This window comes from Halorubrum sp. CGM4_25_10-8A, from assembly GCF_005435025.1.
In the GTDB taxonomy this organism is placed as follows: Archaea; Halobacteriota; Halobacteria; order Halobacteriales; family Haloferacaceae; genus Halorubrum; species Halorubrum ezzemoulense.
In genome coordinates this window covers 54,227-106,883 of the sequence record NZ_SGTX01000008.1, presented here as the reverse complement: position 1 = coordinate 106,883, position 52,657 = coordinate 54,227, and the positions used below count along the sequence as shown (strand labels likewise).

The 52,657-nt window shown below is 71.1% G+C and carries 59 protein-coding genes and 1 tRNA gene (1 of these 60 only partly in view); 19 read left to right on the top strand and 41 right to left on the bottom strand.

All coding sequences use genetic code 11. The features are described 5' to 3' along the window. Window positions 1-16: 16 nt before the first annotated feature. Window positions 17-151 carry a hypothetical protein gene (locus EXE52_RS19030; protein ID WP_254921774.1) on the bottom strand — a complete coding sequence of 45 codons (135 nt, stop codon included), beginning with the start codon at window positions 149-151 and terminating at the stop codon, window positions 17-19. A gap of 253 nt (window positions 152-404) precedes the next feature. On the opposite strand from EXE52_RS19030, the gene phoU (EXE52_RS10380) reads away from it, so the two are divergent. After that, the gene (phoU, locus tag EXE52_RS10380; RefSeq protein WP_049930819.1) at window positions 405-1,079 is read left to right on the top strand and encodes a phosphate signaling complex protein PhoU; all 675 of its coding nucleotides are present in this window, start codon (window positions 405-407) and stop codon (window positions 1,077-1,079) included. 186 nt (window positions 1,080-1,265) lie between these two features. Here phoU (EXE52_RS10380) and EXE52_RS10375 read toward each other — a convergent pair whose 3' ends face one another. Both EXE52_RS10375 and EXE52_RS10370 read right to left on the bottom strand, forming a co-directional pair. Further along, window positions 1,266-3,758, bottom strand: coding sequence for a DUF2309 domain-containing protein (locus tag EXE52_RS10375; RefSeq protein WP_089308601.1), 2,493 nt, complete (start codon window positions 3,756-3,758; stop codon window positions 1,266-1,268). Beyond that, the gene (locus tag EXE52_RS10370) at window positions 3,748-5,235 is read right to left on the bottom strand and encodes a proton-conducting transporter membrane subunit (protein ID WP_089308602.1); all 1,488 of its coding nucleotides are present in this window, start codon (window positions 5,233-5,235) and stop codon (window positions 3,748-3,750) included. Before EXE52_RS10370 ends, EXE52_RS10375 begins: the two co-directional genes overlap by 11 nt. A 252-nt stretch (window positions 5,236-5,487) precedes the next feature. Here EXE52_RS10370 and EXE52_RS10365 point away from each other — a divergent pair, with 252 nt between their 5' ends. Continuing rightward, complete coding sequence (locus EXE52_RS10365; protein ID WP_089308603.1) at window positions 5,488-6,504, top strand: amidohydrolase family protein; 1,017 nt, start codon at window positions 5,488-5,490, stop codon at window positions 6,502-6,504. Here the strand turns inward: EXE52_RS10365 and EXE52_RS10360 are convergent. After that, complete coding sequence (locus tag EXE52_RS10360; protein WP_049930813.1) at window positions 6,501-6,983, bottom strand: Lrp/AsnC family transcriptional regulator; 483 nt, start codon at window positions 6,981-6,983, stop codon at window positions 6,501-6,503. The two genes, EXE52_RS10365 and EXE52_RS10360, sit on opposite strands and share 4 nt — an antisense overlap. 109 nt (window positions 6,984-7,092) lie before the next feature. On the opposite strand from EXE52_RS10360, the gene EXE52_RS10355 reads away from it, so the two are divergent. The 5 genes from EXE52_RS10355 (at window position 7,093) to EXE52_RS10335 (ending at window position 9,122) form a co-directional block, all read left to right on the top strand. Beyond that, a complete protein-coding gene (locus tag EXE52_RS10355) occupies window positions 7,093-7,491 on the top strand; it encodes a thioesterase family protein (RefSeq protein ID WP_086219098.1) in 399 nt (132 codons plus the stop codon). Between the two features lie 95 nt (window positions 7,492-7,586). After that, entirely contained in the window at window positions 7,587-7,826 is a 240-nt protein-coding gene (locus tag EXE52_RS10350; RefSeq protein ID WP_049930810.1) for a glutaredoxin family protein, read from the top strand. Beyond that, window positions 7,823-8,356 (top strand): cob(I)yrinic acid a,c-diamide adenosyltransferase, encoded by a 534-nt coding sequence (locus tag EXE52_RS10345; RefSeq protein ID WP_049930808.1) that lies wholly within the window; start codon window positions 7,823-7,825, stop codon window positions 8,354-8,356. Before EXE52_RS10350 ends, EXE52_RS10345 begins: the two co-directional genes overlap by 4 nt. A 47-nt stretch (window positions 8,357-8,403) precedes the next feature. Next, a complete protein-coding gene (locus EXE52_RS10340) occupies window positions 8,404-8,730 on the top strand; it encodes a cupin domain-containing protein (RefSeq protein ID WP_049930806.1) in 327 nt (108 codons plus the stop codon). Further along, window positions 8,730-9,122 (top strand): rhodanese-like domain-containing protein, encoded by a 393-nt coding sequence (locus tag EXE52_RS10335; RefSeq protein WP_086215398.1) that lies wholly within the window; start codon window positions 8,730-8,732, stop codon window positions 9,120-9,122. The genes EXE52_RS10340 and EXE52_RS10335 overlap by 1 nt, the downstream gene beginning before the upstream one ends. Window positions 9,123-9,143: 21 nt before the next feature. Here EXE52_RS10335 and EXE52_RS10330 read toward each other — a convergent pair whose 3' ends face one another. Further along, a complete protein-coding gene (locus EXE52_RS10330; protein WP_089308604.1) occupies window positions 9,144-10,052 on the bottom strand; it encodes a Vms1/Ankzf1 family peptidyl-tRNA hydrolase in 909 nt (302 codons plus the stop codon). A gap of 205 nt (window positions 10,053-10,257) precedes the next feature. Here EXE52_RS10330 and EXE52_RS10325 point away from each other — a divergent pair, with 205 nt between their 5' ends. Together EXE52_RS10325 and EXE52_RS10320 are read left to right on the top strand one after the other, a co-directional pair. Continuing rightward, window positions 10,258-10,911 (top strand): PH domain-containing protein, encoded by a 654-nt coding sequence (locus EXE52_RS10325; protein ID WP_089308605.1) that lies wholly within the window; start codon window positions 10,258-10,260, stop codon window positions 10,909-10,911. Beyond that, a complete protein-coding gene (locus tag EXE52_RS10320; RefSeq protein WP_049930800.1) occupies window positions 10,908-11,438 on the top strand; it encodes a PH domain-containing protein in 531 nt (176 codons plus the stop codon). The genes EXE52_RS10325 and EXE52_RS10320 overlap by 4 nt, the downstream gene beginning before the upstream one ends. 36 nt (window positions 11,439-11,474) lie before the next feature. On the opposite strand, the gene EXE52_RS10315 is transcribed toward EXE52_RS10320, so the two are convergent. The 3 genes from EXE52_RS10315 to EXE52_RS10305 all read right to left on the bottom strand — a co-directional run bounded on the left by EXE52_RS10315 (window position 11,475) and on the right by EXE52_RS10305 (window position 13,899). Then, window positions 11,475-12,260 (bottom strand): TSUP family transporter, encoded by a 786-nt coding sequence (locus EXE52_RS10315; protein ID WP_089308606.1) that lies wholly within the window; start codon window positions 12,258-12,260, stop codon window positions 11,475-11,477. A 223-nt stretch (window positions 12,261-12,483) separates the two neighbouring features. After that, entirely contained in the window at window positions 12,484-12,828 is a 345-nt protein-coding gene (locus EXE52_RS10310; RefSeq protein ID WP_049930796.1) for a DUF5802 family protein, read from the bottom strand. 144 nt (window positions 12,829-12,972) lie between these two features. After that, the gene (locus tag EXE52_RS10305; protein ID WP_049930795.1) at window positions 12,973-13,899 is read right to left on the bottom strand and encodes an NADP-dependent phosphogluconate dehydrogenase; all 927 of its coding nucleotides are present in this window, start codon (window positions 13,897-13,899) and stop codon (window positions 12,973-12,975) included. A 155-nt stretch (window positions 13,900-14,054) separates the two neighbouring features. Between EXE52_RS10305 and EXE52_RS10300 the strand changes: the two genes are divergently transcribed. Beyond that, window positions 14,055-14,531 carry a cupin domain-containing protein gene (locus tag EXE52_RS10300; protein ID WP_089308607.1) on the top strand — a complete coding sequence of 159 codons (477 nt, stop codon included), beginning with the start codon at window positions 14,055-14,057 and terminating at the stop codon, window positions 14,529-14,531. Window positions 14,532-14,567: 36 nt separating this feature from the next. Here the strand turns inward: EXE52_RS10300 and EXE52_RS10295 are convergent, their stop codons facing one another. After that, complete coding sequence (locus EXE52_RS10295; protein WP_089308608.1) at window positions 14,568-15,806, bottom strand: threonine synthase; 1,239 nt, start codon at window positions 15,804-15,806, stop codon at window positions 14,568-14,570. Between the two features lie 267 nt (window positions 15,807-16,073). On the opposite strand from EXE52_RS10295, the gene EXE52_RS10290 reads away from it, so the two are divergent. Continuing rightward, window positions 16,074-16,820 (top strand): helix-turn-helix domain-containing protein, encoded by a 747-nt coding sequence (locus EXE52_RS10290; protein ID WP_089308648.1) that lies wholly within the window; start codon window positions 16,074-16,076, stop codon window positions 16,818-16,820. Between the two features lie 69 nt (window positions 16,821-16,889). Here EXE52_RS10290 and gcvPB read toward each other — a convergent pair whose 3' ends face one another. The 4 genes from gcvPB to fen all read right to left on the bottom strand — a co-directional run bounded on the left by gcvPB (window position 16,890) and on the right by fen (window position 21,344). Continuing rightward, on the bottom strand, window positions 16,890-18,320 hold the full coding sequence (gene gcvPB, locus EXE52_RS10285) for an aminomethyl-transferring glycine dehydrogenase subunit GcvPB (protein ID WP_089308609.1): 1,431 nt from the start codon (window positions 18,318-18,320) through the stop codon (window positions 16,890-16,892). Continuing rightward, window positions 18,320-19,648: an aminomethyl-transferring glycine dehydrogenase subunit GcvPA gene (gene gcvPA, locus EXE52_RS10280; RefSeq protein WP_089308610.1), complete on the bottom strand. Its 1,329-nt coding sequence runs from the start codon at window positions 19,646-19,648 to the stop codon at window positions 18,320-18,322. The genes gcvPB and gcvPA overlap by 1 nt, the downstream gene beginning before the upstream one ends. 137 nt (window positions 19,649-19,785) lie before the next feature. Next, window positions 19,786-20,169, bottom strand: a complete 384-nt coding sequence (gene gcvH, locus EXE52_RS10275) for a glycine cleavage system protein GcvH (RefSeq protein WP_089308611.1) — start codon at window positions 20,167-20,169, stop codon at window positions 19,786-19,788. Window positions 20,170-20,366: 197 nt separating this feature from the next. Continuing rightward, on the bottom strand, window positions 20,367-21,344 hold the full coding sequence (gene fen / locus EXE52_RS10270) for a flap endonuclease-1 (RefSeq protein WP_089308612.1): 978 nt from the start codon (window positions 21,342-21,344) through the stop codon (window positions 20,367-20,369). A 153-nt stretch (window positions 21,345-21,497) separates the two neighbouring features. Between fen and fer the strand changes: the two genes are divergently transcribed. After that, the gene (gene fer, locus EXE52_RS10265) at window positions 21,498-22,151 is read left to right on the top strand and encodes a ferredoxin Fer (protein ID WP_049930784.1); all 654 of its coding nucleotides are present in this window, start codon (window positions 21,498-21,500) and stop codon (window positions 22,149-22,151) included. A 36-nt stretch (window positions 22,152-22,187) separates the two neighbouring features. Here fer and EXE52_RS10260 read toward each other — a convergent pair whose 3' ends face one another. Together EXE52_RS10260 and EXE52_RS10255 are read right to left on the bottom strand one after the other, a co-directional pair. After that, window positions 22,188-24,377 (bottom strand): DHH family phosphoesterase, encoded by a 2,190-nt coding sequence (locus EXE52_RS10260; RefSeq protein ID WP_089308613.1) that lies wholly within the window; start codon window positions 24,375-24,377, stop codon window positions 22,188-22,190. Window positions 24,378-24,485: 108 nt separating this feature from the next. Next, window positions 24,486-25,097 (bottom strand): YIP1 family protein, encoded by a 612-nt coding sequence (locus tag EXE52_RS10255; protein ID WP_089308614.1) that lies wholly within the window; start codon window positions 25,095-25,097, stop codon window positions 24,486-24,488. Window positions 25,098-25,299: 202 nt separating this feature from the next. On the opposite strand from EXE52_RS10255, the gene EXE52_RS10250 reads away from it, so the two are divergent. Continuing rightward, window positions 25,300-25,767 (top strand): type IV pilin, encoded by a 468-nt coding sequence (locus EXE52_RS10250; RefSeq protein WP_049930779.1) that lies wholly within the window; start codon window positions 25,300-25,302, stop codon window positions 25,765-25,767. A gap of 45 nt (window positions 25,768-25,812) precedes the next feature. On the opposite strand, the gene EXE52_RS10245 is transcribed toward EXE52_RS10250, so the two are convergent. Both EXE52_RS10245 and EXE52_RS10240 read right to left on the bottom strand, forming a co-directional pair. After that, the gene (locus EXE52_RS10245) at window positions 25,813-26,946 is read right to left on the bottom strand and encodes a Gfo/Idh/MocA family protein (protein ID WP_089308615.1); all 1,134 of its coding nucleotides are present in this window, start codon (window positions 26,944-26,946) and stop codon (window positions 25,813-25,815) included. 16 nt (window positions 26,947-26,962) lie between these two features. After that, the gene (locus tag EXE52_RS10240; protein WP_086216436.1) at window positions 26,963-27,934 is read right to left on the bottom strand and encodes a sugar phosphate isomerase/epimerase; all 972 of its coding nucleotides are present in this window, start codon (window positions 27,932-27,934) and stop codon (window positions 26,963-26,965) included. A 194-nt stretch (window positions 27,935-28,128) separates the two neighbouring features. Here EXE52_RS10240 and EXE52_RS10235 point away from each other — a divergent pair, with 194 nt between their 5' ends. Then, window positions 28,129-29,016 carry a PspA/IM30 family protein gene (locus tag EXE52_RS10235; RefSeq protein WP_086216435.1) on the top strand — a complete coding sequence of 296 codons (888 nt, stop codon included), beginning with the start codon at window positions 28,129-28,131 and terminating at the stop codon, window positions 29,014-29,016. A 67-nt stretch (window positions 29,017-29,083) separates the two neighbouring features. Here EXE52_RS10235 and EXE52_RS10230 read toward each other — a convergent pair whose 3' ends face one another. The 3 genes from EXE52_RS10230 to EXE52_RS10220 form a co-directional block, all read right to left on the bottom strand. Next, window positions 29,084-30,130: a dipeptide epimerase gene (locus tag EXE52_RS10230; protein ID WP_089308616.1), complete on the bottom strand. Its 1,047-nt coding sequence runs from the start codon at window positions 30,128-30,130 to the stop codon at window positions 29,084-29,086. Further along, complete coding sequence (locus EXE52_RS10225; RefSeq protein ID WP_089308617.1) at window positions 30,127-31,233, bottom strand: DUF1611 domain-containing protein; 1,107 nt, start codon at window positions 31,231-31,233, stop codon at window positions 30,127-30,129. Before EXE52_RS10225 ends, EXE52_RS10230 begins: the two co-directional genes overlap by 4 nt. Window positions 31,234-31,678: 445 nt before the next feature. Next, window positions 31,679-31,996 (bottom strand): DUF5785 family protein, encoded by a 318-nt coding sequence (locus tag EXE52_RS10220; RefSeq protein WP_089308618.1) that lies wholly within the window; start codon window positions 31,994-31,996, stop codon window positions 31,679-31,681. 128 nt (window positions 31,997-32,124) lie between these two features. Here EXE52_RS10220 and EXE52_RS10215 point away from each other — a divergent pair, with 128 nt between their 5' ends. Next, the gene (locus EXE52_RS10215) at window positions 32,125-32,523 is read left to right on the top strand and encodes a hypothetical protein (RefSeq protein ID WP_089308619.1); all 399 of its coding nucleotides are present in this window, start codon (window positions 32,125-32,127) and stop codon (window positions 32,521-32,523) included. Between the two features lie 34 nt (window positions 32,524-32,557). On the opposite strand, the gene yqeC is transcribed toward EXE52_RS10215, so the two are convergent. Continuing rightward, complete coding sequence (gene yqeC / locus EXE52_RS10210) at window positions 32,558-33,289, bottom strand: selenium cofactor biosynthesis protein YqeC (protein ID WP_089308620.1); 732 nt, start codon at window positions 33,287-33,289, stop codon at window positions 32,558-32,560. A gap of 111 nt (window positions 33,290-33,400) precedes the next feature. Here yqeC and EXE52_RS10205 point away from each other — a divergent pair, with 111 nt between their 5' ends. Continuing rightward, complete coding sequence (locus EXE52_RS10205) at window positions 33,401-35,344, top strand: aldehyde ferredoxin oxidoreductase family protein (protein ID WP_089308621.1); 1,944 nt, start codon at window positions 33,401-33,403, stop codon at window positions 35,342-35,344. A 39-nt stretch (window positions 35,345-35,383) separates the two neighbouring features. Here EXE52_RS10205 and EXE52_RS10200 read toward each other — a convergent pair whose 3' ends face one another. From EXE52_RS10200 to EXE52_RS10155, 10 genes are all read right to left on the bottom strand, one after another. Further along, window positions 35,384-35,716 carry a hypothetical protein gene (locus EXE52_RS10200; protein WP_049930761.1) on the bottom strand — a complete coding sequence of 111 codons (333 nt, stop codon included), beginning with the start codon at window positions 35,714-35,716 and terminating at the stop codon, window positions 35,384-35,386. Beyond that, complete coding sequence (locus EXE52_RS10195; protein ID WP_089308622.1) at window positions 35,713-36,756, bottom strand: Mrp/NBP35 family ATP-binding protein; 1,044 nt, start codon at window positions 36,754-36,756, stop codon at window positions 35,713-35,715. Before EXE52_RS10195 ends, EXE52_RS10200 begins: the two co-directional genes overlap by 4 nt. A gap of 81 nt (window positions 36,757-36,837) precedes the next feature. Continuing rightward, a complete protein-coding gene (locus tag EXE52_RS10190; protein WP_089308623.1) occupies window positions 36,838-37,641 on the bottom strand; it encodes an isopentenyl phosphate kinase in 804 nt (267 codons plus the stop codon). After that, on the bottom strand, window positions 37,638-38,654 hold the full coding sequence (mvk, locus tag EXE52_RS10185) for a mevalonate kinase (RefSeq protein WP_089308624.1): 1,017 nt from the start codon (window positions 38,652-38,654) through the stop codon (window positions 37,638-37,640). Before mvk ends, EXE52_RS10190 begins: the two co-directional genes overlap by 4 nt. 65 nt (window positions 38,655-38,719) lie before the next feature. Next, window positions 38,720-39,745, bottom strand: a complete 1,026-nt coding sequence (locus EXE52_RS10180; RefSeq protein ID WP_089308625.1) for an AbrB/MazE/SpoVT family DNA-binding domain-containing protein — start codon at window positions 39,743-39,745, stop codon at window positions 38,720-38,722. A gap of 1 nt (window position 39,746) precedes the next feature. Continuing rightward, entirely contained in the window at window positions 39,747-40,418 is a 672-nt protein-coding gene (phoU, locus tag EXE52_RS10175; protein WP_089308626.1) for a phosphate signaling complex protein PhoU, read from the bottom strand. Between the two features lie 4 nt (window positions 40,419-40,422). Beyond that, window positions 40,423-41,355, bottom strand: coding sequence for a phosphate ABC transporter ATP-binding protein PstB (pstB, locus tag EXE52_RS10170; protein WP_089308627.1), 933 nt, complete (start codon window positions 41,353-41,355; stop codon window positions 40,423-40,425). Window positions 41,356-41,360: 5 nt separating this feature from the next. Beyond that, complete coding sequence (gene pstA, locus EXE52_RS10165) at window positions 41,361-42,989, bottom strand: phosphate ABC transporter permease PstA (RefSeq protein ID WP_089308628.1); 1,629 nt, start codon at window positions 42,987-42,989, stop codon at window positions 41,361-41,363. Then, entirely contained in the window at window positions 42,989-44,122 is a 1,134-nt protein-coding gene (gene pstC, locus EXE52_RS10160) for a phosphate ABC transporter permease subunit PstC (RefSeq protein WP_086215725.1), read from the bottom strand. The genes pstA and pstC overlap by 1 nt, the downstream gene beginning before the upstream one ends. A gap of 156 nt (window positions 44,123-44,278) precedes the next feature. Next, a complete protein-coding gene (locus EXE52_RS10155) occupies window positions 44,279-45,505 on the bottom strand; it encodes a PstS family phosphate ABC transporter substrate-binding protein (protein ID WP_086215726.1) in 1,227 nt (408 codons plus the stop codon). Between the two features lie 206 nt (window positions 45,506-45,711). Here EXE52_RS10155 and EXE52_RS10150 point away from each other — a divergent pair, with 206 nt between their 5' ends. From EXE52_RS10150 to EXE52_RS10140, 3 genes are all read left to right on the top strand, one after another. After that, window positions 45,712-46,662: a halo transducer protein gene (locus EXE52_RS10150; RefSeq protein WP_089308629.1), complete on the top strand. Its 951-nt coding sequence runs from the start codon at window positions 45,712-45,714 to the stop codon at window positions 46,660-46,662. 48 nt (window positions 46,663-46,710) lie between these two features. Next, entirely contained in the window at window positions 46,711-47,307 is a 597-nt protein-coding gene (locus tag EXE52_RS10145; protein ID WP_089308630.1) for a mechanosensitive ion channel domain-containing protein, read from the top strand. Window positions 47,308-47,471: 164 nt separating this feature from the next. Next, window positions 47,472-47,822 (top strand): DUF4870 domain-containing protein, encoded by a 351-nt coding sequence (locus tag EXE52_RS10140; RefSeq protein WP_089308631.1) that lies wholly within the window; start codon window positions 47,472-47,474, stop codon window positions 47,820-47,822. An 87-nt stretch (window positions 47,823-47,909) separates the two neighbouring features. On the opposite strand, the gene rpsB is transcribed toward EXE52_RS10140, so the two are convergent. The 10 genes from rpsB to EXE52_RS10090 all read right to left on the bottom strand — a co-directional run. Beyond that, entirely contained in the window at window positions 47,910-48,704 is a 795-nt protein-coding gene (rpsB, locus tag EXE52_RS10135) for a 30S ribosomal protein S2 (RefSeq protein WP_049930745.1), read from the bottom strand. Window positions 48,705-48,720: 16 nt separating this feature from the next. Then, window positions 48,721-49,923 (bottom strand): phosphopyruvate hydratase, encoded by a 1,203-nt coding sequence (eno, locus tag EXE52_RS10130; protein ID WP_089308632.1) that lies wholly within the window; start codon window positions 49,921-49,923, stop codon window positions 48,721-48,723. Continuing rightward, a complete protein-coding gene (locus EXE52_RS10125; RefSeq protein ID WP_049930742.1) occupies window positions 49,923-50,102 on the bottom strand; it encodes a DNA-directed RNA polymerase subunit K in 180 nt (59 codons plus the stop codon). The genes eno and EXE52_RS10125 overlap by 1 nt, the downstream gene beginning before the upstream one ends. A 2-nt stretch (window positions 50,103-50,104) precedes the next feature. Then, entirely contained in the window at window positions 50,105-50,299 is a 195-nt protein-coding gene (locus tag EXE52_RS10120) for a DNA-directed RNA polymerase subunit N (RefSeq protein ID WP_006628058.1), read from the bottom strand. Window positions 50,300-50,311: 12 nt separating this feature from the next. Next, window positions 50,312-50,710 (bottom strand): 30S ribosomal protein S9, encoded by a 399-nt coding sequence (locus tag EXE52_RS10115; RefSeq protein ID WP_004595258.1) that lies wholly within the window; start codon window positions 50,708-50,710, stop codon window positions 50,312-50,314. Continuing rightward, the gene (locus EXE52_RS10110; RefSeq protein ID WP_008367868.1) at window positions 50,704-51,153 is read right to left on the bottom strand and encodes a 50S ribosomal protein L13; all 450 of its coding nucleotides are present in this window, start codon (window positions 51,151-51,153) and stop codon (window positions 50,704-50,706) included. Before EXE52_RS10110 ends, EXE52_RS10115 begins: the two co-directional genes overlap by 7 nt. Then, window positions 51,150-51,503 carry a 50S ribosomal protein L18e gene (locus EXE52_RS10105; protein WP_089308633.1) on the bottom strand — a complete coding sequence of 118 codons (354 nt, stop codon included), beginning with the start codon at window positions 51,501-51,503 and terminating at the stop codon, window positions 51,150-51,152. Before EXE52_RS10105 ends, EXE52_RS10110 begins: the two co-directional genes overlap by 4 nt. Before the next feature lie 39 nt (window positions 51,504-51,542). Continuing rightward, a tRNA-Leu gene (locus EXE52_RS10100) sits at window positions 51,543-51,627 on the bottom strand. 149 nt (window positions 51,628-51,776) lie between these two features. Continuing rightward, window positions 51,777-52,529: a DNA-directed RNA polymerase subunit D gene (locus EXE52_RS10095; RefSeq protein ID WP_089308634.1), complete on the bottom strand. Its 753-nt coding sequence runs from the start codon at window positions 52,527-52,529 to the stop codon at window positions 51,777-51,779. 1 nt (window position 52,530) lies between these two features. Beyond that, window positions 52,531-52,657: the 3' end of a 30S ribosomal protein S11 gene (locus EXE52_RS10090; RefSeq protein ID WP_004046448.1), read on the bottom strand. Its footprint extends 263 nt past the window's final position; only the last 127 of its 390 coding nucleotides appear in the window; its start codon lies beyond the right edge, outside the window — the gene reads right to left on this strand; the stop codon is at window positions 52,531-52,533.

The window sequence follows — 52,657 nt, the reverse complement described above, 5'->3', positions numbered from 1 at the left end:
GAACGGCCGGGACGGGTCAGGCGACGAGCCCGACCGCGGAGACCAGGATTCCGACGACGAACACCGCGAGGAGCGCGATCGTCGCGAGCACCACCGCGGGCGCGAGCGCCTCCTCGTTCTCGTCGACGACGAAGTCTTCCAAGCTCTGCATATCCGAGCCGTCGTCGCCGCGGGGTTTGAACGCTTCGACCGAGGCTCCGCTACCGGTCGAACCAGTCCGTCACCGGCCGAACCCGTCCGGTACCGTCCGAGTCACGCGGGGTCGTGACCGCTGCCGACGCGTCGGTGTCGTCGCGGCCGCTCCCTCGTCGCTCCGCTCGGTCATTCGTCGACCGCCCGGCTGCCGCGTTCGGGAACCGGCCGCCGACGTGTTTTTGTGCGTCGGGCGTGGCGGATCTGCCAAGATGCCACGCGAACAGTACCAGACGAAGCTCGAAGACCTCCGCGACGACGTCCTCTACATGAGCGAGGTCGTCGCCGAGCGCCTGCGGATGGGGCTCGACGCGCTCGAACAGCAGGACGAGGAGTTGGGCGAAGAGGTGATCGCCGGCGACGCCGAGATCAACGACCTCTACCTCGAACTGGAGGGACAGTGTACGGACCTCATCGCGCTCCAGCAGCCGGTGGCCGGGGACCTGCGGTTCATCGCGGCCTCGTTCAAGATCATCACCGACCTCGAACGGATCGCAGACCTGGCGACGAACCTCGGCGAGTACGCCAAGCGGGCCGACCGCGAGGTGTTCCCCGACGTCGACGTCCAGCGCATCGGCGACGACACGCTGGCGATGCTGGACGAGGCGATGGACGCGTACGCGGAGTCGGACGCAGAGCGCTGCTACGCCGTCGCCGAGTCGGACGACGAAGTCGACGCCGCCTGCGAGGCCGCGAGCGACCTCGTCGTCCGCGACCTCATCGAGCGCGACGAGCTCCGCGAAGACGAGGACGTGGAGGGTACCATGCAGAACGTCTCGCGGCTGCTCCTCACGATCCGCGACCTCGAACGGGTCGGCGACCACGCGGTCAACATCGCCGCCCGGTCGCTGTACATGATCGAGAACGACGACGAACTGCTGTACTGACCGAGATCACTCGGTCCGGGGACGCCCACCACGTACCGTCGCCCGCCCGCTGAGAACGCGTCGCCGAGCGGGACGCTCTCCCCGTGCTGTGTCCTTCCGGATCGAGACGAAACAGGCGTGGCTCTCGGCGCCGTCGCGTGAGCGGCCGCGCTTGCTCCGCTCGCCGGGTTCCGTGGCGAACCGATCTCAGTCGTCGGCGACGGCCGGCGTCGTCGCCGTTCCGGGGCGCGCTTCGGCCGCCGCGGGCGCCGGCGTCCATTCTAAGTCCTCTTCGTAGCGGAACGCGCGGTGGTCCCGCGTCGGGTCGACGACCGTCAGCGAGAGCCAGTCGTTGTCCAGCAGTCCGGCCACCGCCTCGTTGTCGGCGAGGATATCGGTGACGCGGTCGACGGGCGCGTGGAGGACCGTCGAGAGCCGCAGCGGCTGGTGGTACGCCGTGTCGGCGTCGGCCATGAGCGACTGGAGCGGAAGGCCGGTCATCAGGTCCCCGCCGTTGCCCTGATAGACGCCGACGTTGCCGACCGGGTTGTGGGTCACCTTCGACCCGCTGCCGTACGCGGCGTTGTCGACCGTCGAGAAGTAGTACTGCGCGTTGATCCACTGGGTGACGACCATCGGGCCCGTCAGTATCGCCTCCAACGCCGTTCCGTCGGGGTCGGTCGCCCAGTCGTACGAGTGGAGGAAGGCGCGCCCGTCGAGGTCGAGGTCGCTCGTCAGCGGCCGGGGCCCGACGACGAAGCCGGCGTTTCCGGCCAACCCCCACTCGGGGCGCGTCTCGGCCCAGTCTGCGGCCCGCCGTTCCGCCTCGCGCACGCCCGCCGCGCCCCCGGGTCCGGCCGAGTCGGCCTCGCCCGCCGGTCCGACCCGCTCGGCGGCTGCCGCCTCGCGGGCGGCGTCGAGGTCCGCGCGCAGCCGTTCGAGGTCCGCCGCGTGCGAGTCCGGTACGTCCCCGTCGTACAGCTCGACCTCGTCGGTCGTCGTGTTGTGTTCGGCGGCGAGGAAAACGGTGTCGTCGGGCACGTCGTGGCCGCGCTCGCGCAGTCCCGTCTTCACTTCGGGGTCGTTGCAGATCGCCGCGAGGACGCGGGCGCTCGGGCCGCCGGGGTTGCCGGCGCAGGCACCGCAGTCCAGGCTGGAGTCGTGGGGGTTGTTCGCCGTCTCGGCCGCGTGGCCCGTGAAGACGACGAGGCGACCGAACTCCTCCCACCCCATCAGCTCGAACGCGGTCGCGGCGTACTCGACCTTCTCGTCGCGAGTCAGACCGGTCGGAAGCGCTCCGGGAGCGCCGTCCCGCCGGTGGACGCCCGGTTCGCAGAACTCGTGATCGCCCGGAACCGCGTCGTCGGTCGTCGAGAGCAGGTCGTACACCCGGGCGGGAAGGAGCGTGCGCGCCGCGAGCGCGAGCCCGTAGCCGCTGCCGGCGCCCTCAACGAAGCTGAAGGCGGTCGCGGGGTTCGAGCGGAGCGTCTCGATCGCCTCGCCCGCGGCCTCGCGAGCGCGCGCCCAGCGGTCGCGGCTCGCCCGCGCGCCGTCGTCCGTCGGGACCTCGGCGACGCGGTGCTGCGGGTCGAGGATCGGGGGACAGGCGTCGATCGACACGTCGTCGTCGTACCCCTGGTACTCCATCGGGACGCCGAAGAAGCCGGCGTAGCCGTGCGTCTCGTAGTCCCCTGTCGCCTCGACGTGCCGACGGATCACCTCCGAGCGCGTGTCGATACAGAAGACCAGCTGGGCGTCCGGGCGTCCGGACGCGCCGCCGTCCGCGCGGGCCCCGCGCTCGCCGTAGCGGGCCTCGCTCTCGGCCGCGACCCGCTCGACGAGCGCGTCGCGGTACGTCGCCTCCCACGCGCTCAGGAACGCTGCCGCGATCTCGTCCTCCGCGTCGACGACCGGACCGTCGGACTCGGCCGGCGGGGCGAGGTCGATACCGAAGGCGTCCGCCAGCGCGAGCCGGGCCGCGAGGTACCCGGTCAGCGTGATCGGGTACGCGGACTGCCACGCGCCGTCGTCGTCGGCGCGGCGCTTGAGCAGCCCGGTCCACCCGGGGAGCGCGGCGAACTGCGCCTCGAAGATCGATTGCCACCGGTCGTCGGGATACGGCTCCAGCGCGGACTCGACGGCCGCCGTCGGCGACGCCGGGAGGTCGGCTGCGAGCCCCCGATCGGGGATCTCGTCGTCGTGCTGGGCGACCGACCGGAACGCGTCGTAGAACCCCGCCTCGCGGTTCGGCATCGACCACTCGGCCCGCCCCTCGTCGAGGAAGGCCGACAGCCACTTCGTCAACACGCGGTCGACGCGCTCGGCGTCGGAATCCGGGCGCGTCGCGGCGCCGGCGTCGCTCGGTTCGTCCGTCCCCTCGGCGGATTCCAGCCGGTCCAGCAGGGCTTCGGGACCGGCCTCGTAGCCGCGGTCGGTCAGGGTCTCGTCGAGCAGGTCGGCGTCGATCCGCCCCTCGTCGAGGGCCGTCCGGAACGTCGCCGCCCGCGGGTAGCCGCGGCCGCCGAGAAGGTCCGCCGCCCGGCTCACGGCCTCGTCGAACGGCCGGTCCTCGAAGCCGGCGAGGGGGTTCGCGGTCACGAACGAGTGGACCGGCCAGACCGACCCGACGGCGGTCGCGGCCGTCTCGATAGCGTCTCCGATGGCGTCTGCGTCGTCTTCGGTGGTGGATTCAGCGTTCATCGTATTCCTCCGTGGCGGTCAGGACGGTTTCCGGGGCGGGCTGCCCCGCGTTCAGCAGGGCGACGTAGAGGCGCTCGCTCCGTTCGTAGACGCCGGTCTCGATCGCGACGTACGCCGCGAGGAAGGCGACGCCGACGAGCGCGTGGAGCGCTGTCAGTTCGGTCGGCGCCGAGACGACGGGGAGCCCGGCGAGCAGCCCCGAGACGGCCTCGTACGCGAGCGCGTACACGGCGATGGCCGGGAGCGCCACCAGCGGGACGGCGCCGTAGCGGGCCGCCGTCGACAGACCGGTCTGCCGGACGGCGCTCCGGGCCGCGTGGAGCGTCGTGAGCGTGACGAACCCGGCGAGCAGCAGCCCGCTGTCGAGGCTCGTTCCCTTCCCCGTCAGGACCGCGAACGTCGCGCCGCCGGCGAGCCCGGTCAGCAACACGACGGCCGCACCCGCGACGCCCGTTCCCCCGAGTTCCGACTCGGTCTCCGTCGGGGCCGTGCGCTCGACCTCGTCGCCCGCGCTCAGGAAGTGGTACGCCTTGTAGAACCCGTGTAACACGAGGTGCGTCACGGCGGCGGCGAAGAAGCCGAGCCCGGTCTGGACGATCATAAAGCCCATCTGCCCGACGGTCGAGCAGCCTAGTTCGCCCTTGACGTCCGACCGGACGGTCTTGAGCAGCTTCCCGCCGAGGGCGCTCGCGGCGCCCGCGACCACGAGGGCGAGCATGAGCCCGGTTTCGGCCGTCACGACGGGCGCGAAGCGGGTCAGGAGGATGCCGCCGGCGTTGACGAAGCCGGCGTGCATCAGCGCCGACGCGGGCGTGGGAGCGGTCATCGAGGAGAGCAGCCACCCGTGGAACGGGACGAGGGCGGACTGGATCATCGCCGCGAGGACGAGCGCGCCCCCGGCGACGAGCAGCGTGGGGCCGCCGAGCCCGTCCGCGCTCGCGGCGATACCCGAGATCGTCGTCGCCTCGGTCGCCCGCCACAGCGTCAATAGGGCGACGCCGAGGAGCGCGCTGCTCGCGAGGAAGTGCCGCCGGGCGACGCTCGCGGCCGCGCGGGCCTGCGGCCAGCCGTCGACGGTCCCGATGAGCCGGGCCATCAAGAGCCCCATCGCCAGCCAGCACAGCCAGAACAGCGTGAGGTGGTCGGCCGCGACGAGCGCCATCACGGCGAGCGTGAACGAGAAGATCCCGAGGAAGAAGTCGGTCTCGTGGGCGCTCCCGGCCATGTAGCGCCGGGAGTAGCTGTGGACGATCCCGCTGAAGAACGTGACGACGGTCCACAGCAGGACGGTCAGTCCGTCGACGGCGACCGCGCCGGGCACCTCCCACGAGGCGCCGAGTCGGAGTCGGGCGACGAGGACGGCGACGCTCGCGGCGAACAGCGACCACGCGAGCCACGTCAGTACAGCGGAGACGAACGACGAGTCCGTCGTCTTCCGGAGCGCTCCGACCGTCGTCTTCGAGGTGGGTCCTGACATCGTTCGAGCGACCACGCGACCGGTCTCGACCCGCCGTCGGGTCGAGTCGCAACCCGGTCGTTGTCTACCCACTTTGAGAACATAACGTCTATTAAAGCTGTTTGTATTCACAATTCGTTCGCAATAACAGCATTATAGAACATTATGATTATCCTCTCATGGGGGAGGGCCTGGCGAGTCCGCGGTCGCAAGTGAGCCCGTTCGGCGTCGCGACTCAGGAAACCATATCGGCTCGGAGTCCGGAGGACCGGTATGCGAGAACTCGCAGGGACCGTCCTGGTCGGGGAGTCGTTCGAGCCCGTCCGCGGACGCGTCGTCGTCGAAGACGGGCGGATCGACGCCGTCGAGGAGACGGACACCGACTCGACGGACATCGTGCTGCCGGCGTTCGTCAACGCGCACACCCACCTCGGAGACTCCGTCGCGAAGGAGGCCGCGGTCGGCCTGTCGCTCGACGAGGCGGTCGCGCCGCCGGACAGCCTGAAGCACCGGCGGCTGGCGGCCGCCGACCGCGACGAACTGGTGTCGGCGATGCGGCGGACGCTCCGGTTCATGCGTCGGACCGGCACGGTCTCCGCGCTCGACTTCCGCGAGTCGGGGCCCGCCGGCGCGCGCGCGCTCCGCGAGGCGGCGGCGGAGACGGGCGTCGACCCGTTCATCTTCGGGAGCGGCGACCCGTCGGTCCTCGACGTCGCCGACGGCTACGGGGCCTCCGGCGCGAACGACGACGAGTTCGCCGCGGAGCGCGCCGCCTGCGAGGATCGCGGTCGCCCGTTCGCGATCCACGCGGGCGAGCCGGACGCGACCGACATCCACCCGGCGCTCGACTACGACCCGGACCTGCTCGTTCACATGGTCCACGCCGAGCCGGACCACTTGGAGCGCGTCGCGGACCAGTCGGTCCCGATCGCCGTCTGTCCGCGCGCGAACGCGGTCCTCGATGTCGGGACGCCGCCGATACGGGAGCTGCTCGACCACACCACCGTCGCGCTCGGCACCGACAACGCCATGCTGAACCAGCCGTCAATGTTCCGCGAGATGGCGACGGCGGCGAAGCGGTTCGACGTGACCGACCGGGAGGTGTTGCGAATGGCGACCGCCGCGGGCGCCGAAATCGCCGACCTCGACTGCGGGGCGATCGAGCCCGGGCGGCGGGCGGCCCTCCTCGTCCTCGACGGCGACTCCGACAACCTGTCCGGCTCGGAGGACCCGGTCCGTGCGGTCGTCCGGCGGGCGACCGGGCTCGACGTCGAGCGCGTCGTCGGTTAGTCCTCCGCCCCGTCCCGCCCGGCGTCGAACCGCCCGAACGGGGTCGTCTCGTGGGTCCGCACGAGGACCTCGTCGGCGACGGTGACGCCCATGTCGAGGAGCGCCTGCGCCACGGGCGTGATGTCGCTGTCCGACTCGCCGACGACGGTGACGAGGAGGTTCTGCTCGCCGGTGACGAGCTCCTGGACCGACACGACTCCGTCGATCGCGAGGATGTCGGGGATGAGTTCGCCGCGCTCCGGTATCGACGCGGTACAGTAGAGCAGCATCCGGAGCGGATACCCCGACCGCTGGTAGTCGACGCTGGCGCTGTACCCCTTGATTACGCCCTCGGACTCCAACCGCTGGATGCGCTTGCGGACGGTGCTGTCCGAGGTACCGGCCCGCTCCGCGATGTCCCCGGACGACGTGTTCCGCGCGTCCGCCTGGAGCGCGTACAGGATCGCCCTGTCGACGTCGTCTATCGCGCCGTTGTCCATGTCTCGCCGGTACGCGCGTGTCGGTTTTATACGTTGGTGGGGCGCCCGGCGCCGCCGCGGTCGACGCCGATCCCGACGCCTACATACGATCCCCGCCAGTGGGTCGGATATGGCGACCTACACCGCGGACATCGACGTTCGGTTCCGCGACATCGACGCGATGGGCCACGTCAACAACGCCGTCTACGCGACGTACATCGAGCAGGCGCGGACGCGCTTCTTCCGCGATGTCCTCGACCTCGACATCTCGGGGGCGTCGACCGTGCTGGCGTCGCTGTCGATCGACTTCCGGCGACCGGTCGAACTCGACGACGACGCGGTCGCGGTGAGCGTCGAGATAGCGGATCTCGGCCGGTCGAGCGCGACGATGACGCACGAGATCCGGATCGGCGACGCCGTCGCGGCGGAAGCCGAGGCGACGCTCGTCGCCGTGGACCCGGAGACGGGCGAGCCGACGCCGATCCCGGAGGCACACCGGGAGGCGATGGCGTCGTACCGAGATCGCTGAGGGGGCGGCCCGCGGCCCGGGGCTGCGATACGAGGCCTCCCCCACCGTCGCGGTCGGACGCACACCTTCTTGACCGCGCGGACCGATCGATCGGTATGAGCGTTCGACTGTACGCCCTCGACGGGTGTCCGTGGTGCGAGAAGGCGGCCGACGCCCTGGACGACGCGGGCGTCGAGTACGAGACGGAGTGGGTGGAAGCGCTCCACTCCGACCGGAACGAGGTGAAGCGAGTGAGCGGCCAGCGCGGCGTCCCCGTCCTCGTCGACGAGGGTCGCGGCGTGACGATGGCCGAGAGCGCGAACATCGTCGACTACGTCGAGAGGACCCTCGCATGAGCATCTACACCGGTCGCGGCGACGAGGGGGAGACCGACCTCCGGGACATGAGCCGGGTGTCGAAGTCCAGCCACCGCATCGAGGCGTACGGCTCGGTCGACGAGGCGAACGCGCTGCTCGGAACGGTCCGCCCGACGGGCCACGAGGACATCGACGAGCTGCTGGAGACGATACAGAACCATCTTCACGTCGTTCAGGCCGACCTCGCGAACCCCGACCCCGACCCGGACGACCCGCAGGTGGAGCCCGACCATGCCGACCTGCTGGAGGAGCGCATCGACGCGTTCGACGAGGAGCTGGAGCCCCTTCGGTCGTTCATTCTCCCGGGCGGCGGCGAGGCGGGGGCGGCGCTCCACCACGCGCGCGCCGTCGTCCGGCGCGCGGAGCGGCGCGTCGTCGACCTGGCGCGCTCGGAGCCGATCAACGAGTCGGTCGTCACCTACCTCAACCGCCTCTCTGACCTCCTCTTCACCCTCGGCCGCGTCGCGAACGCGCGTGACGGCGAGCCCGAGGAGTCGCCGACGTACTGAGCCGCCCCGAGCGCGCGATTTTTCCCCGTCCCGCGCGAGGTGCGGGTATGACGCTCGACAGCTACGCGGCGGCGGTCGCCGATCTCGACCCGGCTCCCGGCGAGGTCGAGACGGCGGAGGTCGTCGTCACCGACGACGCGCTCGTGAAGGCGTTCGTCCTCGGCCCGGACGCGACCGTCGACCCCCACGAGCACGCGGACGCCACGAACGTGTTCCACGTGCTGGAGGGGGAACCGACGGTGATCCGCGACGGCGAGGAAGAGGCGCTCGCGGCCCCGGCAGTGGTGGAGAACGCCCGGGGCGCGGTCCACGGCGCCCGCAACGACACCGACGACCGAGCCGTGCTCACGGCCACCCTCGCCCCGCTCCACTGATGGACGGCGAAATCGACCCCGAAGAGCTGTCAGCCCTGCTCGACGAGCGCGGCGACAGCTCTCCCGACGAGTCGCTCCGCATCGTCGACATCCGCGACCGGCGCGCGTTCGACCGAGGGCACCTCCCCGACAGCGAGTGCATCCCGTTCCCGGAGCTGACGAACCGGATCGCGGAGCTCGAGGGCGGCGACCGCATCGTCACCGTCTGCCCCCACGGCGTCGCCAGCCAGCAGGCGGCCCAGCTCATCGGCAGCTACGAGGGGACGCAGGACGCGCGCGTCGACAGCCTCCGCGGCGGCATCGAGGCGTGGGAGCGGGAAATCGGCGACCTGCCCGCGTCGGACGAGCCGGCCGCCAGCGATCCCGACGAGGGGCCTGAGAGCCCGTTCTGACGCCGGACGGGCGTCCCCGGTTCAGATCGCGCGGATCCGCACCCGCCAGAAGTCGCGGAACGCGTCGTCAAGCGCCCCCTTCGGCTTGCCGGTTGCGTCCGACACGTCGGTGACGTCGGCGCGGTCCCGAACCCGGCCCAGCACGCTGCGCTCGCCGACGACGATCACGCGGTCGAGGTCCTCTCCCGCGGCGACCGCGGCGAGCGCCTCGTCGGCCCGGTCGAGGTGGTCGTCGATCTGCCCCTCCCGGCGGCGTTCGAATCGCCCCTGCGAGAAGCCGCCCTTCGAGTGTGCCTCCTTCACGTCGGTGGTGAACCCCTCGAAAGCGACCCGCTCGTCGCCCTCGTAGGTGCCGACCGCGAAGGTGTCCGAGCGGACCACGGCGAACGCGAACCGGCCGGTCGGGCGGAACCACGCGTCGTCGAGCCGGAACCGGTCGCTCCACCGGTCGAACGGTTCGGGTTCGACCGGCGGCGTCAGCGCGGCGCTCACCGCGCCCGTGTCGTCGGCGAGGACGACCGCGGGCGCGGCCCGCCGGACGAGCGCCGTCCGGTCGCCGAGCCAGTCCGACACGGTCGCGGGGACCGAGTCTGCGTCCGGCACATACGCCGTGAGCAACCCCTCCGGGTCGTCGCTCTCGACGGCCCGGAACCGCTCGAGCGCGTCCGTCAGCCGCGAGCCGCTGCGGTCGCTCACGCGGCGGAACTCGACCGTCTCCTCCGTCCCCTCGGCGCGCTCCAGCCGCTCCTCTAACGACTCGATCCGGTGTTCGAGCTCGTTCACGCGCTCCTCGGCGCGCTGCCGGTCGGCGACCGCGTCGGACCGCCGCTCCTCCTCGGCCTCGGCGCGGCGTTCGAGGTGACTCTTCTCCTCCTCCAACTCCTCGATGCGCTCCTTCAGCTCGGCGCGCCCGAGCAGCCTGTCGATCATACCGAATTCGCGACCCGCCGCGACGTAAAAGGTGCGTCTGCGGCGGAGACGGACGCCGCTCTCCGGGCCGTCCGCGCGTCGCGCCACCGTCCGCCGCCGTCTCCCGCGCGACCGTTCGTCGCCGCGTTCACGTCGTCCGCTTCGCGCGTGACCCGATCGGTGCGCCTCCGCCACCGTTTTAGCGTCTCCCGACGCTTCGGGGGATATGTTGTCTCCGTCCCTCCAGGAGGAACCGAAGACCGGCAACGGCGTCACCGCCGACCTCGACCTCGACTGGCTGTCGCTCGACGACGACGAGGAGATCCGCTGGGCGAGCACGCCGCACAGGTACAGCGTCGTCCCGGCGCTTCTCGTCGGCGTTCCCCTGTCGCTCGTCCTCGTCGGGATCCCGATCGTCGCCGCGAGCTACCTCCAGTACAAGAACACGAACTACGTCGTCACGAACAAGGGGCTCTACAGCAAGCGGGGCATCCTCTCCCGGGACGTGAAACAGATCGGGTTCGAGAAGGTACAGAACATCTCCTACTCGCAGTCGGCCATCGGTTCGTCGCTCGGGTACGGGTCGGTCGAGGTCAGCACCGCCGGCGGCTCCGGCGTCGAGCTACGGTTCCGGAGCATTCCGGACCCGGCGTCGGTCCAGGAGCTGATCGCCAGGGAGATCGACGCCGGAAAGCGGGACAGCGCCGACGGCGGCGGCGACGCCGACGACGTGCTCGCCGAGATCCTCGTCGAACTTCGCGCGATCCGCTCCGCGGTCACCGACGACGGTGCCGGCGGCGACGCCGAGACGCCGACCGCGACCGGCGAGGACGTCGGCGCCGAGCGGACCGCGTCGGAGACGGCGCGCGAGGACCGATGACCGGCGACTGGTGGTTTCGGCACGACGACGAGACCGTCGTGTGGACGGGTCGCCCGCGGCTGTCGGCGGCGCTCGGCGGGGGCGTCGTCGGCGTCGCGACCGTCGCCGTCGCGCTCCTCGCGGCGGCCGCGGTCGACCCGCGCATCGCCGCGGCGAGCCCGCTGGGCGTCGGCATCGCCGGCTGGGAACTGCTCCGCGTCACACGGACCGACTACGTGGTCACGACTCGAGCGATCTGGTCGAAACGCGGCGTGCTCGGCCGAAAGGTCCGCCGCGTCGGGCTGGCACAGGTACAGAACACGGCGTACAGTCAATCGGTGACCGGTTCCGCGTTCGGGTACGGCACGGTCACGATCGAAGTCGCCGGCGGGCCGGACCTCGAGCTCCGCCGGATCAACGACCCGCAGGCGGTCCGACGGTCGATCACCGACCGGACCGGGACCGTCGACCGCGAGCCGCCCGGGACGGTCGAGCAGTGGCGGGCGGTGCTGTCCGTCGTCCGCGACATCGAGGCCGCAGTCGACTGACCGGCGGCGACTCCGGCGGAGCGACGGCGACACCGGTCAGGCGACGCCCGCGCCGCCGAGTATCAGCCGGAGCCCGATGACCGTGAGGAGGCCGAGGACGAGGCCGCGCCGGAGCCGCTCGCTCACGCGGTCTCGGAGGCGAGTCCCGACGGCGACGCCGGCGACCGCAGGGACCGCGGCGGCGGCCGACGCGAGCGCGAACGCGGCGTCCGGGTAGAGTCCGAGCGCGCCCGCGGCCCCGACGCGAAGGCCGTTGATCCCGACGAACACCAGCGCCACGACGCCGACGAACACCCCGTGCGAGAGGTCGAAGCTCCGGACGAACGCGACCAGCTGGACGCCGACGTTCGTCGCGCCGAACAGGACGCCGGAGACGACGCCCACGACCCCCATGACGAGCGGGCCTTCGGCGCGCTCGCGGTCGGCCGAAGTCGGCAGCGACGGGAGCGCGACCGCGCGCTGCGCGGTCGCCACGAACCCGAGCGAGACGACGCCGAGCAGGACGCGCAGGGGAGCCGCCGGGAGGCGATCGAGCAGCGCCATCCCCGCGAGGGTGCCGACGAGCGCGGCCACGAGCAGCGGTGCGAACCGGGCCCCGCAGGTCCGCAGTTCCTCGCGCGTGAGCTCTCCGACGAGGGCGACGTTCACCGCGAACATCGGGACGATCATGAACGCGACGGCGGCCGCCGGGTCGAGCGTCGACGCGAGCACCGTCGTCCCCACGACCGCGAAGCCGAACCCCGCGACCCCGTTGACGGCGCCCGCGACCGCGACGACGACCGCGACGGTCGCAACCAGCCCGGCCGAGAGCGCGAGCGCCATACGTTCGACACGAGCCGGACCGGCATAATAACACGAGTGCCCGATCGGGCGGCTCCGGCGGCGTCCGCGGCCCGACATCGAACCATTTCCCGCCTACGCGGTCGCTATGCCGGTCGGTCCCACGCGCAGTTCGACTCGACGCGCGGGCCCGCCCCTATCGGTCTCCGGGCGCTACCGCCGCGGCCTTCGCCGTTCGCGACTCCCTCAGACACGCGGCGGCGTCCTACGCGTTCACGAACGGCTCCCACCCCTCCCAGCGGAGGAGCGTCTCGGCGCGGTCCGCGTCCGCCAACAGCACGTTCCGCCGGTCCGGGAGCGTCTCGTCGGCGAGTCCCTGCGGAATCGCGAGCGTGCCGCTCGGTACGTCGTCGTCGCCGCCGACCGGGATGTGGCCGCCGTCGACTTTCATGACGAGCGGGGCGTCGAGTCGCTCGACGCCGTCCCCGTCCGCGTACAGCTGCTCGTTGACGTGTTCGTGGTCCGCCCGCCGGATGACGGCGCGCTCGCCGTCATGGGGTTCCACGTACAGTTCCCCCAGGTAGTAGCCGCTCGAGAATCGCTCGAACATTCTATGCGTGTCAACACCTACCACGACCATACATAAGTGTTTCTCGGCCGTGACCGGCCCTGATAATCGGGGACGGAACGCGCCCGGTTCTCAGTCAGCGTCCTCAAGCGCGCCGTGACCGAGCGGTCCGCGGGGTGCTCGCCCTCACTCCTCGTCCGACCGCCGCGCGACCTCGTGGCGACCGAACCCGTACCGGAGTCGGTTCGCGAGCCGTCGCGAGAAGCGGCCCTCGTTGCGCGAGTCGAACCGCTCCGCGAGCGCCTGGTAGATGATCGGCACCGGGACCTCCTGTTCGAGCGCCTCCTCGACGGTCCACGTCCCCGTCGAGCCGCCCGCGACGTGGTCCGCCACGTCGCCGAGCTCCGATCCCTCCTCGCGGAACGCCTCCTCGCAGAGCTCCAAGAGCCACGACCGGATCACCGCGCCGTTGTTCCACGTGCGCGCCACCGACTCCATGTCGAGGTCGTAGCGCCCGTCGGCGAGGAGCTCGAACCCCTCGCCGTACGCCTGCATCAGGGCGTACTCGACGCCGTTGTGGACCATCTTCACGTAGTGGCCCGACCCGGACTCGCCCATGCGGTCGTGGCCGTCCGGTCCGGTCGCCACCGCGTCAAACACGGGTACCATCGCCTCGTAGGCCCACGCCGGACCGCCGACCATCAGCGAGAAGCCCGCCTCCGCGCTCGCGGGGCCGCCGGAGGTGCCGCAGTCGAGGTATGCGGCGTCGGTATCCGCGGCGCGCCGCGTGGACGCCTCGAAGTGGGAGTTGCCGCCGTCGACGACCACGTCGTCACCGTCGAGGTACGGTTCTAGGTCCGCGAGCGTGGCGTCGACCGCGTCGCCCGCGGGCACCATCAGCCAGATCCGCTTGCCGGCGTCCTCGTCGCCGCCGGACCGGTCCAGCCGGTCGCAGAGGTCCGCGAGCGAATCTGCGGGCTCCGCGCCGTTCTCGGCCGCCTCCGCGGTCGCCTCTGCCGAGAGGTCGAACGCGACCACGTCGTGGCCCGCCGACAGCGACCGGTTCGCGACGATCTGCCCCATCCGCCCGAGTCCGATGACCCCGAGTTCCATACGCGAGGCGTGGCGGGGCCCGGCCGTAGTGGTTCCGGTTCGCCGGGCGACCCCGGGCCCGGGTCAGTAGCCGATCTCGGCCTCGGGCTGCCGTCGTCGACGAGCGGGAATGCGGTCTCCCGAACCGTTTTTAGCTCCCGCGGAGTGCCGGGGTCATGGGACGCGTCAACGAAGGCGACCTCGACTGGAGCGAGACGGACCGCGGCGGGACCCGATTCTGCCGGAAGCAACTGGCCGAAGCGGCCGACGGCGAGGCGATCGGCTGTAGCCTCTACGAGCTCCCCGCCGGGGCGAAGTCGTGGCCGTACCACTACCACACCGCCAACGAGGAGGCGCTCTACGTCCTCGCGGGCGAGGCCACGCTCCGCCACGGGGGAGAGACGGAAGAGATCGCGGCCGGCGACTACGTCGCCTTCGCCGCCGACGAGTCGGGCGCGCACCGCGTCGTCAACGAGGGCGACGACCCCGTGCGCTACCTCGCGCTGTCGACGATGACCGAGCCGGACGTGACGGTGTACCCCGATTCGGAGACGTTCGGCGTCTTCGTCGGGTCGCCGCCCGGCGGCCGCGACGAGCGCTCCTTGTCCGGCTTCCACGAGATCGACGACGCGGTCGACTACTGGGAGATGTAGCCGCTCCGGCGACTGGGAACTCAGGTGCCCGAGAGTTCAGACTCCGTCGCGCTCGGCGGCCGCCGCCTCTCGCTCTCCGAGGTGCGCGCGCAGCGCGTCCACGTCCTTGTTGCCCGCGCCGGTGTTGAGCAGGACGACGGTGTCGTCGGGACCGAACTCGCCAGATTCCGCGAGCGCGAACGCCCCCGAGACGGCGGCCGCGCAGGTCGCGCCCACCTCGAGCCCCTCCGTGCGAGCCACGTCGACCGCGGCGTCGAGGATCTCCCGGTCGGTCGTTGCCACCGCACCGCCGTCGGACTCGCGGACCGCCTCCAAGATGAGGTGACTCGCGCCCGGATCCGGGATCGCGATCCCGTTGCACGCAGTGTCGACCTCGTCGGCCGCGAGCGGCTCGTGGCGGTCCGCCCCGGACTCGTAGGCGCGGACGACCGGGGCGCAGCCCGCGGCCTGCGCGGCGTACATCGGGACCAGTTCGTCGGTCCACCCCAGCTCTCTCGCCTCCCGGGCGGCCTTGTGCATCCCGACCAGCCCGACGCCGCCGCCGGTCGGGTAGACGACCGCTTCGGGGGTTTCCCAGTCGAGCTGTGCCAGCAGCTCCAGTGCCATCGTCTTCTTTCCCTCGTGGCGGTACGGCGTGACGAACGTCTTCGTCGAGTACCACTCCGGGTTGTCAGCCATCGCCTCGGCGTACGCTTCTCCGGCGTCGCCGATCTGGGAGCTGCCGTCCACCGGGTCGGTAACGGTCAGGTCCGCGCCGTGGACCTCGGTCATCGCCTTCTGGGTGAACCCCGCCCGCGAGGGGAGGAACACGTGCGCGTCGAGGTCTGCGCGGGCCGCGTACGCCGCTGCCGCCTGCCCCGCGTTGCCCGCGCTGTTCAGGGCGACCTCGCTTGCGCCGTGCTCGCGCGCCGCCGTCATCGCGGCCGCCTGCCCCCGGTCTTTGAACGTCCCCGTCGGGTTCGCGCCCTCGTCTTTCAACAAGACCCGCCCCACGCCCATCGCGTCCGCCAGCCCGGGACACTCCACGAGCGGGGTGGCCCCCTCGCCGAGCGACACCGCGGTCTCGGCGGGGAACGGGAGGAGCTCGTCGTACCGCCACATCGACCCGTCGGGGCGGGCGTCGAGCGTCTCCGGCGTGAGCCCGACGCGGTCGTAGTCGTACGTCGGGTCGAGGATGCCGTCGCAGTCGGGACACCGGTGGGTCGCCGCCTCCGCGTCGAACGTCTCCCCGCAGTCGACGCATGTCAGGCCGACGAACGCGTCCGTGGTCTCCATGCCAGCGCGCCCGGGCGCCGGGGCCTTCGGTGCTGCGGTCGCGGCGGTGTCGGCCCGACCACCGAAGCGGCCTCGCTTCGGCGACCGAGACGGTCACGTTTCGGCGAGCGAGGCGGCCCGCGGTCCGCCCGCCTCTGCCCGGGGTACTTAGGTCCGAAACGTATGAAGCGGTAGGCGGAGGGGAGTCGGGACGGTACTCCCACGGGAGATGCGTGTACCAGCGACCGCCCGGACGGCGGGTCCGTGGGGTGGAGCGAGGTGGAAGCGATGAGTCGGACGGTGCTCCGGTTGGACCTCCCGACCGGGTCGTGGCTCGCCGACGCGTCGCGGGGCGTCCCCGCGGCGACGCTCCGGATCGCGGAGACGATCGCCGTCGACGGCGACGCTCCGGAGACCGCGGCGACCGTTCGGGTCGCCGGCACCGACAGGGACCGCGTGGAGGACATGGTCCGGGGCCACGAGCGCGTCGCGCGCGTGACGGCGGTCGAGCGCCGCGGCGACGTTCGCACGCTCCGCGTGGTCGGCCGCGCCCCCGTCTACCTCCCCGCGGCGCGGGCGGTCGGCCTCCCCATCGAGTCGACGGTCGAGGTCGCCGACGGCCGCGCCACGGTGACGGTCGTCGGCGATCGGGACCGGATAGAAGCGTTCGGGCGTCGGCTCGCGGACGACGGGGTGACGGTCGGCGTCGCCGCGACCGGGGGCGACGAGCCGGATCGGACGCTCACCGAGGCGCAGCGCGACCTCGTCTTCGCGGCGGTCGAGAGGGGCTACTACGACACCCCGCGGCGGTGTACGCTCACGGAGCTGGCCGAGGCGAACGGGATCGCGAAGTCGACGTGCAGCGAGACGCTCCACCGCGCCGAGGGACGGGTGATGCGCCGGTTCGTCGACGGCGAGGGGCCGTTCGACTCGCCGTCGGACGCCGAGGGCTGGCCAACGGCGAAGCGCGCGCCCCCCGGGGCGGCCTTGCTCGAGGCCGACGAGCCCGACGCCGACAAGCTCGACGCCGACTAGTTCTGCGTCGACGGGCCCGGCGCGACCGGGCCGCGGGTCGGCCGGTCGGTTCGCGTGTGTGCGAGCGTGCTATTCCCCGTCGAGCGCCTGCCACGAGAGCCGCGGGTCCCGCGCGGCGCCGACCTGGTCGATCCGCGCGGCGGCGGTCCGGTTCGGCGCCGCGTCGAGCGCCTCGTCGGTGTCCGCGTACGCGAGGTTGAACGCCTCGGCGAGGTCGTCGAGCGAGGACTGCCCCTCGATCTCCGTCGGCTCGGTCAGCATCGCCTCGGGGACCATCTCCGGCCACTTCGTCGTCGGCGGGTGGACGCCGAAATCGAGCATTCGCTTCGCCACGTCGGCCGCGTCGCGGTCGCCCGCGGTCGCCGCGAACTCGTGGTGGAACGGGCCGAAGGGAACGTCGAGGTCGATCCGCTCGGCGAGGTAGTTCGCGTTGAGGACGGCCTTCGCCGCCGCGTCGGCGAGCCCCTCGTCGCCCAGGCGGGCGACGTACGCGTACGCCTTGATCAGCACGAGCCAGTTGCCGGCGAAGCCGTGGACCCGGCCGATCGTGCGGTCCGGCTCGAAGCGCTCGTACCCCGACCCCGTCTCGGCCTCGCGGACCCGCGGCGTCGGGAGAAACGGCGCCAGTTCGTCGACGACGCCGACCGGGCCGGCGCCGGGACCGCCGCCGCCGTGCGGCGTCGCGAACGTCTTGTGGACGTTGTAGTGCATCACGTCGAACCCCATGTCGCCGGGCCGGCCGCGGCCGAGCAGCGCGTTGAGGTTCGCGCCGTCGTAGTAGAGCAGGCCGCCGGCGTCGTGGACGATCTCCGCGATCTCGGTGATGTCGCGCTCGAAGAGGCCCACCGTGTTCGGGTTCGTGAGCATCAGCGCGGCGGTGTCGTCGCCGACGGCCGCCTCCAAGGCCTCGAGGTCGACGCGCCCGTCCTCGCCGGAGGGCAGTTCGACCACGTCGTAGCCGGCGGTCGCCGCTGTCGCGAAGTTCGTCCCGTGGGCCGACGCCGGGATCACGACCTCCGAGCGGTCGTTGCCGTGGTGCTCGTGATACGCCTTCGTGACGAGGATCCCCGTCAGTTCGCCCGCCGCGCCCGCGGGCGGCTGGAGCGTGACGGCGTCCATCCCCCCGATGTCGGCGAGCGCCTCCTGGAGCCGGTACTGGAGTTCGAGGTTCCCCTGCGCGGAGCGCGCGGAGCGGTCGGGGTGGACGGCGGCGTTCGGGTCGGCCGCCACGTCCTCGGTGAACTTGGGGTTGTACTTCATCGTACAGCTCCCCAGCGGGTACGGCCCCGCGTCGATGGCCCAGTTCATCTGCGAGAGCCGGGTGTAGTGGCGCGCCGTCTCCGGCTCCGAGGGGTTCGGCAGCGTCAGCTCCTCGCGGGTCAGGTCGTCCGGCAGTGGAGAGCCCTCGCGCACGTCGACGGTCGCTTGCCCCTTCTCCGAGAGCAGCGGCTCCCGGACGTCCTCGCCGTCTCGCTCGTAGTTCGCTTGGTCGTGGATCATCAGAGCACCTCCTCGAAGGCCGCGACGAGCCCGTCCGTCCGTTCCGCGTTCAGGTCAGTGACGCACACCTGAAGCAGGTGGTCGTCGATCGCGTGGACCGCGAACCCCTCGGCCTCCAGGTCCTCGGCGACCGCCGGGGCGGGCTGGTCGACGTGGACCACGAACTCGCGGAAGTGGTGACGGTCGTGGACGGGGGCGGTCGCGCCCGACAGGCCTTCGATCCGGGCCGCCAGCGCCTCGGCGTCGCGGACGCAGTCGTTCGCGAGGTCGACGAGGCCGTCGGGCCCCAGCGTCGCCGCGTGGATCGCCGCCCGGAGCGCGACCCACGCCTGGTTCGTACAGATGTTCGATGTGGCGCGCTCCTTGCGGATGTGCTGCTCGCGCGTCTGGAGCGTCAGCGTGTACGCGCGGTCGCCGTTCGCGTCCTCGCTCGCCCCGACGAGCCGACCGGGGACCTGCCGAAGGAAGTCGTCGCGGCAGGCGAAGATGCCGAGCCCCATCCCGTAGCTGGTCGGCAGGCCGAGCGAACCGGCCTCGCCGACGACCACGTCGGCGCCGACCGACGCGGGCGATTCGAGCACCGACAGCGCGACGACGTCGGAGCCGAGCGCGAACAGCGCGCCGGTCTCGTCGGCGAGGTCGCCGATCGCCGCGAGCCGCTCTTCGAGGCAGCCCCGCACCGTCGGGCTCTCGGCGTACAGCATCACGACGTCGTCGCCCGCGCGGTCCGCGAGCGCGTCGACGTCGGCCGTGCCGTCCGCCACCGGGTACGTCTCGACGGTCATGTCGGCGCCGTCGCAGTAGTTCTCCAGTACCGCCCGCTTCCCCTCGCGGAGCTGCTCGGGCACGAGGACCACGTCGCCCGATGTCGAGCGGACGCGGTCCGCCAGCGTCGCGGCCTCGCCGAGCGCGGTCGCGGCGTCGTACATCGAGCAGTTCGCGACGTCGAGCCCGGTCAGCTCGACGAGCATCGACTGGTACTCGAAGAGCGCCTGGAGGAACCCCTGCGACACCTCCGGCTGGTACTGGGTGTAGCTCGTGAGGAACTCCGCGCGGTCGGCGAGGTGGTCGACGACGCTCGGCACGTAGTGGCCGTAGTGCCCCCGGCCGAGGAACTCCGTGAGGTCGTCGTTGCGCGCGAAGATCCGCGCGCACTCGTCGCGGATCTCGCGTTCCGTCCGCGGCTCGATGCCGAAGTCACCGTCGAAGGCGACCGGGTCGGGGATGTCGAACAGGGCCTCCTCGTCCTCGACGCCGATCGCCGCCAGCATCGCCGCGGTCTCCTCGTCCGTGTGCGGTGCGTACGGGGTGCCGTTGGCCCGGCTCATCTGGTCGCTCCCCCGCGTCCCCGGGCCGTCGCCCGGCCGTCGTTCGCTCCTCGGTTCGCGGCTCGTCGGTCGAAACGTTGCGTTGTCATGATCGGGTGCGGTGTCGAATGTCCGTCGTCGGATCCGGGTCGGCGCGGTCAAGCGATCTGCTGGTCGTACTCGTCGGCGTCGAGAGTCCCATCGGCGTCGCCGCCCTCAGCCGGGTCGACCTCGAGCATCCACCCCTCGCCGTACGGGTCCTCGTTGACGAGTTCGGGGCGGTCGAACAGGGCTTCGTTGACCGCGACGACCTCGCCCGAGACGGGCGCGTACAGGTCCGACACCGCCTTGATCGACTCGACGACGCCGAACGACTCGCCGGCGGAGACCTCGTCGCCGACCTCGGGGAGCTCGACGAACACTACGTCGCCGAGCTCGTCCTGCGCGAAGTCGGAGACGCCGATCCGAACGGTGTCGCCGCCGGTCGTCGCCCACTCGTGCGATTCCAAGTACCGTCTGTCGTCGGGAACGTCGAAGCTCATTTGTCGGGGTCGCCGCGGTCCGATCGGGTTCCGGTCCGCGACACGTGTGAATCATCCTTCTGACGACGAGGAAATAAAAGGTGTGTTCGCGGCGGTCGAGCCGGGGAACGGCGGCCCGGAGCGCCGGATCGGTCCCGGCGTCTGAACCACCTCGACCCCGGCGTCCGAGCTCCTCCGTCACCCGCCTCGGCGCCCCGTCAGGTCCACCGATCGAGCCCGGTCTGGACCTGCGACTCGGCGATGCGCTCGAACCCCCGCTCGACCTCGCCCGCGGCGACGCCCCACTCGTCGACGACGTACTCGCGGGCGGCCTCGACGTCCGGGTTCACGTCGGCGTCGACCGCGACGTCCTCGGCCGGCGGGTCCATGAACAGCTCCCGGATCGCCTCGGCGTTCGGGATCTCGGCGTCCCGGGCGTCGAGGACCCCCCACAGATCGCCGTGTTCCGCGATCGCCTTCACCGCCGTCTTCGGCCCGATCCCGCGGACCCCCTCGTTGAAGTCGGTGCCACAGAGCATCGCGACGTCGACGAGCCCCTGCCGGTCGAGGCCGAGGTCCTCCAGGGTCGCCGACAGGTCCATCAGCTCCGGGTCGCCCTTGCTCGTCAGCTGACGGAGCGTCGTCGGCGCGCCGAACAGCAGCGTGTCGTAGTCCTCGCTGCCGGCGTGGTCCACCATCCCCGTCGCGGCCATGTGCGCGCACTGCGCTTCCCCCTCCGCGGGCGCCTCGACGACGGGCACGTCGAGCAGTCCCAGCAGCTCGCGGGTCGTCTCCTGTATCGTGTCCGTGAGCCGCTGCGTGCGCGCCTCCAAGCGCGCGGCCTCGACGGCGTCCCCGCGCTCCTCGGCGGCTGCCCGGCGTTCCTCGGCCGCCTCGCGCTTCTCGCGGCGCTCCGCTACCTCGTCGGCCTTCAGGTCGGTGACCGCGCCGTCGAACACCATCACCGGGATCAGGTCGTGCTCGAAGAACTTCGGAAGCCCCTGAACGACCCCGATCAGGTTCGCGACCTCGACGCCGTCGGCGGTGGTGTACTTCTCGTCGCTTGTCCACTTCACCGTCGTCGTGAGGTACCGGTACAGCCAGTTGTGCGCGTCGACGGCAACGACGCCCCCCTCGATCTCCGCGAAGGGCGCGTCGCGGATCGACGCGAGGTCGCGCAAGTCGGCGTTTCCCATTACCCGTCAGTGGGGCGCGTCGCTGTTAAACGCTGACGGGTCGGGGGGACCGGCGGCGGTTCGCGGCCCGCAGTCGCTTCGGCTCCCGCCGCGATCCGCCTGCCGACTTCTGGGCAGTTTATGTGCGTCACGCGCGTACGGCGAGGCGTCTGAATGGTTTCCCCGTTCGAGGTGTTGGAGGTCGACGAGGACGCCGACGACGAGGCGGTCGAACGGGCCTACCGCGAGCGCGTGAAGCGTGCGCACCCGGACCAGGGCGGCTCGATCGAGGAGTTCCAGCTCGTCCGCCGAGCCTACCGCGAGCTGTCCGAACGCGACGGGAACGGCGACGCGGGCGACGGGACCGACCCGGCTGACGTCGACCTCACCGAGGGCGACGACGCGCGCGAGCCGCGGTCGACCCGCGTCGAGTTCCTCGACTACGAGGCGGTCGTCGACTACGGCTGGTCGCTCGAGGACGACGAGCTGTTCCGGAAGGCCGCCCACGCCGACCTCGGCCCCGACGCCCACGGTCGCCTGCTCGTCCACGCGGACGAGAGTCTGCTTGAGGCGGCCGAGCGCAGCGGCTTCGCGTGGCCCTTCTCCTGTCGCGGCGGCGCCTGCGCGAACTGCGCGGTGTACCTCGCCGAGGGCGAGCTCTCGCAGCCGACCGACCACATCATGCCCGACGACCTCGCCGAGCGGGGGTTCCGGCTCTCCTGTAACGGCTACCCGCTGACCGACGAGCTGTCGGTCGTGTTCAACGTGAAACAGCGTCCCGAGCTCGACGACCTCATCCTCCCGCCCGGGCCGTTCACGCGTCGCTGACTCCGCCGCGTCCGAAAAAGCTGACCGCGTGACGCCTCAGAACGACTCGGAGACGGCGGCGACGACGGCGTCCTCGACCTCGTCGCGCTCGCCGGAGAGGAACTCTATCTTCCCCTCGCGGACGCCGGCGGTGGCGATGTCCGCGCCCGGCGCGAGCTCGGCCGCGCGGTCGGCAACGTCGCGGACGGAGACGTCCGCGGTCGTGCGCACGTACAGCTCGTCGGTGCCGACGCCGACCGTCGCGAACGGCTCGCCGTCGGCGCGGCGCCGGTGGAGGTCGTCGAGGAGGAGGGGCGTCGGCGGGAAGTCGTACCGGTGGGTGTAGCCGTCGGTGTCGAGCAGGGCGAACTCGACGCCGTCGACCGCCTCGGTCACGACGTTCGCGTCCGCGGTCTCGACCTCGGCCTCCAGCTTCTCCCGGAACTGCTCGGAGACGTGCGCCGCGAGGTCGCCGCCGTCCGAGAACAGGAGGTCGGCGATCAGCTCACGCTTGTCCTGGTACGACTGGTAGTACGCCTCCAGCGCGACCGCCTCGCGGAGCTCGGCGACGCGCTCGGCGTCGTAGCCCGCGTCGCGCGCGAGGTCGACGTACCGATCGGGGGCGTCCGCCCAGTAGCTCACGGCCGGCAGGTGTCGCAGGTCGGCGCGGACCCCGTCGTTGATCGCCGACGCGAGCGAGGCGACGAGCGCGCCCGTCGAGAGCGTCTCGTCGCCGTCGGCGTCGGCCAGCTCCGGCGAGACGAGCGTGTCGACCGCGTCCCGCGTCTCGGGGTCGGCGACCGCGGCGTCGACGACGACCGCGTCGACCCCGTACACCGACAGCAGGTCGATGCCGTCGGCGGACTCGGTCGTCGATCCGGCGCCGACGAGGAGGAAGAGCGGGAGCTTCTCGTCGTGGCGGTCGCGGTCTTGGAGCATCCGCGTCGCGTCGTTGGTGGCCGCGTCCATCCCGTACACCGGCTCGTCGAGCGGGCGGCGGGTGAAGTAGTGGTACTCCGCGTCGCTCTTCGCGTGCTCGTCGCGGATCAGCGGGAGGACGGCGCGCTCGACCGCGGCGCCCGCGACGTAGCCGTCGGCGGTCGCCGGGTGGCGCACGACGATCGGGCGCGATTCGAGGACCGCGCGGCGGACCGCCTCAGCGGCGTCGAGCAGGTCGTCAGCGAGCTCGGCGACGGTCTCGTCGCCGGCCAGCGGCTGGAGCCCCTCGGGGCGCGCCTCGTCGGTGAGGGCCTCGGCGAGGCGGCGGCGGACCGTTTCGGCGTCCTCGCCGTCGAGGAGGACGAGCGCCTCGGACTCGACCTGAACGTCGCCGCGGTGGCTCTCGACCTCCCCGTCGACCCGCACCGCGTCGCCGACCTCCACGTCCGGGTGCGCCCGGACGCCGGGCTCGACGAACGCGGCCACGTCGACGGCGCCCGTCGCGTCGCTGACCTCGAACACCGTCGGGCCGCCGGTCTGGCGGACGCCGACGACCTCGCCCTCGATCCGGACCGAGTCTCCGACCGCGTCGCCGAGCGACGTGATCGACACGCGCTCGGGCTCCGGTTCGTCCACGTCAGACTCGTCCGTGTCTGTCTCCGCGGACGCCTCGTCTTCTGCGGTCGTCTCGGACGCGGGCTCCTCCGACGCGTCCGCGTCGTCCGATCCGACGCCCTCGTCCGCGGCCGCATCCGCTTCAGGAGCGTCCGTCGATTGGGACTCACTCGGCTCCGCATCGGCCTCTTCGGCCTCCTCGCTCGGCGCCTCGGGTTCCGCGTCGGCTTCCGTCTCGTCCTCGTCTGCGGACTCCGCGGCGCCAGCGTCGTCGTCGGCTTCGGACTCTTCGACGTCGTCGCCCGACGCCTCGTCGGGGAGGTGCTCGCCGGAGGGCTCTTGTACGAGGACGCCGCGGAACTCGCGGTCGGCCTGTCGAATCGACCAGCCGAGGTCGACGTTCCCGTTGTCGCGGACGCCTTTCACTTGGACGAACACGTCGTCGCCCGGCTCCCAGTCGAGGCTGTCGAGGCGACGGTCGAGCTCGGAGCGGTGGAGCAGTCCGGTGACGCCCGGCGCGAGGTCGACGAACACGCCGAACTCGGCGTATCCGTCGACGACGCCCCGGTAGAAGCGGCTCGGAACCAGGTCGTCGGGAGAGTCGCCGCGGAAGTCGAACGCGACGTCTTCTTGGTGCGAGTCGCAGACGCGACCGCCCCCGACGTCGGTGCCACAGATGATACAGGATCCCATTTGAGTACACCGAGAGTCTCGGGCCTAAAACGGTTGTCGAAAGCCGGCTCGGCGACTCGATCGGAGCGCGGCGGGTTCGCGGTCGTCACGCCGCGACGGCCCGACGCGTCAGGCGCCGAGCAGCGTTCGTCCCGCCGCCACGACGCGGTAGCCGACGCCGTACCCGAGCGCGGCGGGCGGGATCGCGGCCGCAACCGTCCGGACCGCGCCCAGCCCGTGAACCGCGCGGAACCCGACGAACAGCAGCACCGCCGCGTACGCGCCGCAGAGGACTCTGAGTTCGGGTATCGCCGGGCCGGCCAGCGCCATCGGCGAACTCGCGTACGCGACGACCTGGACCGTCTCGCTCACGCCGCCGCGGTCGCGCAGCGAGAAGCTCCCGTCGGCGACCTCGACGCTCGCGACCACGACGGAGACGGTCGCGACCGCGGCGGTCAGGTGGAGGCCGACCGGCGCCGCCAGCGCGACCGCGACGAGGAAGACGACGAGGTCCGAGAGGAGCCGCGAGGAGGGGACGACGACGGGCACCGCTCCGGAGTCGGTCGCGATCAGGCCGAGCGTGAACGCGGCGGCGACCGCGACCGCGAACGTCAGCGCCGGAGCCTGGTCCCCGGGCGTGATCCCGTTCGCGAACGCCCGCCGCGGACGAACGAGGACCTCGATCCAGGTGCGCGCGATCCCTCGCGGACCGCGGGGGCGTCCGCCCGCCGAGTCGCTCATCCGAGTCGTCACGGTCGGAGTTCGGCCGCGCGGAATAACCCGTTTCCGGTTCGATCCCGAGTCGGTGGGCAGTTCGACCCCGCGTCGGTGGCTGGTTCAGCCACGCGTCCGTCCCGAGCCGGGCCCCACACCGCCTCATTCTTATCAGGGCTGATACGCGGTGCGCAAACCCTTATATCGGCGGTGTCGGAGTGACAGCCGAATGGTGGCGTTCCGAGACGACGAGCGAGGGTTCACCCCGCTGGCGGGGACCGGACTGCTCGTCGGGGTCGTCGTGCTGCTGCTCGCCATCGTCGGCGCGGCGGTGTTCGGCCTCATCGACGGCGTCGCCCCGCCCGACGCCGAGTTTGAGGGGCGACAGGAGGGCGGCGAGCTCGTCGTCGTCGCGCTCGGGCCCGAGCCGGTCCCGGCCGAGGAGCTGTACGTCCGCGGCGAGGACCCGGACGGGAACGTCCAGTTCGGCGCGTGGCCCGGCGACGGCGTCGTCCGGCCGGGCGATCGGGTCCCAGTCCCGAACGCGACCGGCAACGAGAACTTCGAGGTCGTCTGGGAGCCGGTCGCGTTCGACACCCGGGAGACGCTCGGAAGGTACAACGGCGAGGACTCCGCGATAGAGGAGTGGAGCGAGGAGAACGGCGGCAGCACGCCGGGCGGCGGCGTCGGAGTCTGAGGTCGGTTCGGTGTCGAGGTCGCGCTCAACGCGGAGGCGGAGCTCTCACTCGACCGGAACACGCTCGCCGCGCTCGTCGGCCCGCTCGATCGCCGCGAGCACGCGCTGGACCTCGTAGCCGTCCGCGAACGACGGCTCGAACGACTCGCCCTCGGCGACCGCCGAGAGGAACTCGTAGTTCTCATGGACGAACGTGTGCTCCCACCCGATCACGTGGCCGGGGGGCCACCAACGGTCGACGTACGGGTCCGACTCCTCGGTGACCAACACCGTCTCGTAGCCGCGGTTCCCCTCGCGCAGCACCTCTAACTCGTTGAGCCGCTCTAAGGAGAACTTCAGGCTCCCCTTTGTCCCGTGGACCGCGATTGTGTGGTCGTTCTTGTGCCCCTCGGCGACCCGGCTCGCCTCGAAGGTTCCGGTCGCGCCCGACTCGTACTCGACCTGCGCGCTGTACGCGTCGTCGACGGTCACGTCGCGGTACTCGGCGACCCCGCCGTCCTCGTCGTGGACGGGGCGCTCGTCGACGAACGTCGTCAACTGTCCAGCGACGCGCTCGAACTCGCCGACGCGGTCGCCGACGAGAAACCGCGCGAGGTCGAGCGTGTGCGCGCCGAGGTCGCCGAGTGCGCCCGATCCCGCCATGTCGGCGTCCATCCGCCACGCCCACGGCGCCTCGGGGTCGACGAGCCAGTCCTGGAGGTAGCGCCCGCGGACCTGCCGGATCTCGCCCAGCGCGCCGTCCTCGATCAGCCGCTTCGCGTGGCGGATCGCGGGGACGAACCGATAGTTGAACGCGGTGCCGCTGGTCACGTCGGTCGCGGCCGCCGCGTCGCGCATCGCTGCCGCCTCCTCCAGCGTCGGCGCGAGCGGCTTCTCACAGAGCACGGGTACCCCGGCCTCAAGAGCCGCGATCGACGGCTCGGCGTGGACGTGGTTCGGTCCGAGGTTGTAGAAGACGTCCACCTCGTCTATCGCAGCCTCCCAGTCGGTCGCGGTGTGCGGGAAGCCGAACCGGTCGGCCGCGTCCGCGAGCGCCGCCTCGTCGCGCCCGACGAGCGTGTGCCGCTCGATTTCGGGCGCGTCCGGAAAGAACATCGGGAGCCGCGCCATGGCGTTCGCGTGCGCCCTGCCCATGAAGCGATACCCCAGTACGCCGATCTTCAGTGGTTCTCGTGTCATCGGATCCTCCCCCGCCTCACTCCGCCCAGTACGCGTCGCCCGGTTCCGTCTCGAACACCGCCCGGTCCAACACGTCGACCGCCTTCTCTAATCCCTCGCGCGAGGAGGTGAGCGCGTCCTCGTGTTCGATGGAGAGCGCGCCCTCGTAGTCGACCAGCCGGAGCGTCGAGACCACGTCCTTCCAGTGTTCCTCGCCGTGGCCGTAGCCGATCGAACGGAACAGCCACGAGCGGTCTGCGGTGTCGGCGTAGCTCGTCGTGTCGAGCACGCCCTTCACGCGGCTCTCGGCCTCGTACACCTTCGTGTCCTTCGCGTGGACGTGGTGGATCGCGTCGCGCTCGCCGAGGAACCGGATCGCCTCCGTCACGTCGATCCCCTGCCAGTAGAGGTGCGAGGGATCGAAGTTGGCGCCGATCCGGTCGTTCGTCGCCTCCCGCAGCGCGACCAGTCCGGTCGGCTCGTAGACCAGCATGTTCGGGTGCATCTCGATAGCCACGTCGACCCCGTGGTGGTCGGCGTGGGCCGCCAGGTCGCGCCAGTACGGGATCGCGACCTCGTCCCACTGGTAGTCGAGCGCGTCGGCGTGTTCGGTCGGCCACGGCGCCGTGACCCAGTTCGGCGTTGAGTCGCCGGGCGCGCCCGCCGGGAGCCCGGAGAAACAGGTGACCGTGTCGACGCCGAGCAGGTCGGCTAACTCGATCGCCTCGCGCAGCTCGCGGTCGGCCGCCGCGGCCCGCTCCTCGCTGGGGTGGAGCGGGTTGTTGTGCGTCGCCAGCGCCGAGATCCGCAGCCCGCGGTCGTCGAGCAGCGAGAGCAGCTCCTCTCTCCCGGCCGGGTCGTCGAGGAGCGCTTCGCGGTCGACGTGGTCCTCGCCGGGCCAGCCGCCGACACCGAGTTCGACGGCGTCGACGCCGATGCCGTCGAGGTACGCGGCCGCGTCGTCGAGCGGTTCGCCGCCCAGTGGAACCGTCAACACGCCGATGTCCATGGCCGAGGCTACACGAACGTCACGAATAAGTGTTCAGGAAGCGCCGCCGCGGGGGCGCTCGGCCGCCGCGGGGGCGCTCGGCCGCCGCGGCCGGCGCGCGTCGGCGACGACGACGGCGGTGTCTCCGGCGCGTTGCCCGCGCTGGCGCCGCGAACCGCATGAGGTTTTAACGGGTGGAACGCGTACGATGTGGTATGGGAATCCTCTCGCGCGCCTCCTACGTCGTCCGCTCGAAGGTGAACGCCCTCCTCAACCGGGCGGAGGACCCGACGGAATCGCTCGACTACTCGTACGAACAGATGCGCGACGAACTCCAAGATGTCAAACAGGGGATCGCCGACCTGACGACCCAGAAGAAGCGCCTGGAGATCCAGAAGCGCAAGCTCGAGGAGAACGTCGAGAAGCACAACCGACAGGCTCGCGAGGCGGTCCAGCAGGACCGCGACGACCTCGCGCGCAAGGCCCTCGAGAAGAAGAAGTCGAAGATGACCCAGATCGAGGAGCTCGAAGGGCAGATCGCCGACCTGAACAACACCCAAGAGCAGCTCGTCGAGAAGAAGAACAAGCTCCAGAACCGCATCGAGGAGTTCCGCACCAAGAAGGAGACGATGAAGGCCCGCTACGAGGCGGCCGAGGCGTCCACCCGCGTCTCCGAGGCGATGACGGGCGTCGGCGACGAGATGGAGGACGTGAGCCGCTCCATCGAGCGCGCCGAGGAGCGCACCGAGGAGATGGAGGCGCGCTCGGAGGCGATGGACGAGCTGGAGGACTCCGGCGCGTTCGAAGACGCGCTCTCCGACAAGGACAGCATCGACCGCGAGCTGGAGAGCCTCTCGACGAACAGCGAGGTCGACGCCGAGCTGGAGACGCTGAAGGGCGAGCTCGGCAAGGGCGAGTCGTCGAACGGCGAGGCCGCCGTCAGCGACGAGGACGTCGACGCCGAACTGGAGGACATCGAGTCGGAGATCGACGCCGACGACTTAGAGAGCGATCTTGACGGTGATGCGAACGCCGACCTCGACGAGGAGCTCGACGTTGAGCTAGAGGAGTCGGAGTCTCAAGCCGACGAGAAGCGGAACTGAGGTCCCCAGCAGATCTGCGCTCGGTCCCCGCGGTCCCCGTTCCTTTCGTCCCCGCCTCAGACTCGGTTCACTCCGACGCCGGGCGCGCGCCGGTCCCCGCGCGGTCCTGATCGGCGAGCCGGATCTCACCGTCCGGGAGATCGATACCCTCGTACGGGTCGTCGTCGAGCAGCAGCGACCCGTCGATATCGGCGTAATCGAGGAGGGGCGCGAGCTGCGCGGCGGCCGCGATGGAGGCGTTCGACTCGATCATACAGCCGCACATCACCTCCAGCCCGTGCGCTCGCGCGGCGGCGATCACCCGCCGGGCCTCGGACAGGCTCCCGGCCTTCATCAGCTTCAGGTTCGCGATGTCGCAGCGGTCGGCGATCGCGGGCACGTCCGCCGCGGTCACGCAGGACTCGTCGGCGGCGATCGGGAGTTCCGACCGCTCGTAGACGTACCGGAGCCCCTCGGGGTCGTCGGCCGAGACGGGCTGCTCGACGAACTCCACGTCGCGGTCGGCGAGCCACGCGCTCTTCGCGACCGCCTCCTTCGGCGTCCACGCCTCGTTCGCGTCGACCCGGAGCCGCGCGTCGGGCGCCGCCTCGCGGACGGCGTCGACCAGCTCGCGGTCGCGGTCGGTCCCGAGCTTGAGCTTCAACACGTCGTGGCCCGCCGCGACGGCGTCGGCGGCCTTCTCGCGGACGCGGTCGGTCTCGTCGAGTCCGACGGTGAACGACGTCTTCGGCGCGTCGCTCGGGTCGAGCCCCCACAGGCGGTGGAGGGGGACGCCGAGCCGCTTCGCGGCGAGGTCGTGGACGGCGATCGAGACGGCACAGCGGGCGGCGGGGTTCCCGTTCACGACCGCCCGCAGCTCGGTCTCGATCTCGCGGACTGCGTGGGGGTCGCCGACGCGCTCGACGACGTCGAGGAGGTCCGGCATGACCGCCGCGACCGTGTCGGCCGTCTCGCCGTAGTGGGTCGACGGCGCCGCGCCGCCGACCCCGGTCATCCCCGCGTCGTCCGTCACGCGGACGACCACGTTCTCGGCCGCCGTCTGCGTCCCCCGCGAGATGGTGAACGCGTTCTCGAGCGGCAGCGACACCCGCTCGAACTCGGTGTCGAGGCTCATTCGGCCGCTTCCTCCCCGTCGACCTCCGAGTCGGCGTCCGCGGCGTCGACCGCGCCCAGTCCGGCGTCAAGGGCGGCGTCGACGACGGCGTCCGCGCCGTGGCGTACCGGGTCGATCGCGGGAACCCCGGTCTCGTCGGCGAACGCGGCGACCGCCTCGGCGGCCGCCTCGTCCTCGTCGATGTCCTTCGTGTTCACCGCCCCCGCGACGACGCTCGCCTCGTGGACGGGCGCCGCCAAGTCCTGGTAGAGGTCGACGTAGTCGGCGAGCGGCGGGAGGGCGAACTCCTCGTAACCGTGGACGACCTCGCGGCCCGCGGCGTGACAGAGGACGAGCCCGTCGGCCATCGACCCGTGGAGGATGCCGCAGGTGACCGCCGAGTAGGCGGGGTGGACGATGCTCCCCTGCCCCTCAACGACGAGGAGGTCGTGGTCGTCGCCGACCTCGGCGAGCATGTCCTCGACCGCGCCGGCGGCGAAGTCGGAGACGACGCGGTCGATCGGGTTCCCCCAGCCGGCGATCATGATCCCGGTCTGGCCGGTCGGGACGAACGCGGCGTCGATGCCGCGCTCGCGGGCGGCCGCGACGATCTCCAGCGAGGCGGTCATCTTCCCGACCGAGCAGTCGGTCCCGACAGTGAGCAGCACGTCGGCGTCCACGTCGCCGGACGCGCCCGTCGCGACCGTGAGGTCGTCGTCCGGCTCGCGCACGTCGACGAGGTCGACACCGTGGTCGTCCGCGAGCGCGGCCAGCTCCTCGTCCTCGTTCAGGAAGTAGTGGAGACCGCTCACCACGTCACAGCCCGCCTCGATCGCGGCCTCGACGTCCGACCGCCACGATTCGTCGAAGCCGCCGCCGATCGGCGCGATTCCGATGTACAAGGCGTCGAGGTCGCCGTCGACCGCCGCGTGCGCCTCCTCGAACGACGCGACGATCGGCGCGTCCCCCACGTCCGCGACGTGATCGCTCACGCGGTCGCCGGCGCGGTCGCGGTCGAGGACGGCCCGGACGTCTTGGTCGCCGTAGCGCAGCACGCCGAGCGCGGTCTTCGCGCGGTCGGGGAACTTCTCGTGGGCGAGGACGGCGATCCGCTCGTGGTCCATGGTGGCTCGCTCGCCCCCCGCGTTCTTAAAAGAGTCGAGGGCCGGCCAAGCGATACGAACGAACCGCGGTGGCGCGTGCCGACGAGCGCCCGAAGGGCGCGAGTCGCACGCGCGAGGTCGCCGGCGCTACGCGCCGGCTGCCAGAGGGACCTTCGGTCCCTCGCTGGAGTCGACTGCCCTCCGCGTTGCTCCGGGCGGTCGACGAGGCTGGGGAGGTGTGAGGTGCGGTCGCGGTGCGGGACGGGACTCGAAGGGGCAGTCGCGAGGCGGGCGCAGGTGGCGCAAGCACTGGAGGGAGAGCAGCGCGAGCGACCGAAGCGCACAGCGAGCGTGCGCCCGCCTTGCGGCTGGGGCTTCGGAAGTGCTCCTCGCGGTGGCGACGACGTATCGCAGAACAGCCGAGGCTTCGGGAAAGAGAACGACGCCGGAACGAGTGTTCGAGCAGTCAGGCGCTGCCGTCAACGAACTGGTCGGCGCCCTCGTAGAACCAGTATCCGTTCTCCCGCATCGCGCGGCCGAGCTCCTGGTGGAACTCGACGAAGTCCGCGAACTCCTCCTGCTCGACGTTCTCGAATATCTCCTCGACGGAGACGACCGTCTCGTAGTCGATCCGGATCGGGTGGTCGCCGTACTGCTCGACGTACTCCGCGGCGGTCAGCGGGAAGTCCTCATCCTCGTTGATCTTCTTCGCGAGCACGGCGTGGCCGTACTGCCGCATGCCCTCGCTCCCCTGCTCGCCGTCGGGGTCGTGTGGCCAGTCCATACCCGGAAGTTCGCCGGATCGGGGATAGTGGTTTCGGATGCGGCGGTGGCGGCGGCCACTCCTCCCGAGCCGCTCGACCCCACCCCCGACCACGGAAACACTTCACGGCCCTCCGCGTCGCTCCGGGCATGCGACGCAGAGCCCTCCTCGCGTCCGTGGCCGCCGTCTCGACCGCCGCGCTCGCAGGGTGTCCCACCCCGCCGTGGAGCGATGACCCGGCGGAAATCGACGTCGCCGAGGTTCGCCGGCGCCTCGACGAAGATACGCCGCGGCTGGTCGTGGCGGGATCGCTCCTCGACGGCCCCCGCCGCTGTGAACGCGTCACGCTGTTCGAGGCGGCGCTCGACGACGGGACGCTCCGCCTCCGGATCGTCTCCGAGGACGACCCCGACTCGGACGTCGGCCGCTGCTCGGACATCGCTGAGCCCCACGCGCACTCAGTCGCCGTCGCGTTCACGGAGACTCCCGTCCCGGAGCGCGCCGTCGTCCAGCACGGGGATGAGACGATACTGGAGGAACCGGTCTGACGGAACCGGGCCGAGCACGGCCAGACCGCCGCCGCTACTCCACGACTTCGACGACCGGATCGTCCGCGGTCAGGCGCGTGAGAACGACGCGCGGCACGTTCGCGCGCATGAGGATCTCCTCGGCGAGCGCCCGGGCCGCGGCGGCGTCCGCCTCGTCGTCGACCTTGTTCACGACCGGGATCGCGGTCGCGTCGCCGGGGACCCCCTTCAGCCCGCCCGCGGGACTCGCGAGGACCGTCGCGACGTCGGCCGGGCGGATCTCGTCGCCGATCTCGCGGCCCGTGATCGCGGCGACCTCCTCGGGGCGGTGGACGTGCTCCTCCGTGAGCGGTTCGCCGACGACGTGCGCGCTCGCGATCGGGGCGACGATGTCCGCGTTCGACGGGATCTGCGGCTCGCGGTCGCCCGGCGCCTTGAACTCGCGGAGGCGCGCCCCGTCCGCCTTCACGAGCGTCGCGCCGGGCGCGGCGTCGGCGATCTCGGCGACGGTCTCCGTGTCGTACCCGAGGTACCGGTCCGACCGGTCGCGCTCGGGGACCAGCCCGAGCGGCCACTCGTCGGGTCCCGCCTCGCCGAGCGCGGCCACCGGGTCCGCGGTCACGCGCACCGCGGCGACCCGGTCGTCGAAGATCGGTATTCGGACGCTCGCGGTCACGACCGGCCGGTCGAGCCGGTCGGCGAGCGCGAACAGCGTCGACTTCTTGCCGCCCGCGCCGACGACGCAAACGGTCGCGTCGCGGGCGTCGAGCGCGGTCGTCAGGTCCATGCCGGGGCGTTCAGTCGCATCGGACCTCACTCTGGCGGTCGGACGGGCGGCCGACCGGCGGCGTCGCGGCGGCGGACAAATTGATACGACTCCGCCACGCAGGGCAACCGGATGCGCCGAAACCGCACCCGAGTCATTCGCGTGGACCTCTCGACGCGCGAGACTACCAGCGAACGGGTCCCGCGGGACTGGCGACGCGACTTCGTTGGCGGGAAGGGGATCGGAGCGCGCTACCTCTACGAGGAACTCTCGCCGGGAACGGACCCGACGGGGCCGGAGAATCTCCTCGCGTTCCTCGTCGGGCCGCTCGCGGGCTTCCTACCGGGAGAGACCCGGTACGCCGCAGTGACGAAGTCGCCGCTCACCGGCGGGTTCCTCGACTCGTACGCCGGCGGCGACTTCGCCGTCCGGCTCGCGGGGTCGCTCGACGACTGCATCGGCCTGCTCGTGACCGGGACCGCCGACAGACCGGTCCGGATCGAGGTCGAGGGGGGTCGCGCCCGGGTCAAGCCGACCGACGCGTGGGGCGACGACGCCGCCGAGACCGCCGAGCGGTTCCCGGACGCCGGCGTCGCCTGCGTCGGCCCGGCCGGCGAGCGCGAGGCGGCGTACGCGACGATCGCGAGCGACGGCGGCGACCACCACGCCGGGCGCGGCGGCGCCGGCGCGGTGATGGGCGCGAAGCGGCTGAAGGCCGTCGTCGCCCGCGACCCCCCGCCGGCGGTCCCGGACGACCTCGCCGCCCGCCGCGACCGCGACGCCGAGACGTACGGGCGGCGGCCGACCGGCGAGTGGCAGGCGGCCGGCGAGACGATCGAGACGGTCGACTACGCGGACGAGGTCGGGATCCTCGCGGCCGAGGGATGGACGGAGACCGGCTTCGACGGGGTCGACGACATCGGCGTCGAGGCCGCGGCGGAGCGCGCGGCCGGACGCGAAGCCGTCAGTGCCGGCCGTGACGGTGACGGCCGAGAGGGCGCCGAGAGCGGACCGGCGGGCGTCCCCGGCGGATTCCGGATCGACACGCCCGACGGCGAAGTGATCCCGCGCGGCGCGGCCCCAATCACGCTCGGCGCCGGGCTCGGGATCGACGACTTCGACCGCGTCGCGGAGCTCTGCGGGGTCTGCGACCGTCTCGGCCTCGACGTGATCGGCGCGGGCAGCGCGGTCGCCTGGGCGATCCGCGCCGGGCGGGCTGGGGTCGTCGACTGCCCGGTCGACTTCGGTGACGCCGCTGGCGCAGAGCACCTGCTGAAGGCGATCGCGGCCCGCGACCCCCCGGCCGATCTCGACGTGGACCCGGACCTCCCGGACGCCCTCGCCGACGGGGTCGACGCCGCGGTGGCCCGATTCGGCGGCGACGCGCTCGTGCCGACGGTGAAGTCGATGGCGCTGCCCGGCTTCGACCCGCGCGCGGCGGTCGGCGTCGCGCTCGCGTACGCGACGAGCGACCGCGGCGCGTGTCACCGGCGCGCGCGACCGCAGGAGCGCGAGCCGCTGGCACGTCCCGACCGCTCCCTCGCCGACCGGGTGCGCGACGTGGTCGGGGAGCAGAACGCGCGCTCGGTCCTGTGGAGCCTCGTCGTCGACGACTTCGTCGGCGAGGCGGTCTGTGCCGACCTCGGCGCGGAGTGGCTCGCGGCGATCGAGCACCCGGCGGTCGACGACTGCGGCGGCCCGCACCGCGACGAGTCGGAACGCGGGGACGCGAGGGACGCTGGCCGACCGGATCCCTCCCCCGCCGCGCTCGCGACGACCGGCGAGCGCATCTGGACGCTCACCCGACTGTTCAACGCCCGAGAGGGATTCGACCGCGCGGACGACGCGCTCCCTGAGCCGCTCCGCACCGACGCGGCCGACGGGACGCCGGGCGTCGACGTCGACGCGTTCGACCGCCTGCTCGACCGGTACTACGCGGCACGCGGGTGGGGCGAACGGGGGCTCCCGACGCCGGAGACGGCCGAGCGCCTCGGGCTCGCGCGCGTCGTCGACGACGCGACGCCGCTGGACGATAGCCCGATCGACTCCGCCCCGGCGGCCGACGCGGACGACTGACCCCGCCCGGCGACGTGACTGCCGTCCGCTCCGGCGGCCTCAGCGACGCAGCCCGCCCTCCGCCTTGATACGCATGATGTGCCGGACGTTGAGGTAGATCTCCTCCGGCGACGTCTCCTCCTCCTCGTCGTATAAGTCCGACACCCGGTAGAGGATCGCCGAGAGCTGCTTGCTCTCCGAGCTCTCCGCGCGTACGTCCGCCGCCACCTCGCGGAGGAACTCCCGCACCTCCGCGTCGGCCGGGATCTCCGCGCCCGACGCCTCGTCCGGTACCACCGGGTCGACGCCCGCGGCCGCGAGGGGGTCCTCCGGGTCGTCGCCGGTCGCCCCGGTTTCGTCGCCGGCCCCCGCGCCGTCGTCCGCGTCGGTCATCGCTCGCCGCTCACCCCGCGGCGGCGGACGACCCCGGCGTTGTTCGCGACGTTCTCGACGAGCACCTTGAACGCGTCTGCGGTCTCGCCGTCCTCCAAGACGACGGGCTCGCCGTCGTCGCCGCCCGTCCGGACCGCGGGGTCGAGCGGGACGCCGCCGAGGAAGGGCAGGTCGTGGTCCGCGGCGAGCGCCTTCCCGCCGCCGGAGCCGAATATCTCGTGGAAGCCGCCGCAGTCCGGGCAGCGGAAGCCGGCCATGTTCTCCGCGATACCGAGGACGTTCGTGTCGTGTTTACCGAACATCCGGAGCCCCTTCACCGCGTCGTCGAGCGCCACGTCCTGCGGCGTGGTGACGATCACGGCCCCCGTCAGCGGCAGCGTCTGGAGGATCGTGAGCTGTGTATCGCCGGTGCCCGGCGGGAGGTCCATCACGAGGTAGTCGAGCTCGCCCCACTCCACGTCCTCGACGAGTTGGGTGATGATCTTGTGGACCATCGGGCCGCGCCAGATGACGGGGTCGTCCTCGCCGGTGAGGAAGTCCATGCTCATCAGCTTCACGCCGAACCGCTCCGGTGGCACGATCGTCTCGCCGTCGGTTTCCGGGCGCTGTTCCGCGGACACCATCCGCGGGACGTTGGGCCCGTACACGTCGGCGTCGAACAGGCCGACGCGGGCGCCGAGTTTGGAGAGCCCGGCCGCGATGTTGACCGCCATCGTCGACTTCCCGACCCCGCCCTTCCCGGAGGCGACCGCGATCACGTTCTGTACGCCGGGGAGGACCTGCTCCTCGGTCGAGAGGTCGTCCGGGATCGACGCCGACAGCTCGACGTCGAGCCCGGTGTCGGCGAGCGCCTCGCGCACGTCGTCGGCGATGGCCGACTCGGTCGGCGAGAAAGGGGCGCCGAGCGCGAGCGACACGTGGACCGTTCCGTCCGCCTCGTCGACGTCGACGCCGTTCACCAGCCCGAGCGAGACGATGTCGCCGCCGAGGTCGGGGTCCCGCACCTCCGCGAGCCGCTCCCGTACGTCCGATTCGTTCATGCCGGGGAGGAGGGCCGTGGGTCGAATAAGGGTTCTGTACGGGGGCGCGCCACCGTTTGCGACGCGCCCGCGGTCACCCGCTCAATCGATCCGGGTCCCCGCGCCCTCGCCGCGCAGGAACGGGACCAGCCCCTCTGCGCCGAACACGTACGCCGGCGCGTCCAGCGCGAGCAGCTCCCGCACCTTCGCGGCCATGCCGCCGGAGACGTCGGTGGCGCCGCTCGCGCCGAGGGCGTCCGCGACCGACCCGAAGTCGTCGATCGCTGGGATCACGTCGCCGTCGCCGTCGAGGACGCCGGGCACCGTCGAGCAGACCCCAACGCGGCGTGCGCCAAGTCCGGACGCGAGCTCGACGACCAGCTCGTCACCCGAGACGACCGTCACCCCGTCGCCCGCCGTCGCCACGCCGTCGCCATGGAGGACCGGAACGAACCCCTCGCCGAGCAGCGTCGCCGTCGACCCGAGCGGGAGGTCGAGCCCGCCGTCCGCGCCGCCGGCCCGCGCCGCGAGCGACAGCGGGTGAACCGGCACCGCCGGGACCCCGTGCTCGCGGAGTCGTTCCAACACGTGCGCGTTCAGCCGCTTCATCGCCCCGTGAATCGCGGCCGCCGCCTCGGCGTCCCGCGTCCCGTCTGTCGTCGAGACGCCGTGCTCGCTGGCGTGGTAGTGGCCGAAGCTCCCGCCGCCGTGGACGACGACGAGCCGGTCGACCGTACCCGCCGCGAGGGCGTCCGCGACGGCGTCGCAGGCCGCGTGGAGCGCCGCCTCGTCGAGGGTTTCGGGCTCGTTCTTCTCCGTGATCAGACTCCCGCCGAGCTTGAGGACGACGGGGGGAGCGGACTCTCCGCCGGCGTCGTCGTTACTGACGGCTTCGCCCCCCGTCACGGCTCCACCACCCGGACGCCCTCGGTCGCCAGCTCGGCGCGGAACGATTCCTCGCAGCCCTGCGTGAACGAGAGCGCGGTCTCCGTCGCGTCGCTTTCGTCGAGCGCGACGATACAGCCGCCGCCGCCCGCACCGGTGAGCTTCGCACCGTGCGCGCCCGCGTCCCGCGCGGCCCACACCATGGCGTCGAGCGACCGGGCGGAGACGCCGAGCGCCGCTAACAGTCCGTGGTTGAAGTCCATCAGCTCGCCGAGTTCCGCGAGCAGCGCCGGGTCGGGGTCGCTCTCGGGGTCGGCATCCGCGAGCAGTTCCTCGCCCGTCCGGACGAGGTCGCCGATCGATTCGACCGTGTCGGCGGCGAACTCGTGTTCCGCCCGCAGTTCGCGGACACCGGCGACCAGCTCGCCGGTATCGCCCGCGCCGCCGTCGAACCCGACGACGAACGGAAGGTTCGGCGCGTCGATCGGCTCGCAGTCGTCGCCCTCGACCCGCACCGCGCCGCCCATCGTCGAGCAGAAGGTGTCCGCTCTGGAGGCCTGCCCGTCCTGGACCTCGAACTCGGCCCGATACGCCCGCTCGGCCAGCTCTCGGCGGTCGAGCGGCTCCCCGAGCGCGCGCGTCGCGGCGTCGATACCGGCCACGACCACGGCCGCCGACGACCCGAGCCCCGCGCCGAGGGGGATGTCGCTCTCGACGGTGATGTCGAAGCCGGCGTCGGGCGCGTCGGCCACCTCGCGCGCCTGCTCGACGGCCGCGTCGACGTACCCCATCGCGGCCTCGACGAGCGGCGTCGGCACGTCGACATCGGGCCGGTCGCTCGTCCCACCCGCGTACTCCACGGTGAACCCGTTCAGAGAGAGGTCCTCGGCCTCGACGCGCACGTGGTCGTCCTCGCGCGGCTCGGCGGTCACCGTGGCGCGCCGCTCGATCGCCGCGGGCACGGCCGGCTCGCCGTAGACGACGGCGTGTTCGCCGAAGAGGTACACCTTCCCCGGCGCTTCGCAAACGGTCATACGAGTCTCCTCTCCCCCCGCGCTTACAGGCGTTGCGCTTGGCGGGTCTGGGCGGGACCCGACATCTACTCGTTCATCCGTCCCGGGTCGCGGTCGCGTATCGTTTCGCGGCAGCGGACCGCGCGACGCAGCCCGATCTCCGCCACGTCGCCCCCGCACTCCGCGGTTCGCCGCAGCGCGCGCGCGACGCGGCGGAGCTCCGCCGCCCCCGCGCCCGCCTCGTCCAGTTCCCGATCGAGCGCGTCGATGTCGTCGCGAGCCCGGCGCAGCTCACCGACCGCGCTCCGAGCGACATCGGCGCCCTCGTCGCCGAGGGCGACGCTCACCCCGTCGGAGACGACCTCTCGGACCGTGCGACCGAAGTCGCGACACGCCGCCAGTCGCGCGGCCGACGGCGGGTCGTCGAGGGCCGCCGCGGCGCTCCCGATGTCCACCGCCGCGTCGCGGAAGCGGCACAGCTCCCGCATCGCCGTCCACGACTCGAACAGCTCCGGGCGGGTCGTGCCGAGCGCGTCGACCTCCCCGAGGTCGGCCATGCCGCGGGAGACGGACCGGTCGATCATCGACGCGAGGCGGTCGACCTGTTTGTCGCGGGAGCCGATCGGCGACGAGTCGGGCGGCGTCGCCAGCGCCTCGACCGCGTCGCCGTGTATCGAGCGGACCGTGAACGCCAGCTGTCGGAGCGACTGACTCACGGAGACCTCCGTCGAGTCCAGCATGATCTGAACCGTCGTCGCGGTCTCCGACTCCGCGGCCACCGACATCCCGATCCGGTTGCGGGCGACCCGCTCGACGACGCGCCGCTGGTCGGGGGTGAGCGGCTCGTCCCGTTCGAGCGTGACCTCGCGCGCGCCAGCGGCGTAGGCCGCCCGCAGCGCCCGCTCGATTACCTCCGGGTCGGCCGACTCGATCCGGGCGACGGGCGGGTCGCCGTCGCCGCCGTTCCCGGTCTGGACCGCCAACACGCCGTCGATGTGGTCGTGGAGCGTCACGGTGTCGCCGGACGCGACGCCCTGCGACTCCGCCCAGTCCTTCGGGAGCGAGACCGTGTACGTCCCGTTCCCCACGGTTTGGACCTTTCTCGACTCCATCTCAGTAGAGCAGCTCCGGGTCGTTTTCGATCATGTACAGCGTCCGCGCCGCGATGTTCACGGCGTGATCCGCGATCCGTTCGAGGTCTCGGATCGTCAACAGCACCCGCGATACGTCGTCCAACAGCCGTTCGGCCTCCCAGCCGTCCCCGTCGGTCCCGGCGATCAGATCGCGGGTGACGCTCTCGCTCGCCCGCTGGCAGAGCGCGTCGACCTCGTCGTCGTCGGCCGCGACCGCGCGGCACGCGGCCGCGTCCTCGGCCTCGTACGCGGCGAGGCTCCGTTCGAGGAGGTCGCGCGCCGCCTCGCCGATGGCGTCGAGCTGAACCTCCGGCGAGAGCGTCCGCGTCGCGGTCCGGAGGTAGTCCGCCAGGTTGACCGCGAGGTCGCCGATGCGTTCGAGGTCGGTGATGATCTTGAACGAGGCGGTGACGAGTCGGAGGTCGCCCGCGACCGGCTGCTGGAGCGCGAACAGGTCCACGCACCGGTCCTCCAAGCGCAGGTACGTCTCGTTGACCGCGGCGTCGGCGTCGACCACTTTCTTCGCCAGCGGCTCGTCGCGGCGCTCCGCGGCGTCGAGGCTCCGTTCGACCTGCCCTATCACCTGATCCCCCATGGCGAGCACGTCCGCCCGGAGCTCGTCGAGCGAGTCCTGGTACTGTTCTCGGGGCATGGGATCACCCGAACTTGCCGGTGATGTAGTCCTCGACGCGCTCGCTGTGTGGGTCCTCGAACACCTGATCGGTGTCGCCGTACTCGACGAGTTCGCCGCCCGTGAGGAAGACGGCGGTCTGGTCCGATATCCGGGCCGCCTGCTGCATGTTGTGCGTGACGATGACGACGGTGTACTCCTCCGCGAGGTCGTCGATCAGGTCCTCTATCTTCGCCGTGGCGATGGGGTCCAAGGCGGACGCCGGCTCGTCCATCAGGATGACCTCCGGGTCGACCGAGAGGCAGCGGGCGATACAGAGCCGCTGTTGCTGGCCGCCCGAGAGCCCGAGCGCGTTGTCGTCGAGCCGGTCGCTCACCTCGTCCCATAGCGCCGCGTCGCGGAGGCACCGCTCGACGAGCGCGTCGCGCTCGTCGGCGTCGCTCCGGTTCAGCAGGCGGGCGAGGAGGCCCGTGTCGAGGTCGCCGTGCTTCTTTGGCCCGTAGGCGATGTTCTCGCGGATCGTCTTGGGGAAGGGGTTCGGCGACTGGAACACCATTCCGACCCGCTTACGCAGCTCCACGAGGTTGACCCCGTCCCGGTAGATCTCTTGCCCGTCGAGCTTCACCGAGCCGTCGATCCGGGCGGAGCTGACCCGATCGTTCATCCGGTTGAGACACCGGAGGTACGTCGACTTCCCGCAGCCCGAGGGGCCGATCAGGGCGGTGACGCTCTCCTCGGGGATCTCCATCGAGACGCCCTTCAGCGCGTGGTCGTCGCCGTAGTGGACGTCGAGGTCCTCGACGGCCAGCTTCGCGTCGCCGCGGAACTCGTAGTCGGTCCACTCGTCGCGGGTCTGCTCGACGGTCTCGCCGGTCGTCGTGGTGGGCGAGCGGCCGTCGGTCGGCGAGCGGTCGTCGGTCGATGCGGTCTGGGTCTGTTGGGTGGTGTTCTCGCTCATCGGATTCAGGTGTGTGTGAGCCGTCGCCGGAAGTAGTAGCGCGTCGCGATGCCGATCGCGTAGAATGAGAGGACGACGACGAGCAGCACCAGCGCCGTCGCCCAGCGGAACTCGTCCGCGTTGCCGACGTTGCTGCTGGCACCCACGCCGGCGGAAATCAGAGCGTACAGCTGGTACGGCAGCGCCGAGGTTGCCTCCAGCAGGGCCGGATTGGCGACGAACGGCGGCGCGGACGTGAACTGGAAGCTCCCGAGGACGTCGACCGTCTGCGAGCCGGGAACGAACGTCCCGCCGGCCATCGTCAGCAGGATCGGCGCCGTCTCGCCGGCGATCCGACCGACGCCGAGGATGACGCCGGTGACGACGCCGGGCAGCGCCGCCGGGAGGACGACGCTCCGGATCGTCTGCCACTTCGACACCCCAAGCGCGGCGCTCGCGTCGCGGTACTCGTCGGGGACGGAGAGCATCGCCTCCCGGGAGGTGATCACCACGAGCGGGAGGAGCATGAACCCGAGCGTGATCATCCCGGAGAGCAGCGACTTCCCGTTGCCGAACCGCGGGATGAGGAAGGCGAAGCCGAACAGCCCGAAGACGATGCTGGGGGTGCTCCACAGCCCGTTTGTCGCGATCTCGACGACCTGGGTGAACCGACCGCGGTCCGCGTACTCGGTGAGGAAGAGCGCCGCGCCGACGCCCAGCGGGACCGCCAGCACGACGGCGCCGAGGACGAGCCAGACCGTGCCGACGATCGCGGGCAACACGCCCTGGAAGTCATTGAAGAGGGCGACGCCGTTCATCACGAACGGGACGGACACCGGCAGCGTGACCGAGACGCCGAGGACCGTCGTCTGCGGCCCGGTGCCGAGGCCGATCTCGACGCCGTTCAACAGCCCGGGGACCCCCTGGACGACCACGAAGGCGACGAGGACGAACAGGAAAGCGACGATCGAGAGCGCGTTCAGGTACACGAGGACGTACGCGCCCATGTGCCGACCGCGGGCGCCGAAGCCACCGTACGCCTTCGCCGAGGCCCAGCCGCCGTACAGCGCGCTGAACAGCGTCGCCGCGGGGATGAGGAACTCCGCGGTGAGGGCCGCCTGCTGGGCCCAGTCCAGCTCCCACACCCACGTCGGGCCGATGACGCCGGTGAGGAACACGAGCCCCGTCAGCGCGAGGAGGCTCCCGAGCGGGAGCGTCGACCCCACGTCCTCGCGGGGGAGGACCGTGAGCGCGAACGCGCCGCCGCCGACGGCCGTCCCGGCGAGGACGCCGACCGTCGTGCCGAGACCGAGCGTCTGGCTCGCGACGCTCCCGCCGACGACGACCCACGGAACGGCGGCGCCGAAGCCGGCGACGAGCCCGGCGCTCGGGTCGGGGTCGGTCTCGACGTAGCCCAGACGGGAGCCGGCGCCGAAGGCGACCACCGCGACGCCGAGCGCGGTCAGGAGCCCGCCGAGCAGCGTCACGGTCCGAATCCCGAACAGCGAGCCGGTGAGGCTGACGCGCTCGAACAGCGCGGCGACGGCGAGCGCGAACAGGACCGCCGAGAGCCCGACGGCAACGCCCGCGACGGCGTCCGTCTCCGTGGTCTCCGACTCGACGAGCCTGGCGTCCGTCTGGCTCGCGTCCGCCATCAGACCTCACCCCCGAGCCGCTTGTGCATTCTCCATTCGATGTACTGCGCGCCGATGGAGATGACGAGGACGGTGACGAACAAGATCACGCCCGCGACGAACAAGGCGTCCATCTGGAGGCCGTCGGCCTCGCCGTAGTTCCGCGCGATGATCGACGTCAGCGTCTCCTGCCCGTAGAAGACGTTGACGAGTGGCTCCGTGAGGCGAGGCACGCCGCGGAGCATCACCGTGGCGGCCATCGTCTCGCCGATGGCGCGGCCGACACCGAGCAGGACCGCCGCGGAGACGCCGGAGAACGCGGCCGGCAGCGTGATCGAGGTCATCGTCTGCCAGTCGGTCGTTCCCATCGCCAGCGAGCCGCTCTTCATCGACTCCGGGACGCTGCTCAGCGCGTCTTCGGCCACGGAGACGACGGTCGGGAGCGCCATCAGCCCGACGACGATGCCGACGAACAGGTACGACCCCTGCCCCGTCGTCTGGAACTGGTCGGAGGCCCACGGGCCCAGCACGGTGAACCCGATGAACCCGTAGACGATCGAGGGGATGCCGGCGAGGATCTCGACGCCGGGCTTGACGACCTCGCGGACGGTCGCGGGGGCGATCTCCGAGAGGAAGAGCGCCGCGGAAACACCGAGGGGCGCGGCGACCGCGGAGGCGATCAGCGTCACCATCACCGTCCCGTGGATCATCGGCACCATCGAGTACCGGATGGGCGGCGAGACGGCGTCCCAGTTCGGCTGGATGAACATCCGCAGGCCGGGGACCGTGATCCCGAACGCCGTCGCGCTCTCGTATCGGATCACCGGGACGGACTCGCGGAAGATGAAGACGATGATCAGTCCGAGGATGAGGATCGTCGACACCGTCATCATCAGCGCGATCGTGTACGCGGTCTCCTCCTGGTACCGGAACCAGCCGATCCCCGCCGCCGTGAGGAAGACGACGAAGGGAGCGATGGTGAGGTCGGAGACGGCGAGGAACCCGACGAGGGTGGCCAGAAGCGACAGCGTCATCGCGGAGATGATCGCCAGCGCGGGGGGTTCGGTCTCGTCGACGAACTCCCTGACCCGTCTGCGCTGCGCGCCGAGCGCGTCGGTCAGTCGCCCGCCGAGCGCGTCTGTTACCGTTGGCATCTGTCTGTTATCGAGAGCATTCGCGTGTTGTGTGTCGTAGAAGCCATGTTCGTCCGTACCGTGAGCGCCGGCGGCCGCGGAGAGACGGGCGGTCGCGGGGGGGTCAGTCGGCCGAGACGACGCTCGTCTCGGGTCGATCGACCGTCGGTCGTCGGACTACGGCGAGATGAGATCCTCCGTGGCGACGGACGAGACCTTGTCTTTCATCGACTGGAGGTCGCTCGTCGGGAGCGGGATGTAGTTGTTCCCCTCGACGAAGACGCTCTGTCCGAACTCGTTGAGGAACATATTGACGAACGCCGCCTCGCGCCGGTCGTAGCCGCCGGCTTCGGGGTTGTTCTCCTCGATGAGCGTGTACATGTGGAGGTCGCGGTTGAGCGGGTACTCGCTGTCGAAGATGGTGTTCTCCGCGTCGCGGCTGGTCTCGTACAGCGTGCCGTCGAACTCGATGGAGATCGGGATGACCGTTTCGCTGGTGAACGCGAGCGCCATGTACGCGATGGCGCCCTCGTTCTGGGAGACGGCCTGCGCGACCTGCTGGTTCTGCCCGAAGCGCGTGTCGACGCCCGACATCGAGGCGTCGGCGGCGCCGAGCATGTTCAGGCGGAACGAGGTGTCCGTCCCGGAGCCCTCGGCGCGGCCGATAGCGTAGATCTCCTGATCGTAGTCGACCCCGTCGATCTCGTTCCAGTTGGTGATCTCGTTCTGGTAGATGCCGCGGATCTCCTCGCCGGTCAGCTGCGCGACGCCGGCGTCGGAGACGTCGGAGCTGACGACGACCGGCTGGCCATCGCGACCGACAACGTTGTCGACGACTGTGTTCTGGGCCTTCTCCTCGGTCCAGTCGAGCTCCGCCGTGATCGGCCCGGAGGAGTTGCCGATGTCGACGAGGCCGTCAGTGACGGCCTCACAGCCGGTCCCGGAGTGGCTCAGGCCGACCGTCGTCGGGAACGGCGGCGAAGAGCGCTGATCGGTCGGCTCGAAGCCGAACTTCGCTGCGAAGTAGTCGGCGATGAGCATGTCGTCCGCGCCGTCGGCGGAGAGCTGGTCCCAGCCGGGCACCGAGCCCTCGTCGTTCGCGCCCCAGTACTCGCCGTCGCTCGGCGGGGCGTTGGAGTTCCAGTATGAGCTCCCCGTGTTCGAGATTGGGTACACCGTCGAGGAGCCCTCGGCGTTGAGCAGCGCCGTGCTCTGCCCGGAGCCGTCGTCGCCGTCGCCACCGGAGCCGCCGGAGCCACCGTCGCCGCCGTCGCCGCCGGATCCGCCGTCGCCGCCGTCGCTGCTTCCGCTACAGCCCGCCAACCCGGCGGTTCCGAGCGCTCCGGACGTGATGAGAACTTTCCGCCGCGACACGCCGCCGTCGACCCAGTTCCGGTCTGACATCAGGCGTGGCAACGGGCAAGTCTATTAAACTGGTTTATATTTTTAATATAGTCACCTCTTGTCACGCGAAGAGTCCACAGTATCGGTGGTGAGTACAAGAGACGGTTCTGACAGCTATATACCACCACGTACCGCTCTGTTTGCCTCTGTCCCCGAACACACCGCTCTTAGGAAGGTATACACCGTACTACGCCGAATCCGGCCGTATGAGTGAGAGCGCGCCCGCGGAGACGCCCCTCGACGAACTCGTCGAGTCTGTGGCCGACCGGACCGGCGAGAAACCGGAGTCGATCCGGACCTGGCTCGAACCCTTCACCGACGACGGGAGGGTGACGTCCGCGGCGATCGAGTCGAGCGTCACCGACGTGTCGCAGATACTCGCGACAGCGGAGACGCGGGTCGACCTCGCGACGCGGACCCACGACGAGGCGACCGCCGCCGCCGACGACGCGCCGGACCTCGAGGTCGTCACTGTCCGCCGGCGGGCGTTCGGGGACCGGCTGGACGACCTCCGTGCGGAGGTGGAGGCGCTCGGCGACGACCTCGGCGCGGCGCGGTCGGGGCTAGCCGAGCCGGTGGCGGTGTACCGCGCCGCGGTTGCCCTCCACGAGATAACCACCGAGGCGCAGGACATCGTCCGCGTCGCCCACGACCTCGAAACCGAACTGGAGGCGTTCGAGGCGTGGCTCCGCTCGGCCAACCGACGCCACGGCGCGCTCGTGGACGAAGTCGAGGCCGCCGAGGAGTCCGCTGCGGCCCTCACCGAGACCGTCGAGTCGCTGCGGGACGCGGACGACCCGGACCCAGGACGGCGGTTCGACGCCGCCGTCCAGACGCGCGTCCTCGACCTCGTCGTCGCCGACCTCCGAGCCGAGGCCGACGACCTCCGCGCGTGGGCCCACCGCGACGGCGCCCCCTTCCCGGACGACGTGGACGCGCGGATCGACGATCTCGAATCCGCGGTCGCGGAGCACGCCGACGCGCTCGGCGACCGGCCGGGCCGGGACGGCGAGTTCGGCGAGCGGCTCGACGCGCTCGACGCGGAGCTCGAGGCGGTCGAGCCGCCCGTCGCGTGGGCTCGCGTGGACGAGACCGTCGCGGAGGCTCGGTCGGCGCTGTCCGAGGACGGGGCGACCGGCGACGAGGCCGCGAACTGAGCCGGCGGCGCCCTCACCTTTTCCACTCTCCGCCGTGTGCGGTTCGGCATGACGCAGATCCCGTCGCTCGTCTCCCGCTCGCTCTCGAACTTCGTCGAGGGGCTGGTCGTGGCGGTCCCGCGGCTGCTCTCGGGGCTGATCTTCCTCGCGCTGGCGTACCTGACGGTGCGGGTCGTCCTCTCGGTCGTCCGCGGGTCGATCGAACGGCTGTACGTCGGCGACCGCGAACTGGTCGGCGACCTCATCGTCACGCTCGTCTCCGTGTTCCTCTGGTTCGGCGTCGCGCTCACGTTCCTGAAGGTCGTCGGCATGGGCGACATCGCGGCGAGCCTCGGCACCGCCGTCGGCTTCATCGCCCTCGGGGTCTCCTACGCGCTCTCCGAGATGATCGAGGACACGGTGGCGGGCGTCTACCTCCTGCGGGACCCGGACTTCAACGTCGGCTACCGCGTCGAGTCGAAGGGCGTGACGGGAACGGTCGCCGCCATCGAACTCCGGAAGACGCGGATCGACACCGACGGCGGCGACCGGATCGTGATGGCGAACCGAGAGATAGAGCCGCGGTGGACCCACGACGTGCTCGAGGAGACGACGGGCGGGGCGGTCGACGAACCGACCGACAGCGAGCCGTCGACGACCGACTAAGCGGGGGACCGGCCGACGCCCGACTGAGCGGGGGACCGACCGACGACCGATCGGTCGCAGTCGGCGACGGGCGCCGGCTCGAGCGTGGCTGTCGACTGCCGCCTCCGTGTATCCCGGTCGGTCTCCGAAAATTTATCAATCTGCTCCGAAACCGCCATCCCGCTATGTCAACCACAGCAACTGAGACCGGCGACGGGACCGTCGACGGGGACACGACGCTAGCGGCGCTGTCGCACGCCTCGTCGCTCTTCGCGTCGTTCCTCGGCCCGATTCTCTTCCTGATCCTCGCGGACGACAACGACGAACTCGTCGAGCGGAACGCGAAGAATTCGCTGAACTTCCAGATCGTCGTCTTCGCCGCGCTCATGATTGCCGCCCTCCTGAGCTTCGTGTTCATCGGCCTCCTGCTGTTCCCGATTATCGGCGTCGTCGACCTAGTCTTGGTCCTCGTGGCAACGGTGAAGGCCAACGACGGGCGGGTCTATTCGTACCCGTTCACGCCCGATATCGTCTGAGCGCGTCGCGCCGCGGATCGATTCGCCGACGGCTCTCCGAGCGGTGAACGGACGAAACAGGAAGCGTCGAAGAAAAACGCGGCCGGCTTAGAGCTCGTCCTCGAAGTCTTCGAGGGCGAACACCGTGTCGGCGCCGCGGCGGTCGAGCGTCTCGTTGGCGAGGAGCCAGTAGACGACCGACAGCGCGCGCCGACCCTTGTTGTTCGTCGGGATGACGAGGTCGACGTTCGACAGCTGGTTGTTGGAGTCGCACATCGCGATCACCGGGATACCGACGGTGATGGCCTCTTTGACGGCCTGCGCGTCGCCGATGGGGTCGGTGACCACGACCACGTCCGGCTCGATGTAGCCGGCGTAGTCGGGGTTCGTCAGCGTGCCCGGAATGAAGCGACCGGTGCGGGCGCGGGCGCCGATGGCGTCCGCGAATTTCTCGGCCGGGAACCGACCGTACTGCCGCGAGGATGTGACGAGGATCTGCTCGGGGTTGTAGTTCGCGAGGAAGTCCGCGGCCGTGCGGATCCGCTGGTCGGTCAGGCTCACGTCGAGGACGTACAGCCCGTCGTCGCGGACGCGGTGAATGAACCGCTCCATGTCCTTCGTCTTCTGCTGGGTCCCGATGTGGACACCCGCGGAGAGGTAGTCCTCGACGGGGATCAGCAGGTCGACGTCGTCGTCGGGCATGACGTCGTCGTCGAACGGGGAGGCCTCCTCCTCGTCCGCTTCGTCGTCGCCCGCGGCGGTCTCGCTCTCGGCGTCGGCGGCCGTCTCGGCCGCGTCGGCGGTCGGTTCCTCGGTCGTGTCGGCCTCCTCCTCGACCGCCGCGTCGACCGCCTCGGTCTCCGCGTCGTCGTCGAGTTCGACCGCGTCGTTGTCTTCGCTCATGCGTGGTGTGGGCCCGTCATACCGCGTCGTCCGCGATGCGGACCAGTTCGTTCAGCTTGGCGGTTCGCTCGCCGCCGACCGTCCCGGTCTTGATGTAACCGGCGTCGGTCGCCACGGCGAGGTGTGCGATGGTGGTGTCCTCGGTCTCGCCCGAACGGTGAGAGATGACTGTCTCGTACCCGTTGCGGGCGGCGAGCTCGACGGCGTCGAACGCGTCCGACAGCGTCCCGATCTGGTTCGGCTTGATGAGGATGCTGTTGGCCGCGCCGGCGTCGATGCCGTCCTGGAGCCGCTCGACGTTGGTGACGAACAGGTCGTCCCCGCAGATCAGCGTCCGGTCGCCGACCCGGTCGGTCAGGTCCGCGAACGCCTCGTAGTCGTTCTCGTCGAGCGGGTCCTCGACGTACGCGAGGTCGTACTCGTCGACGAGGCCGGCGACGTACTCGATCTGCTCGTCGGCCGACTTCGTCTCGTCGCCGTAGACGTACGCCTCGGCCTCGTCGTCGTACAGTTCGGCCGCGGCCATGTCGAGACCGAAGCGGATCTCGAAGCCCACGTCTTCCTCGACGCGGTCGACCGCCTCGTCGACGACCTCGAACGCGTCGGCGTCCGAGATGGGGGGCGCCCAGGCGCCCTCGTCGCCCTTCGCCGCGGGCACGCCGCGCTCGTCTAACACGTCCGCGACCGCCGCGTGGACCGCGGCGTTCGCGAAGACGGCCTCCGAGACGCTCGGCGCGCCGACGGGCGCCGCGAGGAACTCCTGAATGTGGGTCGCCTCCTTGGCGTGCTCTCCGCCGCCGACGACGTTGCCAAGCGGGATCGGGAAGTTCTCGCCGCGGAACGCCCCGCCGAGGTGCTGGTACAGCGGTGCGCCGAGCACGTCGGCGGCGGCCTTCGCGGCCGCCATCGAGATGGCGACCGCGCTGTTGGCGCCGATGGCGGAGAAGTCGTCCGTCCCGTCGGCGGCGCGGAGTGCGTTGTCGACCGCGCGCTGGTCGCCGGCGTAGACGCCCTCGAGGCGCGGGACCGCGTGTTCGCGGGCCTTCGCGATGGACTCGCTCGCCGGCAGTTCGATCGCTTCGTACTCCCCGGTCGAGGCCCCGCTAGGCGCCGCCCCACGGCCGAAGCCGCCGGACTCGGTGAGCACGTCGGCCTCGACCGTCGGGTTTCCGCGCGAGTCGAGCACGCGACGCAACGAGACGCTGGTAATTCGGGTCATTAGTTGGATTCCCTCCGCACGGTGAACGGGAGCGCGCCCGCGTCGTACTCCTCCGCGGCGACGAGTATCGGCTCCGTCTGGTCCGTGTCGATCAGCACGGGCGCCCCGTAGGACACCTGTAGCGCTCGCGCGCCGAGGATGCGTGCCTTCTCGTATCGATTGTATCGCTGTCCTGACATGGTTACTGGTACGGCGAGACGACGTCCACGAGGTCGCGGTGGCTCACCAGCATGCGCCGGCAGCAGTGCCGGTCGACCCCGAGGTCGTCGAGCACCTCGCCGGGGTCTTCGTCGCCCTCGCGAGCCCGCTCTTTGAACTCTTCCCAGTGTTCACCCACGACGTTGCCGCACGTGAAACACCGGACGGGGATCATCATGACTGGATCACCTCAGCGGTAGGACTTCTGGTAGCGAGCGCGCGCGCCGGGTCCGCCCCACTTCTTGGGTTCGGACTGGCGCACGTCGTTGACCAGCAGGGTGCGGTCGAAGTTCATGTACGCGTCGCGCAGCTCGGCGTCGCCGAGGTGCTGGACGAGGCCGCGGGCGATGGCGGTCCGCGTCGCGTCCGCCTGCCCGCTGAAGCCGCCGCCCTCGACGTCGATGTCGATGTCGACGCCGTCGCGGAGCTCCTCGCCCGCGATGCGGAACGGCTCCAGCATTTTGAGCCGCGCCTGCTCCGGTTCGACCAGCTCGACTGGCTGGGAGTTGATGCGAACGCGACCCTCGCCCTCGCGCACGGTGGCGCGGGCGACGGCCGTCTTCTTCTTGCCTGAGGTGTTCGTTACCATGTGACGTTGGCTCCCAGAGACTCGGAGATCTCCCCGAGCGTGGTGAATTTGATGTTCGAGAGGCGGTCGAGCGAGGTGCCGTCGAGGACGACGCTCTCGACGTCCTCGTCGCGCTCGTAGGGGTTCCCGACGTACACGCGCACGTTCGAGAACGCCTCGCGGCCGTCCTCCGACTTGTACGGCAGCATGCCGCGGATGGCGCGCTTGAAGATTCGGTCGGGGCGCTTGGGGTAGTACGGCCCGCTGTCCGAGCCGAGCTCCGCGCGCTTGTGGTACGTCTCCATCGTCGCCTCCTCGTTGCCGGTGATGACGGCGCGCTCGGCGTTGACGACGGCGACGGTCTCCCCGGCGAGGACGCGCTGGGCGACCTCCGAGGAGACGCGACCGAGGATACAGTCGCGGGCGTCGACGACGACGTCCGCGTCGATCTTCGCGAGACTCATCGGATCACCCGCACGTTGCTTCCGTCGGGGTTCTGTTCGACGTACTGTTCCAGCGTCACCGCTTCGCCGGCCTGGTCGATCTTCGTCCGGGCGGTTCCGGAGAAGTCGACGGCGGCGACGGTAACGTTCGTTTCGAGCACACCGCTGCCCAGCACCTTGCCGGGGACGACGACCGTCTCGTCTTCCTGCGCGTATCGTTCGATACGGCCCAGGTTGACCTCAGCGTGCGTGCGCCGTGGCTTCTCCAGTCGGTCGGCGACGTCCTGCCACACGTTGGCACCGGAGTCACGCGAGACCGACTTCAGATCGGCGATGAGGTTCTGTAGTTTCGGATTCGTCTTGCTACTCATAGCTGTCCCTCCTGAACGGAGAGTTCGTGGAAAACGGAGTGCAGGGAGCAGGATTTGAACCTGCGGACCTCTACAGGACAGCGCCCTGAACGCTGCGCCGTTGGCCTGACTTGGCTATCCCTGCGTGCACTCCACCGTATTCCGGCTCCCTTCAAACCACTTTCGGTCCCGGCGTCCCCGCGGTCGGCCGCGGGCGCTCCGTCGGTCGGAGCGGCGCCGCGGCTGCCGGCGGGGGCGACGGTCAGGGGGGTGGTTCGAAGGGCCGTCATTTCCTTATACTGCGACTTTCGTCTGTAGTTCGTCCGCGCGCTCCTCGATGGAGTCGATCGCGCGGAGCAACAGTTCCTCGACGTCGAACGAGCCGTCCGTCTCGATGTGGAAGACGAACGCGCCCGGCACGTCCTCGACCGCGACCTCTTTGCCGGGGAACCGTTCCGAGAGGTCGTTGTCGAACTCGTCCGTGAGCTCGATCTCCCCGTCCGGCGTCTCGATGACGCCGCGGAGGATGTTCGGCTCGTCGTCGTCGAACTCGCCGCGGTCGCCCTCGACCGAGACGCGCTGGAGGTGGCGGTAGCCGACGGAGACGCCGCCTTGGTGTTTGGCGTGCTCCTTGCCGGTGTCGAGGACCGCGTCGGCCTCGAACTCCAACCGCTGTCCCTCCTTCAGCTCGATGATCGGAACGTTCTCGTCGGCGACCTCGACGAGCGGGTCGCTGCTCTCGATGTCGCCGGAGTACGCCGTCGCCGGACCTTCGACGTCGAGCGCGAGGGTGACCTCGTCGCCGAGTTCGAAGTCGTCGAGCGGCGTCGTCAGGGGCACGAGCCCCAGCCGCAGGCCGATCATCTCGTCGAACATGACCGAGGAGTTCTCGACGAACCGGACGGTGTCGATCGAGAACGTCGGGACGTCGGCGATCATCGCGCGGCGGATGCCGTTGGCGAACGCCGGCGTGAGCCCGCGGATCAGCACCCGCGCGCTGCGTTCGTCCCGTTCGACGTACTGGACGTCGAATTCGTCTTCGGTCATGTCAGACTCGCTTGTTCTTCGGCGCCTTCGTCCCGTCGTGCGGGATCGGCGTGACGTCCTCGATGCGCCCGATCTCGACGCCCGCCCGCGAGAGCGCGCGGATCGTCGCCTGCGCACCGGGACCGGTG

Bases quoted from the DNA above. Each gene is read 5' to 3' on its own strand.
- pstB (WP_089308627.1), bottom strand. From the start codon at position 41,355: ATGAGCGAGAACACCACCCAACAGACCCAGACCGCATCGACCGACGAC.
- EXE52_RS10105 (WP_089308633.1), bottom strand. From the start codon at position 51,503: ATGAGTAGCAAGACGAATCCGAAACTACAGAACCTCATCGCCGATCTG.
- EXE52_RS10225 (WP_089308617.1), bottom strand. From the start codon at position 31,233: ATGGACCACGAGCGGATCGCCGTCCTCGCCCACGAGAAGTTCCCCGAC.
- EXE52_RS10305 (WP_049930795.1), bottom strand. From the start codon at position 13,899: ATGGAACTCGGGGTCATCGGACTCGGGCGGATGGGGCAGATCGTCGCG.
- EXE52_RS10350 (WP_049930810.1), top strand. From the start codon at position 7,587: ATGAGCGTTCGACTGTACGCCCTCGACGGGTGTCCGTGGTGCGAGAAG.
- EXE52_RS10120 (WP_006628058.1), bottom strand. From the start codon at position 50,299: ATGATGATCCCCGTCCGGTGTTTCACGTGCGGCAACGTCGTGGGTGAA.
- fer (WP_049930784.1), top strand. From the start codon at position 21,498: ATGGTTTCCCCGTTCGAGGTGTTGGAGGTCGACGAGGACGCCGACGAC.
- EXE52_RS10115 (WP_004595258.1), bottom strand. From the start codon at position 50,710: ATGGTAACGAACACCTCAGGCAAGAAGAAGACGGCCGTCGCCCGCGCC.
- gcvPA (WP_089308610.1), bottom strand. From the start codon at position 19,648: ATGAGCCGGGCCAACGGCACCCCGTACGCACCGCACACGGACGAGGAG.
- EXE52_RS10195 (WP_089308622.1), bottom strand. From the start codon at position 36,756: ATGAACGAATCGGACGTACGGGAGCGGCTCGCGGAGGTGCGGGACCCC.
- phoU (WP_089308626.1), bottom strand. From the start codon at position 40,418: ATGCCCCGAGAACAGTACCAGGACTCGCTCGACGAGCTCCGGGCGGAC.
- fen (WP_089308612.1), bottom strand. From the start codon at position 21,344: ATGGGAAACGCCGACTTGCGCGACCTCGCGTCGATCCGCGACGCGCCC.
- EXE52_RS10360 (WP_049930813.1), bottom strand. From the start codon at position 6,983: ATGGACAACGGCGCGATAGACGACGTCGACAGGGCGATCCTGTACGCG.
- EXE52_RS10325 (WP_089308605.1), top strand. From the start codon at position 10,258: ATGTTGTCTCCGTCCCTCCAGGAGGAACCGAAGACCGGCAACGGCGTC.
- EXE52_RS10205 (WP_089308621.1), top strand. From the start codon at position 33,401: ATGCGCCGAAACCGCACCCGAGTCATTCGCGTGGACCTCTCGACGCGC.
- EXE52_RS10240 (WP_086216436.1), bottom strand. From the start codon at position 27,934: ATGGACATCGGCGTGTTGACGGTTCCACTGGGCGGCGAACCGCTCGAC.
- yqeC (WP_089308620.1), bottom strand. From the start codon at position 33,289: ATGGACCTGACGACCGCGCTCGACGCCCGCGACGCGACCGTTTGCGTC.
- EXE52_RS10345 (WP_049930808.1), top strand. From the start codon at position 7,823: ATGAGCATCTACACCGGTCGCGGCGACGAGGGGGAGACCGACCTCCGG.
- mvk (WP_089308624.1), bottom strand. From the start codon at position 38,654: ATGACCGTTTGCGAAGCGCCGGGGAAGGTGTACCTCTTCGGCGAACAC.
- EXE52_RS10335 (WP_086215398.1), top strand. From the start codon at position 8,730: ATGGACGGCGAAATCGACCCCGAAGAGCTGTCAGCCCTGCTCGACGAG.
- EXE52_RS10375 (WP_089308601.1), bottom strand. From the start codon at position 3,758: ATGAACGCTGAATCCACCACCGAAGACGACGCAGACGCCATCGGAGAC.
- EXE52_RS10320 (WP_049930800.1), top strand. From the start codon at position 10,908: ATGACCGGCGACTGGTGGTTTCGGCACGACGACGAGACCGTCGTGTGG.
- EXE52_RS10260 (WP_089308613.1), bottom strand. From the start codon at position 24,377: ATGGGATCCTGTATCATCTGTGGCACCGACGTCGGGGGCGGTCGCGTC.
- EXE52_RS10150 (WP_089308629.1), top strand. From the start codon at position 45,712: ATGAGTGAGAGCGCGCCCGCGGAGACGCCCCTCGACGAACTCGTCGAG.
- EXE52_RS10145 (WP_089308630.1), top strand. From the start codon at position 46,711: ATGACGCAGATCCCGTCGCTCGTCTCCCGCTCGCTCTCGAACTTCGTC.
- EXE52_RS10110 (WP_008367868.1), bottom strand. From the start codon at position 51,153: ATGAGTCTCGCGAAGATCGACGCGGACGTCGTCGTCGACGCCCGCGAC.
- pstC (WP_086215725.1), bottom strand. From the start codon at position 44,122: ATGCCAACGGTAACAGACGCGCTCGGCGGGCGACTGACCGACGCGCTC.
- EXE52_RS10310 (WP_049930796.1), bottom strand. From the start codon at position 12,828: ATGTTCGAGCGATTCTCGAGCGGCTACTACCTGGGGGAACTGTACGTG.
- EXE52_RS10125 (WP_049930742.1), bottom strand. From the start codon at position 50,102: ATGTCAGGACAGCGATACAATCGATACGAGAAGGCACGCATCCTCGGC.
- EXE52_RS10215 (WP_089308619.1), top strand. From the start codon at position 32,125: ATGCGACGCAGAGCCCTCCTCGCGTCCGTGGCCGCCGTCTCGACCGCC.
- pstA (WP_089308628.1), bottom strand. From the start codon at position 42,989: ATGGCGGACGCGAGCCAGACGGACGCCAGGCTCGTCGAGTCGGAGACC.
- rpsB (WP_049930745.1), bottom strand. From the start codon at position 48,704: ATGAGCGAAGACAACGACGCGGTCGAACTCGACGACGACGCGGAGACC.
- EXE52_RS10290 (WP_089308648.1), top strand. From the start codon at position 16,074: ATGAGTCGGACGGTGCTCCGGTTGGACCTCCCGACCGGGTCGTGGCTC.
- EXE52_RS10230 (WP_089308616.1), bottom strand. From the start codon at position 30,130: ATGAGCCTCGACACCGAGTTCGAGCGGGTGTCGCTGCCGCTCGAGAAC.
- EXE52_RS10155 (WP_086215726.1), bottom strand. From the start codon at position 45,505: ATGTCAGACCGGAACTGGGTCGACGGCGGCGTGTCGCGGCGGAAAGTT.
- EXE52_RS10200 (WP_049930761.1), bottom strand. From the start codon at position 35,716: ATGACCGACGCGGACGACGGCGCGGGGGCCGGCGACGAAACCGGGGCG.
- EXE52_RS10355 (WP_086219098.1), top strand. From the start codon at position 7,093: ATGGCGACCTACACCGCGGACATCGACGTTCGGTTCCGCGACATCGAC.
- EXE52_RS10330 (WP_089308604.1), bottom strand. From the start codon at position 10,052: ATGATCGACAGGCTGCTCGGGCGCGCCGAGCTGAAGGAGCGCATCGAG.
- phoU (WP_049930819.1), top strand. From the start codon at position 405: ATGCCACGCGAACAGTACCAGACGAAGCTCGAAGACCTCCGCGACGAC.
- EXE52_RS10245 (WP_089308615.1), bottom strand. From the start codon at position 26,946: ATGACACGAGAACCACTGAAGATCGGCGTACTGGGGTATCGCTTCATG.
- EXE52_RS10295 (WP_089308608.1), bottom strand. From the start codon at position 15,806: ATGGAGACCACGGACGCGTTCGTCGGCCTGACATGCGTCGACTGCGGG.
- EXE52_RS10365 (WP_089308603.1), top strand. From the start codon at position 5,488: ATGCGAGAACTCGCAGGGACCGTCCTGGTCGGGGAGTCGTTCGAGCCC.
- EXE52_RS10340 (WP_049930806.1), top strand. From the start codon at position 8,404: ATGACGCTCGACAGCTACGCGGCGGCGGTCGCCGATCTCGACCCGGCT.
- EXE52_RS10095 (WP_089308634.1), bottom strand. From the start codon at position 52,529: ATGACCGAAGACGAATTCGACGTCCAGTACGTCGAACGGGACGAACGC.
- EXE52_RS10300 (WP_089308607.1), top strand. From the start codon at position 14,055: ATGGGACGCGTCAACGAAGGCGACCTCGACTGGAGCGAGACGGACCGC.
- EXE52_RS10315 (WP_089308606.1), bottom strand. From the start codon at position 12,260: ATGGCGCTCGCGCTCTCGGCCGGGCTGGTTGCGACCGTCGCGGTCGTC.
- eno (WP_089308632.1), bottom strand. From the start codon at position 49,923: ATGACCCGAATTACCAGCGTCTCGTTGCGTCGCGTGCTCGACTCGCGC.
- EXE52_RS10255 (WP_089308614.1), bottom strand. From the start codon at position 25,097: ATGAGCGACTCGGCGGGCGGACGCCCCCGCGGTCCGCGAGGGATCGCG.
- EXE52_RS10140 (WP_089308631.1), top strand. From the start codon at position 47,472: ATGTCAACCACAGCAACTGAGACCGGCGACGGGACCGTCGACGGGGAC.
- gcvPB (WP_089308609.1), bottom strand. From the start codon at position 18,320: ATGATCCACGACCAAGCGAACTACGAGCGAGACGGCGAGGACGTCCGG.
- EXE52_RS10235 (WP_086216435.1), top strand. From the start codon at position 28,129: ATGGGAATCCTCTCGCGCGCCTCCTACGTCGTCCGCTCGAAGGTGAAC.
- EXE52_RS10370 (WP_089308602.1), bottom strand. From the start codon at position 5,235: ATGTCAGGACCCACCTCGAAGACGACGGTCGGAGCGCTCCGGAAGACG.
- EXE52_RS10220 (WP_089308618.1), bottom strand. From the start codon at position 31,996: ATGGACTGGCCACACGACCCCGACGGCGAGCAGGGGAGCGAGGGCATG.
- gcvH (WP_089308611.1), bottom strand. From the start codon at position 20,169: ATGAGCTTCGACGTTCCCGACGACAGACGGTACTTGGAATCGCACGAG.
- EXE52_RS10180 (WP_089308625.1), bottom strand. From the start codon at position 39,745: ATGGAGTCGAGAAAGGTCCAAACCGTGGGGAACGGGACGTACACGGTC.
- EXE52_RS19030 (WP_254921774.1), bottom strand. From the start codon at position 151: ATGCAGAGCTTGGAAGACTTCGTCGTCGACGAGAACGAGGAGGCGCTC.
- EXE52_RS10250 (WP_049930779.1), top strand. From the start codon at position 25,300: ATGGTGGCGTTCCGAGACGACGAGCGAGGGTTCACCCCGCTGGCGGGG.